Source organism: Rhizobium mesosinicum, from assembly GCF_019511345.1.
GTDB classification, from domain to species: Bacteria; Pseudomonadota; Alphaproteobacteria; order Rhizobiales; family Rhizobiaceae; genus Rhizobium; species Rhizobium mesosinicum.
Genome location: NZ_JAEUAK010000014.1, coordinates 1 through 56647, shown reverse-complemented (window position 1 = coordinate 56647; position 56647 = coordinate 1). Strand labels below are relative to the sequence as shown.

The window sequence follows — 56647 nt, the reverse complement described above, 5'->3', positions numbered from 1 at the left end:
CGACGATCTGGTGAAGCGTGCAGACCTAGCGCTCTATGCGGCGAAGGCTTCGGGACGCAATTGCGTCGTAGCAGGGCCGATTGTTCCTTCCGCGGCATCGCAGGAAGAGCGCCGCAAGACTGCCGGCGGAACCCACGATTTCCGCAAATGAAAAACGCCGCATTCGCACGCGGCGCTCGTGTTCATTTTCCTGTTGAACGTTTCTTCAATTGCCGTCGATCTGCTGACCGATATAAGCGATTGCCTGCTGATAGACCGCTGCGGCATTCCAGCCCTGGATGGCGACGAAGTTCGGCTCACCCGGCTGGTAACCGGCGCCGGCACGCCAGCCGTGGCCCTTGAGGAAATTGGCAGTCGAGGCCAGCGCGTCAGCGCGGGATCCGACCATATCGATGCGGCCGTCGCCGTCGCCGTCAGCGCCGTAGCGAACCACATTGCGCGGCAGGAATTGCGTCTGGCCGATTTCACCATGGGCAGCGCCTCGGGCCTGCGGGCTGAGATAGCCTTCCGAAACGAGCTGCAAGGCTGCGTAAAGCTGGTCGGTGAAATATTCCGAACGGCGGCAGTCATAGGCAAGGGTAGAGACAGCGGACATGGTATGCTGATTGCCCATATAGCTGCCGAAGCCGGTCTCCATGCCCCAGATGGCGATCAGCGGACCGGCGGGCACGCCGAAGCGCCGCTCGATCGAGGCGAAGAGAGCCTGATTGGCGGCTTTCATCGAACGCCCGCGGGAAATGACGGCGGCACCGCCGCGCTTCTTCATGAAAGCGTCGAAAGACAGCTTGAAGCTCTTTTGGCCGCGGTCGGCTGAAATCGTCGGCCTGTTATAGCTGACATTGGCGAAGGCGCGGTTGAGGACCGACTGGCTCACACCATTGGCTGCTGCCGTCTGCTTGAAATCGGCCACCCAGTCCTCGAAGCCGGCACTGGTATTGCCGCATTGTCCCCCTTGCGCGAACGCAGGTGCTGAATTGAGGACGCCCATTGCCGCGGCGGCCGCCAGAATCAATTTTATCATGCGCATTGAGAAACCCCGCTCTCGATCTGCATAGCTTTTAAGGCGGGCAGGAGAATGCCAGCCACCGGCGATTTTGTCACGATCACCTTTTAGCGAGCGCTTATACGACGGTGTCTGCCCGAAAAAGCCCCGCTCGTCGAGCAGGGCTTTAGCCTATTATGGTTTACAAATGGTATTAGGCTGCCTGCTTGCGCGGCTTGACAAGGCCACGATTGATGAGCAGCTCGGCAATCTGAATGGCGTTAAGAGCAGCACCCTTGCGCAGGTTATCGGAGACGACCCACAGGTTGAGGCCATTCTCGACGGTCGCATCTTCGCGGATGCGCGAGATATAGGTCGCGTCTTCGCCGGCAGATTCATAAGGCGTGATGTAACCGCCGTTCTCGTGCTTGTCGATGACGAGGCAACCTGGTGCTTCCCGCAGGATATCGCGCGCCTGATCGGCGGTGATCTCGTTTTCGAACTCGATATTGACCGATTCCGAATGACCGATGAAGACGGGAACGCGCACTGCAGTGCAGGTCACCTTGATCTTTGGATCCAGCATCTTCTTCGTTTCGGCCAGAACCTTCCATTCCTCCTTTGTGTAGCCGTCTTCCATGAAGACGTCGATGTGCGGAATGACGTTGAAGGCGATGCGCTTGGTGAACTTCTTGTTCTCGATCGGATCGGCAACGAAGACGGCGCGCGTCTGGTTGAAGAGTTCGTCCATGCCTTCTTTGCCGGCGCCGGAAACCGACTGATAGGTCGAGACGACGACGCGCTTGATCTTGGCGAAGTCATGCAGCGGCTTCAGCGCGACGACGAGCTGGGCGGTCGAGCAGTTCGGATTGGCAATGATGTTGCGCTTGGTGAAGAGCGAAATCGCGTCCGGATTCACTTCCGGAACGATCAGCGGCACATCGGCGTCGTAGCGCCAGGCCGAGGAATTATCGATGACGACGCAGCCCTGCTGGCCGATCTTCGGGGAGACGCGCTTGGAAACCTCGCCGCCGGCCGACATGAGGCAGATATCGGTGTCGGAGAAATCGTAATTCTCCAGGTTCGAGACCTTCAGCGTCCGATCGCCGTAGGAAACCTCGGTGCCCTGGGAGCGGGCGGAGGCAAGTGCGACGACTTCATCGGCCGGGAAACCGCGCTCGGAGAGAATGTTGAGCATTTCTCGCCCGACATTTCCGGTCGCACCCGCAACTGCAACTTTGAAACCCATTTCTCAAGCTCTCTTTCTCTTCTCTCCTCTTGATCCGGTGAGGGGGAAGCGCGACATCATCGCGACCTCCTGTCCCCGGCCGGGCCGGGGAGAGAGCGGCAGGCCAGAGACGTCAGACGGTTTTCGTCGTCGTTTTGGCCTTGGTTTTGGAAGAAACCGAAACGGCAAAATCCAGCCCGGCAATTCCTGCCAGGTGATTGCGCTCAGCAATGGCATGCTCGTGGCGAACCATGGATATTCCTTTTCCGTCGTTGCTCATAAAAGGTTTTCCACAGGAGTCAAGGTGTTTGCGTGCGCGACGAGAAGAGGGGGAAGGGTACCGCAACGCTGCGGCGTTTCGTCATCCCTCTGCCATCGGATTGGAGCGGGTTGGCGAAGGCCCCGTCCGTTGGAGTGGCGAAGATATTGCCGCACTCTCTGAAGGTCGCCGTGACCGCTTCCGCGCCGCCAATATCGGACTGGTCATGCAGGAGTTTCATCTCCTTTCTTGGGCTTTCGGCGGTCGAAAACGTGCTGTTGCCCGTGCTGCCACATCGGCGGTCATCGAACGTGCCCATAATCTCCTCGAGATCGCTGGCGTCGGCCGTGCCTGGCAGAAGGTCGAGACCATGTCACGCGATAAAATGCAGCGCGTGGCGATCGCTCCGGCGCTGTTGCGCAGGCGCGGCGTCATGGTCGCCGACGAACCGACTGCCAGCCTCGATGCGGAAAGCGGCGATGCCGTCGGTGATCTGCTGCTCGATCTTGCCGCGACCGAAGGCACGAGCACGCATTCTTTCCGGCTTCTTCTCGCAAAGCAGCGGCGCCAAGTTGCCCATCGGCTTCGCATCCGAAGACGGAACGCTTGCGATCATATTTCTCGTCCTCGCTGCCCTGCCGGCGGTGCTCGCCTACCGGCAGTCTCCGGCCCAGGCTTTGCGGGCATGATGATTGCGGCGTGCCGTGCCTGCTCCGCCATGGCAGGAGCCATGCTGCGACAATTCGCGCGCAAAATTAGACTAAAGTCATAATCCCAAAGCATCCCTCTTTCTGACGCGTCTTTTCTGTCAAACTCTTGTCAGGCGTGTCGCGGCCAGGGATGTGCTTCGAGGAGAGTAGGCCGCGACCGTTGCTCATCACTCTGTGGAGGACAGACAATGGCAAATGTCGCAAGCGTCGACAATGTGAAAGCCGGTCCGATGACGGGCGAGGAGAAGAAGGTCATCTTCGCCTCGTCGCTCGGCACGGTTTTCGAATGGTATGATTTCTATCTGTATGGTTCGCTCGCCACCTATATCGGCGCGACCTATTTCACCCAGTATCCGGAAGCGACGCGTAACATCTTCACGCTTCTCGCCTTCGCTGCAGGCTTCCTGGTGCGTCCGTTCGGCGCATTGGTCTTCGGCCGCCTTGGCGATCTCGTCGGCCGCAAATACACCTTCCTGGTGACCATTCTCATCATGGGTATGTCGACCTTCCTGGTTGGCATCCTGCCGGGGGCTGCTTCCATCGGCATTGCCGCTCCGATCATCCTGATCGGCCTGCGCCTGCTGCAGGGCCTGGCGCTCGGCGGCGAATATGGCGGTGCGGCGACTTATGTTGCCGAACACGCGCCGAACGGCCGCCGCGGCTACTTTACGTCCTGGATCCAGACGACGGCAACGCTTGGCCTTTTCCTGTCGCTGATCGTCATCGTCACGGTCCAGTCGATCATGGGCTCGACCGCCTTTGCCGCCTGGGGCTGGCGCATTCCGTTCCTCGTCTCCGTCGTCCTGCTCGGTATCTCCGTCTGGATCCGGTTGAAGATGAACGAGTCGCCCGCCTTCCAGCGCATGAAGGCGGAAGGCAAGGGGTCGAAGGCACCGCTGACGGAAGCTTTCGGCCAGTGGCGGAACGCGAAGATCGCGCTGATTGCGCTTCTCGGCGCCACGATGGGTCAGGCAGTCGTCTGGTACGGTGGGCAGTTCTATGCCCTGTTCTTCCTGCAGAGCGTGCTGAAGGTCGATCTGTACTCGGCCAACATCATGGTCGCCATCGCCCTCTTCCTCGCCACGCCATTCTTCGTCATCTTCGGCGGACTGTCGGATAAAATCGGCCGTAAGCCGATCATCATGGCGGGCCTGCTGATCGCAGCGGTCACCTATTTCCCGCTGTTCAAGGCGATGACGTATATGGCAAATCCGGCTCTCTACGAGGCGCAGGCGACGATCCGGGCAACGGTGACGGCCGATCCGGCGGATTGCAAATTCCAGTTCAATCCGACCGGCACGTCGAAATTCACCAACTCCTGCGATATCGCAACCGCGTTCCTGACCAAGAACTCAGTGCCTTACGACGTGGTGCCGGGTCCGGCGGGCCAGCCTGCGACCGTGAAGGTGGGTGACGATACCATTACCGGTTACGACGCCGTCGCAGCCGGCGCCGATGCAGCCAAGACCAATGCCGTCTTCGAAAAGGGCGTCAATCTTGCCCTTCATGATGCCGGTTATCCGCTGAAGCGCGGTGCTGCCAAGGTTGCCGATGCCAAGCTCGATGCCTTCATCGCCGCCAATCCGGAACTCAGCCTCAATGCCGATGCGATACGCGCCGGCCAGAAGGAAACGCTGCCGGCCGACAAACTCGTTGCCGGCAAATTGCTGACGGCGGATGAAGCGAAAAGCGTGACGGACATGGCCGTCTACACGATCCCTGGCGGCGGTTCGTTCGCGATGGTGGCCGATCCTGCCCGCGTCAACTGGGTCGGCACGATCGCCATCCTGTTCGTGCTCGTGCTCTACGTGACGATGGTCTACGGCCCGATCGCGGCCCTGCTGGTCGAGCTCTTCCCGACCCGCATCCGCTATACCGGCATGTCGCTGCCCTATCATATCGGCAACGGCTGGTTCGGCGGCCTGCTGCCTGCCACGGCCTTCGCGATGAGTGCCGCCGCCGGCAACATCTATTATGGCCTCTGGTATCCGATCGTCTTCGCAGCGATCACGTTGGTTATCGGCGTGCTGTTCCTGCCGGAAACCAAAAACCGGGATATTCATGCGCTGGACTAAGGTCCGTCGAATATCCTGAAATCAAAGACCCGGCGTTCGTAAGGCGCCGGGTTTTTCATGCCGCATAGGATGCAGGAGATGCATGGGCAGTTTCAACGGCTCTATAGGAAATGTCAGATTTAACACCTGTCATGTCACCATTTCTGACATTTCCCACATTACCAATGAAAAACCCTATGCAAGTTATGTATCCTATGCATCTCGGGTTCGATCAAAAGACCTTCTATTTCGACGGCGCGCCCATCCGCCATGCTCGGCCTTGTGCCGAGCATCTGACTACTGCAATTCTCTTGACGAGAAAGCATTTGTTTTCAGACATTTAATTGACTGGCGCAGATCCTCGGCACAAGGCCGAGGATGACGTCGCGGGCTTTGCAATGGTTTGTCAGCAGCCTGAGGCTGGCAGCCCCCTTGCCTTCCACGTTTCTCGGCTCGGCTATGATCTGGATTCTCCAAAGCATCCCGTTGAAGCAGTTCTTTCCTGCCTGCTCAATCATCTGCCGGATCCTTCCGACATGCTTGCGTAAGAACCCGCTGAACTGCGTCGTATTCAGCTTGCCGTACTCGATGAACTCGGAAAGTGCATCAATCAGCCTCTCATGCCGGCGAGACCTTGTCTGCCTCATTGGCGACGAATGCCGCAGGAGAATCATTTTACAACGCGTCTGGGAAGTATCGCTTGGACATGGGCCAGCCGTCCGGGCAAAGCTTGAAGAGCAGGCCGTAGCGGGCATAGACGATAGCCGTCAGCAGCGAGAACCAGGCGCCGAAGGCAAGGCCGGCGATGACATCGCTCGGATAATGCGCCCCCACCATAACACGCGTCATGGCGAGCCAGATGGCGGCAGCGATGAAGGGAATCCGATAGCGCGGGAAGAGCAGTGCGGCGGCGGCAAAGAAAGCGCCGACGGTGGTCGAATGGCCGGACGGGAAGCTTTCCAGCGCTGCATGGCCGGAAAAGGGCGTGAAGGAAAGCACGCCGAGATCCTGGAAATGTTCGGGGCGTGCGCGGCCGATCATGCGCTTGAGAAGGTTTGCGAGCAGACCGGAAAAGACGACGGTCGTGAACAGATAGGCGCCGATCCAGCTTACATAGAGAGCCTGGGCCTTTGCCCTTGCGCTTTTCAAGAGCTTGTAGCCAGCTCCGCCGTGGAAGAAGAGCAGGACGCTGGTGAGGATCAGCCAGGCGGAGTTGCCGAAATCGGTCAACATTTCCCCGAAGCGCTGAATGGGCTCCGGCAGGTGACCGGAACCGATCGGCGCATCGAAGACCAGCATGGAAAGGATGACGGTGTTCAGCGTAATGAAAAAGCATGCGCGCCACCGCAATGATGGCATGACGCGTCTATTTCTGCGCCAGCGCCTGTCCAAGGAGACTAGAAGTTCCCGCATTCCGACTATCCGTGTAACCCCTAGGTATGAGATAGGCGGTAAAAGTGCACAGGATTACGACAGAGAGCGGGCTTCCTCAGATAATTCTAATCAATTTTGGTAATGGCCAACCCGCACGAGCGAGCGTGACAGGGGGCAAATGCGCCGATGCGACGACTGCCAGACCAGTCGTGACATACTCAGAGGAACGCGGACCAATAAAAAACCCTCCGCAGATATGCGAAGGGCCGAAAAGCGTTTCACGTGAAATATCAGGCAGAGAGCGCCTTAAACTCATTGAGGATGGCATCGCCCATCTCGACGGTGCCGACCTGGCGGCTGCCCGGTGCCATGATGTCGCCAGTGCGAATACCCTTGTCGAGCACATTGGCGATCGCCTTTTCCAGGTTGTCCGCTTCCTTGACCAAATTGAAGGAGTAGCGAAGGCACATGGCGAAGGAAGCAATCATGGCGATCGGATTGGCGATGCCTTTGCCGGCGATATCGGGTGCCGAGCCGTGAACCGGCTCATAAAGCGCCTTGCGCTTGCCGGTCTTACCATCGGGTGCTCCGAGCGAAGCCGACGGCAGCATGCCGAGCGAGCCGGTCAGCATGGCGGCAACGTCCGACAGCATGTCGCCGAAGAGGTTGTCGGTGACGATGACATCGAACTGCTTCGGCTGGCGCACGAGCTGCATGCCGCCGGCATCCGCCAGCATATGTTCGAGCTGCACGTCGGAATATTTTGCCTTGTGCGTCTCGGTCACGACTTGGTTCCAGAGCACGCCCGATTTCATGACGTTGCGCTTTTCCATCGAGCACACGCGGTTGTTGCGGGTGCGGGCCATTTCAAAGGCGACACCGGCGATGCGCTCGATTTCATAGGTGTCGTAAACCTGCGTATCGATGCCGCGCTTCTGGCCATTGCCGAGATCGATGATTTCCTTCGGCTCTCCGAAGTAAACACCGCCCGTCAACTCGCGGATGATGAGGATGTCGAGGCCTTCGACCAGCTCGGGTTTCAGCGAGGAAGCGGAGGCGAGTGCGGGATAGCAGATCGCCGGACGCAGATTGGCGAAAAGTTCCAGATCCTTGCGCAGGCGCAGCAGGCCGGCTTCCGGGCGAACTTCGTAGGGGACACTATCCCATTTCGGGCCGCCGACGGCGCCGAAGAGCACGGCGTCGGCTGCAAGCGCCTTCTTCATATCGTCTTCGGAGATTGCTGCGCCATGCGCATCATAGGCGCAGCCGCCGACGAGGCCTTCGTCGGTGACGAAACCGGCATTCATCGCCTCGTTCATGTAAGCGATGATCTTGCGGACCTCGCCCATGGCTTCGGGGCCGATGCCGTCACCCGGCAGCAGGAAAAGATTGCGCACTGTCATGAAAGCCTCCGCGGAAAAACAAGCTGCGGCTTCTTAGACCCCGGAAATGGGCATTTCAAGCGAGAGAAGGGGTGAATCGGTACGCTTGTCTCCGTATCATGTGATGCCTGACAAGGTTGCTCCGGCGCCCGTAAAGGGGCTAGAACAGCAGCCTTGCCTATTCCTTTTCGGATACTCTTCCATGTCCTTCGCACCTCTCCATCTCGACACGCCCCTCCTCCAGACTACGGCTGATTATAGTGCCAGCGGTAAGCCGCTCTGGCTGAAGCTCGATGCGCTGCAGCCCTCCGGCAGCTTCAAGCTGCGCGGCGTCGGCCGGCTTTGCCAGCATGAGGTTCAAAATGGAGCATGCGAAATCTTCTGCGCCTCCGGCGGCAATGCCGGCATTGCCGCAGCCTATGCCGGACGGGCACTCGGCGTGCCTGTTACTATCGTCGTCCCGGAGACGACGGCGCCCGACGTGCGCCAGACGATTGCCGCAATGGGTGCCAATGTACTGGTCCATGGATCTGTCTTTGACGAAGCCAATGCCCACGCAATCGGTCTCGCAGAAAGCCGCAAGGCCACCTATGTGCACCCCTTCGATCACCCGCTTCTTTGGGACGGTCATGCTACGCTGATCGATGAAGTCGTAGCGAAGGGCGCAGAGTTCGATTGCGTCGTCACCAGCGTCGGCGGTGGCGGATTGCTTGCTGGCATTGTCGAGGGGCTGAAACGTAATGGTCTTGCGGATGTGCCCGTTATCGCCGTCGAGACGGAAGGGGCGGCTTCGTTCCATGCCAGCCTGAAGACCAATGAGCGCATCTCGCTTCCGGCCATCACCTCGATTGCCACGTCGCTCGGCGCGCGGCAGGTAGCGCAGCATGTCTTCGATTTGCCGAAGCGTCACCCGATCGAAAGCGTTCTCGTCAGCGATGCCGATGCCGTGGCCGCCTGCCTGAAATTTGCCGATGCGCAGCGCATCCTGGTCGAGCCGGCCTGCGGTGCAGCCCTTGCCGTTGCCGACGTGCATGCCGATCTGCTGTCGCGGTTCGCCAATCCGCTCATCGAAGTCTGCGGCGGCATCGGCGTGTCACTCGAAAAACTGGATATGTGGAAAGAGAAGTTTCTCTGAACCGCAGGCAAAGAAAAAGCCGGGCGAAAGCCCGGCTGGTCGGGAGGCCATTCGATTGGGCTCAGGCAGCCCAGGGATGCGAAGCGGCGTTCTTCTTTTCGAATTCGTCGATCGCCTTGCCCTTTTCCATGGTCAGGCCGATATCGTCGAGACCGTTCAGCAGGCAGTGGCGCTTGAATTCATCGAGATCGAACTTGATCGAGCCGCCATCCGGGCCGGTGATTTCGAGGTTTTCGAGGTCGACCGTCAGAACAGCGTTGGAGCCGCGCTCGGCATCGTCCATCAGCTTGTCGAGGTCTTCCTGGCTGACCTTGATCGGCAGGATGCCGTTCTTGAAACAGTTGTTGTAGAAGATGTCGGCGAAGCTGGTGGAGATCACGCAGCGGATGCCGAAATCGAGCAGCGCCCACGGCGCGTGTTCGCGCGAGGAGCCGCAGCCGAAGTTGTCGCCGGCAACCAGAATCTTAGCCTCACGGTAGGCCGGCTTGTTCAGCACGAAATCAGGATTTTCGGAACCGTCTTCATTGTAACGGGCTTCAGCGAAAAGGCCCTTGCCAAGGCCGGTGCGCTTGATGGTCTTCAGATAATCCTTCGGAATGATCATGTCGGTGTCGATGTTGACGACCGGCAGGGGCGCTGCAACGCCCGTGAGCTTCACGAATTTATCCATGACCTATGCTCCATTTCAGCAAAACGTACTTTCTGATTTTGCATCTATTCCAGTTTTCCGCCGAAATGAAGAAGAATCTTTCGCCGAAGGAGGCCGCGCGACGTTTCCCGCGGCCTGCCAATTGCGCGATCTTTACCTGGACGGTGCGTTCAGACCCCAGAGCACGCCGAACGGATCGCGCAGCTGGCCGTAGCGATCGCCCCAGAACATCATTTCGACCGGCATGACCACTTCGGCGCCGGCAGCCACCGCGCGATCCCACCAGAAATCGATATCGTCGATGACCAGCTGGATGGCAAAGCCTTCATGGCCCTTGAAGGGATGGCCGTATTCCGGATAGGCATCCGACAGCATGAGCGAGCTGCCGTTGATATAAAGGTGTATATGCATCGTGCGGCCACTCTCGTCGGGCGGCACGATATAGGCCTGTTCGGCGCCGAAGGCCTTCTTGTAGAATTCTGCAGCCTTTGCCGCGCCATCGACTGTCAGATAGGGAAGCAGGCCATTCTTGACCGGCGGCATCTTGGCCTGGTTACTCTCCATCGCGTCCATGCTCGTCCTCCATTCGTTTTCGAAGTGCCGGCAGAATGCTCGGCTGCTTCAAGGACGTAGCATGGGATTGCGAGCCGACAATGTCGGTCAGAATTTTCAGCGAAAAGCGATCAGAGATCGATGATCGTGCCGCGGCCGTCGTTCCAGATGCGCATCGCGCGCTTGCCGTCAGCGCGGGCGCGGACGGGCGCGGGCTTCATCTTCATCGAAAGGGCGCGGCCGACCATGAGCACGGTCAGGATGCCGCCGACGGCGAGGGTGACCGAGAAGGTAAGAAGCAGCATGGCCACGAAAACGGTGGCGCCGGCAAGCATGAAGAAGATGGAGCGAATGTTCTGCATTGGTTATAGACCTTTCTACGGAAAGGAATGTGGTCCTTCTTTTTCCTCTCTGCAAGCCAAGCATGGCTTTTTGTTGTCTTGCGAGGCTTTACGAAGCTTGGCACTAATGGCCGATGAGCCGAACACCACCTCTTCGTTCCCTGCGTCTGCGCCGCTCGGTACTGAGCGTACCCGCCATCAATGCGCGTGCGCTTGAAAAGACCCATTCCCTTGATTGCGATGCGGTTATTCTCGATCTGGAGGATTCCGTCGCGCCTGAGAAGAAGGCGGAAGCGCGCGACAATCTGAAGGCCTTTTTTGCCGGGCCGGCGCTTGAGGGCAAGGAAAGGATCATCCGCATCAATTCTTTGTCATCCGGATTCGGACTGGCGGATCTGGAGTTGATAAAGGCATTGTCGCCCGATGCCGTTCTCCTGCCGAAGGTGGACGAACCGCAGGACGTCATGGCCATTAGTGATCTGCTTGCCGAGGCCTATGCGCCGGAGGAGTTGCGCATCTGGGCGATGATCGAGACGCCGCGAGGCGTGCTGAATGCCGCAGCAATCGCCGAATCCGGCCGCACGCCGGGATCGCGGCTCGATTGCCTCGTCGTCGGCCTCAACGACCTGCGCAAGGAAACCGGTGTCTTGCCTCAGCCGGGGCGGAGCTATCTCGTGCCCTGGTTGATGCAGGTCGTTCTGGCGGTCAAGGCCTATGGGCTCGATGCGCTCGACAGCGTGTTCAACGATTTCCGTGATGCTGAAAGTTTCGATGCCGAGTGCGCTCAAGGCCGCGCCATGGGTTTTGCGGGCAAGATGCTGATCCATCCGGCGCAGATTGAAGCCGCCAACCGATATTTCGAGCCGAGCACGAAGGAGATCGCTGAGGCTGAGGCGATCATTGCTGCCTTCGCCGACCCGGCCAGCGAAGGGTTCAACGTCATCAATGTGAACGGGCGGATGATCGAGCGGCTGCATCTTGTCCAGGCCGAAGCTCTGGTCCATAAAGCTCGCCTGATTTCTGCAAGAAAGCCCGCCTGATGAAACTCTACCGCTTCCTGACTGGTCCCGACGACGCTTCCTTCTGCCACAAGGTGACGGCGGCGTTGAACAAGGGGTGGTCGCTGTCCGGGTCGCCCACCTATGCCTTCAACGCTGCGACCGGCCAGATGCAGTGCGGCCAGGCCGTCGTCAAGGAGGTCGAGGGCAAGGATTATCACCCGGACATGAAGTTGTCTGAGCAGTAAGCTTAACGCTCTGCCGCTTCTTCGGCGCTCGCCTCGATGCGCTCCATGTCGTCGTCGCTGAGGCCGAAGTGGTGGCCGATCTCATGGATCAGCACATGGGTGATGATATCACCCAGCGTTTCGTCGTTCTCGGCCCAGTAATCGAGGATCGGACGGCGATAGAGGCGGATGCGGTTCGGCATCTCGCCGGTTTCCACGGTAAAGCGCTCCGAAATGCCGCGGCCCTCGAAAAGGCCGAGCAGGTCGAAGGGCGTTTCCAGCGCCATGTCCTCGAAAACTTCGTCATCGGGGAAGTCTTCGATTTCGATGGTCAGATTGGTCGTCAGCTTGCGAAATTCGTCCGGCAGATGGCTGTAGGCCTCCATTGCCAGCGACTCGAAGGCGCTGATCGTCGGCGCATGGCGGTCCCGCCAATCATCGCTCCGGTCTATGTGGGCCATGAATATTCCTTCCTTTGCCGGCCCATATAGAACCTTTATCGCCGATTTTCGAGTGCGGAATCAAAGGCAGGAATAAATTCTTATAAAATGGCCGTTGACTCTTCATTAGAGCTCTGGAATCTATAAGAACATAACAGGAACAAGACGGATGGAGAGAACGCCATGGCGCAGACCGCCCTGGCGCGCGAGCGGCTTTTTGCGCTCCGCGAAACCATTGCCCGACTGGAAGGAAAATCCGCGCCGGCGCTTGCCGCGGCGGAACGCGAAGCCCTGTCGGAAGGACGCGAGAGACGGCAGGATCGCATTCTGCCTCGGCTGTCTTTTGGCATTCAACCGTTCGATGAGGCCCTGGAAGGCGGCCTGCAGCTCGATGCAATTACCGAATTCCGTGCGGCGCGTTCCGGCGATGCAGGGGCGGCAAGCGGTTTGGCGATGGCCGTTGCGGCGCGACTGCAGAAGCAGGAAGAGGATGCCGGCAGGCTGCTGCCGCTGCTCTGGATCGGTGATGCCGTCGGTACACTGGAGGCGGGTCGCCCCTATGCTCCGGGGCTGAAGGATTTCGGGCTGAAGCCGGAAAGATTTTTCCATGCCGCTCCGCGCAAGCTGGAAGATGCGCTCTGGCTGGCGGAAGCGGCCCTCGAATGTGCTGCCTTCTCGGCCGTCGTCTTTGAAGTGCGCGGCAATCCCTTGCATTTCGGCCTGACCGAAAGCCGCCGGCTCAGTCTCAGGGCACGCGCCGTCCGCCGTCCGCTCTTTCTCGTCCGTCAGGCCGGGAAGGAGGAGGCGAGCAGTGCCGCCTTCCGTCTGCATGTCGAGCCGGCGCCATCTGACCTGCGGCCGCTGCCGGACGGATCGAAGCTTTCCGGCAGCATCGGCAACCCGATTTTCCGTCTCACGCTGGAGAAGAGCCGCAATCCGGCCCCGCTCTCCTTTCTTCTGGAGTGGAACCCCCATGAACGCGAATTTCTCCCCATCGGCGAGCCAAGCTTCGCTCGCCCTCCAGGCGAACAGTCAGCGCATTCTGGCGCTCAGCTTTCCGCATCTGCCAACGGACCGCATCGCCCGCAGACGGTGGGGGCTCTCCTGGCGTTCGAAAGGGCGTCCTGAAGCGGCACCCCTCGTCTGTTCCGGCAAGATCAACAATGCCATGCGGCTGACGGCGCTTGACGAGTTCGCCGAGAAGCTGGGACTGAGGAAAGAACAGGGCGTTGCCGAAGCGCGCGCCATGTATCCGGCGCTTGAGGTCGTGGAAGAGGATCCTGCGGCCGACCGCCGGCTGCTGGAAGCGATCGCCGACTGGTGTGATCGCTATACGCCGATGGTAGCACTCGACGGCAAGGACGGGCTGTTTCTCGACATTACCGGCTGTGCCCATCTCTTCGGTGGTGAGAAGGTGCTTCTCAAGGATATCCTGTCGCGGCTCTTCCATATGGGGCTCGATGCCCGCGGTGCTATCTCCTCTTCGCCGGGTCTTTCCTGGGCCGTTTCCCGCTTCGGGCAGGGCGGCGTGGTAGAGGATGAGGAAACAGAGCGCATGCTGATGCCGCTGCCCGTCGCGGCCTTGCGGCTGGAGGACCTGACCGTCGATTCCCTGAAGAAACTCGGCCTCAAATATGTCGGCGATGTCATCCATGCGCCTCGGGCGCCGCTGACCCGCCGCTTTGGGCCGGCACTGCTTCTGCGTCTCGATCAGGCGCTGGGTCGCGAGGAGGAGCCGATCTCGCCCCGGCTTCCTGTCCCCAGCCTCTCGTCCGAACGCCGTCTGGTCGAGCCGATCGGAACGGAAGAGCAGATCCTTGCTGTCACCGGACAGGTTGCCGTGTCGCTGAAGCCGTCCCTGGAGGCGCGTGGCGCCGGCGGGAGGGCGTTCGAGCTGGTGCTGTTTCGTGTCGATGGCAGGGTTTTCCGCATTTCCGTCGGCGCCTCACGGCCAATTCGCGAACCGAAGCTTGTCGCCGGGCTGTTTTCCGAGCGGCTGCAGGTGATCTATGACGATATCGATGCCGGTTATGGTTTCGAGATCCTGCGTCTGAATGTGCTGCGGCATGACCCGTTCAACGAGGCGCAGGGTGATTTCGAAGGGGACGGCCAGGGGGAGATCTCGCTTTCGAGCTTTGTCGACCGTGTCGCGGCCCGGCTTGGCCCGGGCTGCCTGCAAAGCTTTCAGCTTCGAGAGAGCCATGTGCCGGAACGTGCCGTGATCACGGTGCCGGCAATGGAGAGCCTTCCGGCTCGGCGCAAGGAGGAGCAGGGTAATGCGCTGCCTTTTCGTGAAGAACGGCCCCTAAGGCTCTTTGCAACGCCGGAACCGGTAGAGGTTGCATTTGCCGAAGTGCCTGACGGCGCACCGCAGACTTTCCGCTGGCGGCGTCTGAAGCATCAGGTGACAAAGAGCGAAGGACCGGAACGGATTGCCATGGAATGGTGGATCGATGGAGATGATGCCGAAACGCGGGATTATTTCCGGATCGAGGACGAGGCCGGACACCGCTTCTGGATCTATCGCCTGGGGCTCTTTCGTGAGAACCCCAATCCCCGCTGGTTCATGCATGGGATTTTTGCATGAGACCCGAACCCGCATTTTTCGAGATCGGTGCGAAGACGAATTTCTCGTTCCTCGAAGGTGCTTCGAAACCTGAAGAGATGGTCGTGCAAGCCGCTTTTCTGAAGCTTGGCGGTCTCGGTATTGCTGACCGCAATTCGGTTGCCGGCGTGGTACGGGCTCATGCGCAGGCGGAACAGCTTGTGGAGAGATACAAGAACAGGGATGCGATCTTAGTCGAGGCAGAGAAGAAGGGAAAAACGGAGATCATTCTCGATCCTATCCGGGTTCAGCCGGGCGCCCGTCTCGTCTTTTCCGATGGAACGCCTGATATCCTTGCTTATCCGCGGAACCGGAAAGGCTGGGCAAATCTCTGCCGCCTCCTCAGCGCCGGAAATCTGAAAGAGGAAGCCGTCAAGGGAACCTGCATCCTGACGGAAGCGGAGCTCATGGAATGGGGCGACGAGATGATGCTTGCCCTCGTCCCTGACCGGGCTGCCGTTGATCCAGCCGGCCAGCCGGTCCTTGAAGATTATCTGGAGCGGTTTCGCAAACGCTTCCGCAAGACATTTTTCATGGCACTGTCGCCGGCCTATGATGGCCGCGACCGGCAGGCTTTTGCGATGCTTGCCATGCTTGCTGCTCGAAATCGCGTGCCGCTGATTGCAAGCAATCAGCCGCTCTATCACCACCCCGAGCGCCGGCCGCTTTCAGATATCGTCATCGCGATCCGGGAACATGTGCAGATTTCGGAAGCCGGATTCCTCCTGACGCCTAATGGCGAGCGCTTTCTCAAGGATTCACGTGAAATAGTCAGGCTGTTCCGGGATTATCCTGACGCGGTTGAGAATACGCAGGTCTTTTTCAGAAAGCTGAGCTTTTCGCTGAATGAGCTGAAGCATAATTACCCACCTGAAAACGATCCGGGTGAAACGCCGCAGGAGACACTCGAAAGATTGACGCGAGCGGGTGCGGCAATACGCTATCCCGCTGGCGTTCCTGAGAAAGTGGCGAGGCAGATCGACTACGAGCTGAAGCTCATCGGCGACAAGAATTACGCTTCGTATTTTCTGACGGTTCACAAGATCATCCATCATGCCCGATATGATCTCAAGGTTCTCTGCCAGGGACGAGGTTCGGCGGCCAATTCAGTTATCTGCTACTGCCTGGAGATCACGGAAGTCGATCCCACAAAGACCACGCTTCTCTTCGACCGGTTCATTTCGATGGATCGGGACGAGCCGCCGGATATCGATGTCGATTTCGAGCATGAACGGCGGGAAGATGTCATTCAGTCCATTTATAAAAGATACGGTCATGATCACGCTGGACTGACGGCGGCCGTCACCAGCTATCGCACCCGTTCGGCCGGCCGTGAAGTCGCCAAGGCCTTCGGTCTATCGGAGGATGTTCAATCGGCGATCAGCAGTCTCGTCTGGGGCTGGTCGGAAGATAATCTCTCGGAGCGTGATGCGAAGGCGGCCGGCCTCGATATGAAGGATCCGGTGACACGAAATGTCCTGAAATATGCCTCCGAACTTCTCAGTTTTCCGCGTCATCTCACTCAGCATGTCGGCGGTTTCGTCATCACCCGTGACCGGCTCGACGAGGTCGTTCCGATCATGAAGACGGCAATGCCGGACCGCTACATGATCGAGTGGGACAAGGACGATCTCGACAATGTCCAGATTCTCAAGGTGGACGTGCTGGCGCTTGGCATGCTGACCTGCTTGCGGAAGGCCTTCTCGCTGCTTGAGCTTCATTATGATGTGAAGAAGACGCTCGCCGATCTTGGCAACAAGGAGCATGGGGAAGAGGGTGAGCCGGTTTACGACATGATGGGCCGGGCCGACACGCTTGGTGTTTTCCAGATCGAAAGCCGGGCGCAAATGAGCATGTTGCCACGCCTGAAGCCTAAAATCTTTTATGATCTCGTCATTGAAGTGGCGATCGTTCGGCCAGGACCTATCCAGGGCGATATGGTGCATCCCTATCTCAAACGTCGGGAAGAAAAGGCAAAGAATATTCCGATTAAATATCCGAGCCCGGAGCTGGAGAATGTCCTTGAGAGGACTCTGGGGGTTCCTCTGTTTCAGGAACAGGCCATGCAGATCGCCATTACGGCCGCAGGTTTCAAGCCTGCTGAAGCCGATCGGCTCCGAAGATCAATGGCGACATTCAAGAGAACGGGCACGATCGATAGCTTCGAAAAGCGATTCGTGGATGGAATGGTCGAAAGGGGATATGATCACAAGTTTGCAGAGCAATGCTTTAACCAGATCAAGGGCTTTGGCGAATATGGTTTTCCGGAAAGCCATGCCGCTTCCTTCGCGCTGCTCGTCTACGCCTCATCTTGGCTAAAAGCCTACTATCCCGACGTCTTCTGCGCGGCGATGCTGAACTCACAGCCGATGGGCTTTTATGCGCCGGCACAGCTGGTACGGGATGCACGCGAGCATGGCGTTAAAATCCTGCCGGCCGATATCAATTACTCGGATTGGGAATGCACCCTTGAGGAAGCGGCTTTTGACCGAGCAAGTATCGATTTTCGCCACAGCGAGATGCGGGATATCATCAAGACTCACCACGCTGTGCGGCTTGGCCTTCTTCAGATCAAGGGCGTTTCCTCTAAAGATATGGAGCGGCTCGTCGAGAACCGTGGCAAGGGTTACCATTCTGTGCGTGATCTCTGGTTGCGTTCCGGACTGCAGAAGTCCGTCATCGAGCGGCTGGCGGATGCGGATGCCTTCCAGTCTCTCAAGTTGTCGCGACGTCAGGCTCTTTGGGCGGTGCGGGCGCTGGATGTGAAAAGCGCGACCGAAGAATTGCCGCTTTTCGAGAGTGTTCGTCACATCGACCTTCAGCCCGAACCTCAGGCAAAGCTGCCGGACATGCTGCCGGGAGAGCAGGTCATCGAGGATTATCGCTACCTGTCGCTGTCGCTGAAGGCGCATCCGGTTTCCTTCTTGCGGGAGGAACTGTGCAAGGCAGGTGTGACGCGCAATGTCGATCTGCTTCGTGTTGCGAGCGGGAGGCGAGTGACGATTGCCGGGCTGGTGCTGGTGCGCCAGCAGCCGGGTTCGGCGAAAGGTGTGATCTTCATGACCCTGGAGGACGAGACCGGTGTTGCCAACGCTATTGTCTGGAAGAAAACCTTCGAAAGATACCGCGCGGTGGTCATGGGCGCTCGACTTGTGAAAATCTACGGCAAATTACAAAGCCAGAGCGGCGTCATCCATACCGTCGTCGAGCACATCGAGGATATGACGCCGCTACTCGGCATTCTTCAACGCGAGGCGAAACGCTTTGGCGTCAGCGAGCGTTCGGATGAGGTGTTGCGCCCAACGCAGGATCATCGGCAGCAGAAAAAGGCTGATGCACTGGCAAGGGATGAAATGACCAGAAAGATCGCGAATGGGCGCTCGCCGGAAAGGGGCAGGGATGGCGATATCGCCGAGACAGCAAGCGTGATGCCACGTGGCCGCAATTTTCATTGATGCGTCTTTGCGTCCTCGATCGCCATCTTCTCAAAGACTTAGATAATAGGCTCACCCGGATGTGACGTTCGGCTGCGGGGCGACGAACGCATTCGCTGGCGAATTTTCTTGACAGTTCCTATCTTCTTTTGCAGAAAACACGATAGTAAGTGTCATGTTTGGAAATGAAGACGTGCTCGTCTGCAGTTGCAATTACATAACCGACAAGGAAATCCGGGACGTCATCAACAATCTTCTCGATGAAGATTGCTGGCAGCTTATCGTGCCGGCGAAGGTCTATCACGCGATGGCCAAACGCGGCCGCTGCTGCGGTTGTTTCCCGAACGTTGTCGATATCATCATCCAGACAACCGAAGATTATCATGCCCGCCGCCACTCGACGGAATCGGAAATATTTGATTTCATGTCGCGCCTGAGAAAATTCCATGAAGAAAACAGGAGAGCGGACATTGAAAGGCGACAAAAAGGTCATCGAGCGGCTTAACGAGGCTCTATTTTTAGAGCTCGGTGCGGTCAACCAGTATTGGGTTCACTATCGTCTTCTCGAGGACTGGGGCTACACCAAGCTCGCCAAGAAGGAGCGCGCCGAATCGATCGAGGAAATGCATCATGCCGACCGGCTGGTCGCGCGCATCATCTTCCTCGAAGGTCATCCCAACCTACAGACGCTTGCGCCGCTGCGCATCGGTCAGAACGTCAAGGAAGTTCTGGAAGCCGATCTCGCCGGGGAATATGACGCCCGCACCGCCTACAAGAAATCGCGCGATATCTGTCATGACGCCGGCGACTATGTTTCCATGAAGCTTTTCGAAGAGCTGCTGGCAGACGAGGAAGGCCATATCGATTTCCTCGAAACGCAGCTCGACCTTCTCGAAAAGATCGGCGAAGCGAAGTACGGCCAGCTCAACGCAGACTCGGCCAACGAAGCCGAATAACGCGCCATCGACAATCTCGTCTCAGCCGGCCGCCTCTTGGGCGGCCGGTTTCGTTTGGACGCATCGATGAATGCTTCGGCCTATGCTGTTCAATCTTCCCGGGTCAAGCTGGAGAGGCGGCTGAACTCAGCCACGACCCGTTCATAGACGGCGCGCTTGAAGGGAACGATCAGGCCGGGCAGCTCTTCCATCGGCTTCCATTCCCAGGCGTCGAATTCCGGCTCATGACCGCCAGGCGGCGGGCTGATGGCGATCTCGCTTTCGTCACCCTCAAAACGGAAGGCGAACCAGCGCTGCGTCTGGCCGCGATATTTGCCCCTCAGCCCGATGCCGATCAGTTGTGGCGGAAGGTCGTAATTGATCCAGTCCTTGGCCTCGGCAAGCAAGGTTACTGTCTTGATCCCGGTTTCCTCATAAAGCTCCCGATAAGCCGCCGCCAGCGGGTCCTCGCCCTTGTCGATGCCGCCCTGCGGCATCTGCCAGAGCTGGGGCGAACCGTCATATTCGGAATTGCCGTCGGGAATCCGCCGGCCAGCCCAGACGAGGCCTTCGCGGTTGAGGATCATTACACCAACGCAGGGACGATAGGGCAGGTCCTCAGCTTTTACGGTCGCCTGGCTCATGGTTTTCTCCGCTCAGGGATTTTTGGGGTCATTGACGAGCGATGCGACGCCGACAATCTCGATGCCGCGCATGGTCGCTTCCTCGCTCCATTTGGAGATCGCGTCAATGCTCTCGTCGAAGGCCGAGGCAACGCCGATCGCCTGGCCGTTGCGGCGGGCGATGCGCTCCAATTCATCGAGCTTCTGCAGGATGATGTTCACATCGACCTGGCCGTCGAGTTGCATATCGGCGAAAGCGTAGGGAAGCTCTGTGCCCTTGGCGATCACGGCGGTCTTGGATTGCGCCGAAGTGCCGTCGTCGAGGAACAGCAGCCCGCGCTTGCCGATGTCCCGCATGACCGGTTCCAAGGCCTTGGGATCGGAGAGGAAACGTCCGCCCAGATAGTTCATCACGCCGGTATAGTTGGTGATCTCGCCCATCGCTCGATGCAGGCTTTCGAGGTTGCGCGCCACTGGCTTCGAGGTCAGCAGGGTATCGGGTCCCGGATCGTTAGCTGGGTAATCGAACGGCTCCAGCGGGACCTGCAACAATATTTCGTGACCGCCACGGCGGGCATCCTGCATCCAGCGCTGCAGGCTGTTGCCGCTGGCGGCAAAGGCGAAGGTTATCTCCTCAGGCAGTTGCTGTATGGCCCGCTGCGTGCCGGTCTGGCTGAGACCGAGGCCGCTCAGGACGATCGCTATCCGGATGCCGCGCGTGCCGGACCACGGCCGCGCATATTGATCCATCGGCCGCCGGCCATCGGGACCTGTGATCGGCAGCCGGCCGAAGGGCGTCTCTTCGAGCAGGTCGTCATTGGGAATAGCCGCCATGCGGGGATCCTGGCCGATTTGCATGGCATCGACCAGAACCGGGCCGCCGTCGCGGGATCGGGGGCTATACCTGGTAACGACAGAGCCATCCCCGGTGACCATGCGCTCCACGTTGGCGCCCGAGTTCGGCTCCGAACGCGGCATACCGTTTGCCGCCTGATTGCCTGTCGGGGGTTGCTGGATCGTATCGGTGGGCGGGGCGAGGGACGTGTCCTGCGCCGCAGGAGGCTTCGATTGCTCAAGGCCATCACTGCGAAATGCCGTGTAAAGGGAAAAGACGCCAATCGCGACAAGACAGATACTCGAAGCAATCTGCCCGATCCGCAATATGCCAGGGCGCTTGCGGGCGGCCTTGAGGTTGCGGCCCAGGGGTGCATGCAGGTCCGTTCCCAATTCCTTGCCACTCCAAAACCGGGAAACAGCAGAAAGTCTCAAGGCCAAGCGTATTGCCCGGCCTTGAGATCGATGAATTACTTGGCGACGACCGCCTTATCCGGGTTCGGCGGGAATGACGGATCGGTCTTCTTGCCTCGCAGCAGGTCGAGCGCGTAGTTGAGCTGGACGTCGTCCTTCGGATCCGGCGGGACATAGGCAACCGAGCCCGAACCTTCGTCGGTCTCGCTCTGGCCCTTGATATGGCCGCGCAGGGCGGATTCGCCTTCGGTCACCATCTTGCCCTGGAGATCGGCGGGAAGAGGCTCTTCCACCTTGATGTCAGGCGTGATGCCGGTCCCCTGGATCGAGCGGCCCGATGGCGTGTAGTAAAGCGCCGTCGTCAGGCGCAGCGCGCCGTTTTCGCCAAGCGGAATGATCGTCTGCACCGAGCCCTTGCCGAATGAACGCGTGCCGAGAACGGTGGCACGGCGCAGATCCTGCAAGGCGCCGGCAACGATTTCCGATGCCGAGGCCGAGCCGCCGTTGATGAGGACGATCAGCGGCTTGCCATCCGTCAGATCGCCCGGGCCGGCATTGAAGCGGCGGGTTTCGTCCGGATTGCGGCCCCGGGTGGACACGACTTCGCCGCGCTGCAGGAAGGCGTCGGAAACATTGATCGCCTGATCGAGCAGACCGCCCGGGTTGAGACGCAGGTCAAGGACGAAGCCCTTGAGCTTGTCGGCCGGAACGGTCGCCTTGATCTTGGTGATCGCCTTTTCGAGATCGGGATAGGTCTTTTCGGTGAAGGAGATGACGCGCAGGTAGCCGACATCATCCTCGACGCGCGACTTCACAGCCTGGACGGCAACGACGTCACGCACGATCGTCAGTTCGATCGGCTTGTCGGCACCCTTGCGGATGAGCGTCAGCTTGATCGGCGTGTTGACGGCGCCGCGCATCTTTTCGACGGCGTCTTCGAGCTTCAGGCCGCGGACGGACTGGCCGTCGATCTCGGAAATATAGTCGCCGGCCAGAACGCCAGCCTTGGCAGCGGGCGTGTCGTCGATCGGGGTGATGACCTTGACGAGCTCGTCTTCCATGGTGACTTCGATGCCGAGGCCGCCGAACTCACCCTTGGTCTGGGTGCGCATGTCTTCGGCGTCCTTCGCATTCATGTAGCTGGAATGCGGATCGAGCGAGGACAGCATGCCGTTGATGGCGCTTTCGATCAGCTTGTCCTCGGCAGGCGGCGTTACGTATTGTGCACGCACGCGTTCGAAGACGTCACCGAATACCGAAAGCTCCTTATAGGTCGATGCGCCCGCCGCCTCTGCAGGCACGCCTGCGGAGTAAATGACGCTCATTGCGGTCGCGCCCATCAGTGCGCCGACCAGAACAAGAGAAGCCCTACGAATCATTGCGTGCCTTTCCAGTGTCTTTGGCGGTCCACCACGGTCGGGAATCGACCGGTTTACCGTCCTTTCGAAACTCAATGTAAAGCGTTGGCCGATCTGTTTCCAGCGCCAATGCGGTTGCGCTTGCCACTCTTTTCGCACCCATCACAGCCAGGGGTTCGCCGGAGAAAACGAATTTTCCCTGACGGGTGCTGATCGTATCCATGCCTGAGAGAACCAGGTGGTATCCGTCGCCGGCATCAAGGATGATCATCTGGCCATAGCTGCGGAAAGCACCGGCAAAAACCACCAGCCCGTCAGCAGGGGCCGTGATCACCGTTTCCGGATTGGTCGCGACCGTCATTCCCATCGCCTCGTGTCCGGTGCCATCGGCATCCCCGAACTGGCGCAGAATATCGCCTGCCACAGGCAGCTCCAGTTTCGCCTTCAATTCTCCGAAGGGATATGCGGGCGCAATGCGGTTTTTATCGGGCACTCCGCTGTCAGCCAAGGCCTTTGCCTGGGCGCGCTGCTCGTCAGTCAGGAGCTTGCGGTTTTCCTCTGCCTGCCTGGCGGCAGCGGCGGCATCGCGCACGGAGGCGATCTCCGTTTCCATCGAGGCGACGAGGCTTTCGAGCGTCGTTGCCTTGCTCGCCAGTTCCTGGGACCGCCGCCTTTCGGCTTCCAGTTCGGCGGCATTGGTGCGGCTCAGCTTGTCGTTTTCGGCAAGCAGCAGGTCCATGCGCCGCTCCTCCTCCAGGCTATTTGCCATGGTGGTGGTCAGGCCTTCCTTCTCTTTTGCGCTTGCCGTCTGCAATGCCGCGAGATCGGTGAGATCGGCCGCCAGCTTTTCGGTCTCCTTGCGGATACCAGGAACCACGGCGCCGAGCAGAATGGCGCTGCGGACCGAAGCCAGCGCATCATCGGGTGTGACGAGAAGGGCCGGCGGCGGGTTACGGCCCATGCGCTGCAAGGCGGCAAGAACCTCGGCCAAAAGGCCGCGGCGCTCGTGCAGCGAACGTCGGATGCCGTCTTCCTTGACGCCGAGCTCAGCGAGCTTCTTCTCGCTGTCGAGAATCTTGCCTTCCAGGGTTTTGCGACGGGCGGCGGAATCGATCAGTGCCTGTCGAATGCTTGCCGTGCTCTTTTCCAGGTTGTCGATGCTGCTTTGAAGCTCGCTCACCTTGTCAGAGGAGAGGTTGATCGTCTTCGACAGCTTGTCGAGTTCGGCCCTCGTCTCGTCGCGCTTCTTCGCAAGTTCGGCGGCGGGATCAGGCGGCGGCTGTTCGGCTGGTGTGACCGGGGCTGCCGGTTCGGCTGCAGCTGGCGGCGGCGGCGCATCCTGCGCCTGCACGGAAAAGGGGTTTCCCGAAATGGCAATGACGGCCGCACCGAGCCCTGCGGCAACGGTCGGCAGGAACAGGCGGGATCGCTTGGGGGCAGCTCTCGTCATGCGTGTCGGGGTTTACTCGTTCAAATCGCCCGGAACCTAAGCTGATTTGGGCCTGTTGGCCAGAAAGTTTGAAGGAGAAGAGGCCCTGAGGCAAAACACGGCTGCGTGAGTGTTTTGGGCTGCATCAGACGCGATGATAAGGGTGCCCGGACAGGATGGTCACGGCCCGATAGAGTTGTTCGGCAATGAGCGTGCGGACGATCTGATGCGGCCAGGTCATCTTGCCGAGGCAGAGTGTCATGTCGGCGCGATCGTAGAGAGAAGGATCAAGGCCATCGGCGCCGCCGATTGCGATCGTGAGGTCGCGTTTGCCCTGATCGCGGTAGCTGCCGAGAAGATTGGCGAAAGCTTCGCTGTCCAGCGCCTTGCCGCGTTCGTCGAGGAGAATGAGGACGCTGCCTTCGGAGAGGGATTTCGCCAGCATGGCCGCTTCCTCGCGCTTGCGGGTTTCCGCATTGGAGGCGCGGCTTTCGGCGACTTCGGCGATACGAGAAAACTCCAGCCCGACCGCAGGACCGGCCTTGGCAAAACGGTCGAAATAGCGGGCCGCAAGATCCTTTTCGGGGCCGGACTTCAGCCGTCCCACCGCAAAAAGACCAATCCGCATTCGTCCGCTCCTGCTACGCCGCGCTCTGGAAGCGCAATGTGGACTTCCCGGCCAGCCATCGAAAGCCGGCCCGGTCAGTTACCACGTCTCAGGCACCGGGCGAATGCCAGGCTGCCTGTCAGTGCCGCGTTTCTTCGTCCATATCCGGAGCCGCCCACATCTTTTCGATGTTGTAGAACTCGCGAATTTCGGGACGGAACACATGCACGATGATGTCACCGGTGTCGATCAGGATCCAATCACCACCTTCCTGACCTTCGACGCGGGCTGTACCGAAGCCCTCGTCCTTGAGATCGGTGAGAAGATGATCGGCGATCGCCATGACATGCCTGTTCGAGCGGCCGGAGACGACCACCATGTAGTCTCCCAGCGCCGATTTTCCGGCAATGTTGATGGTGACGATATCTTCAGCTTTGGAGTCCTCGAGGCTTGCGAGGACGGCTTCCAGAGCACGGGCGGCGGCATCGGCGCCACGTTCCGCACCCTTCGGGATAACGGCAAGCGTTTTTCCCTTGGCGTGTACTGTTGTCAGTGCTTTCCCTTTCCTGGAATGACAAACCATGCACAACACGGATCCGGTACAACCGGATCATGGTTAAGATAGGCATCAAACCATTAACGTTTCAAGACGCGGCGCAGCGCGCGAACGGCGGAAAGCCGCATTTGGCGTCACGAAATCGAGATTTCGACCCTCGGTCGAGATGGAGGGGCTGTGTACAGCGTTTGCGGTAGGGCGTAAAGTGCCGATGATTTCCCGCAAATGCCGACCGAAATGACCAAAACTACCAAAATCCCGCTCGCCCCCGTCCTGCGAATCACTTTTCCCGATGACGATCGCCTCGGCCACGGCAAGATGGAGCTGCTCGAGCATATCCGCGAGACAGGTTCGATCTCGGCGGCCGGCCGCGCAATGGACATGTCCTATCGTCGTGCGTGGATGCTGGTTGCCGAGATGAACCGCATGTTCAAGTCGCAGGTGGTGGAATCGCAGCGCGGCGGCCAGAAGGGCGGCGGCGCGGCGCTGACGCCGTTCGGGGAGCAACTGCTGGCGCGCTTTCGCGACATGGAAAAGACGGTACGCACCAGCCTTGCCGATGATCTCGCCTGGCTGGAAAACAACCGTAATCCGCAGCCGGACGGGCGGCGCTGATCAGGCTTCCAGCGCCACGGTCTTGATAACGGCGAAAGCCGGCATGCCCTGATATAGTCCCAGGCGCTCGCAGGACAGCGCGGTGATACGCGAGAGAATGGCCTCGCCGGTGCAATCGAGGCGGATCTCGACGGTTCCATCCTCCGCTGGCGAAACCTGCGTGACGGTTCCTTCCAGAATGTTGAGCGCGCTCAGCCCTTCCGGCTTGCGTGTCGCCAGCATCACGTCTCGGGCGGGGATGTGGATGCGCACGGGCCTGCCTATGGCCGGCGCGGCACCCGGAACATAGAGCCTGCCCGCCTTCAGCAGCACCGTAGAAATTCGATTGGCCAAATCGATATTTTCGACCGTGCCTTCCAGAACGGCACCGGCTTCCTTTCGGTTCTCCGGGAGCAGCGACGAACGGCTGAGGATCTCTGTTGCGGGCCCTGCGGCTTCCACCTTGCCGTCACGCATCACGACGATCCGATTTGCCAGGCGCGCGACTTCGGAGATCGAATGGCTGACATAGACGATCGGAATATCCATCTCGTCGCGCAGACGCTCGAGATAGGGCAGAATCTCGGCCTTGCGGGCTTCGTCCAATGCGGCCAAGGGCTCGTCCATGAGGAGCAGACGCGGCGAAGAAAGCAGTGCGCGACCGATTGCGACACGCTGCTTTTCGCCCCCCGACAGCTTTGAAGGGCTGCGGGCGAGCAACTGGCCGATATCGAGCAGGTCGACGACACGATCGAAATTTTCAATGCGTGGGGATTTCGGTGTGAACCAGCGGCCATAGGAGAGGTTTGCCTTGACGCTCAAATGCGGAAAAAGCCGCGCCTCCTGGAAGACGTAGCCGAAACGGCGGCGGTGCCGGGGAACGAAGATGCCCTTTGCCGTATCCGTCAACGCCTCGCCGTCGAGCAGCACCCGGCCTTCAGTCGGTCGGATGAGGCCGGCAATGATGCGGATCACGGAGGTCTTGCCTGAGCCGGAACGACCGAAGAGCGCGGTCACGCCGCGTTCAGAGGTGAAGGTGGCATCGAGCCCGAAGGCGCCGAGGCGATGTCTTGCTTCGACGATGAGCGTCATTCCGGATCGATCCTCCGGCCGGCGAGATAGGCGAGAAATTCCGAAGCGAGCAGGGCCAGCATGGAAATGGCGATGGAAATGAGAGTGAGCCGCACGGCAATGGCGTCACCATCCGGCACCTGGGTAAAGGTATAGATGGCGGTCGAGAGAGTCTGCGTTTCGCCCGGGATATTGGAGACGAAGGTGATGGTGGCGCCGAACTCGCCCATCGCCTTGGCAAAACAGAGGATCATGCCGACAATGACACCGGGAATGATCAGCGGCAGCGTGACGGTCAGGAAGACCATAGCCGGGTTCGCGCCGAGGGTTCCGGCAGCTTCCTCCAGCTTGCGGTCGACGGCTTCGATGGAGAGGCGGATGCTGCGCACCATCAGCGGGAAACCCATGACGCCGCAGGCAAGCGCCGCGCCCGTCCAGCGAAAGGACAATACGATGCCCAGATATTGATCCAGCAGGCTGCCGATCGGGCCGCGGCGGCCGAAAAGGATGAGGAGGATGAAGCCGGTAACGACTGGCGGCAGGATCAGCGGCAGGTGGACGATGCCGTTCAGGACGGACTTTCCCCAGAAGCGGCCGCGGGCAAGCAGCAAGGCGACGAGGATGCCGGGCGGCAGGCTCGCCACCATAGCGACCAAGGAAATGCGCAGGCTCAGCAGGATCGCCGTCCATTCCTCATCGCGCAAGCCGAACATATCCAAACGTCATCGTCTCCGAAACAGTGAAGGCCGCCGAAGCGAGCCTTCACGCTAAGCTCTGGGCGCTGATTGCGCAATTATTTCAGGATGGTGAAACCCTGAGCCGTGAAGAAGGGGGCAGCCTTGCCGGACTTCAGGAAGTCGAGATAGGCAGCGGCATCCGGGTTCTTGCTTTCGGCAAGCAGGGCGATCGGATAGATGATCGGCGGGTGAGAGTCGGCCGGGAAGGTGCCGACGATCGCGACGCCCTTATCGGCGGCCGCATCGGTCTGATAGACGATGCCGTAAGGCGCTTCGCCGCGGGAAACGAGGGCAAGGGCTGCACGCACGCTTTCCGAATAGGCAACCTTGGTCTCGACGGACTTCCAGACGCCGAGCTTGTCGAGCGCTGTTTGGCCATACTTGCCGGCCGGAACCGACTTCGGCTCGCCCATGGCTAGCTTGCCGTCGCCGAGGAGGCCGGCGAGATCGAACCCCGCCTTAATTTCAACCGGCTTCCGGTTGCCGTTTTCAGCGACCAGAACGAGGCGGTTCCCGAGCAAGTTGGAGCGTGTGTCCGCCTTGATCAGCTTTTTATCGGCGACATAGTCCATCCAGTTCAGGTCGGCAGAAATAAAGACGTCAGCCGGGGCTCCATTCTCGATCTGCTTTGCCAGTGCGCCGCTTGCCGCGTAGGAAACAACGGCTTCCTTGCCGCTTTCCTCGGCCCAGGCGGCGTTGGCCGCATCAAGCGCATTTTTGAGGCTTGCAGCGGCAAAGACGGTCACCTTTTCAGCGGCTGCGGCAGGCGTCGAAAGCGCTGCTGCGCCAAGCCAAATGGCCGAGATTGCGGCGGTTGCCAGTTTCATCCAGTGGCGGCGGCTCTGCATAATTTCTTCTTTCCGGATTCGAAATATTTAGACGAATATAACGGCGCGCAGGCCCTGGCTAGAGTTGTATTTGATAAAACATAACGGCGCCAGCGCCAGGTTTCCACGGCCCGCTCTTCACGCATTCGTGCGTTGCATGGCTCTCCTCGATCCAAGAGCTCGCGAGGAAAAAATGCGGCGCTTCTACCTGACAAATGACAAGAGATCCGACGAGTCAGTTTGGATCAACCTGTTTTTGCTGATTAAATTGGCAGCGAAGGCGGTATTGTTACGCGAAGACTTGCATTGCACGCATTGCTGCAATGCACCAGCCTATATTCACCTTCTGAACAAATGTGCTAAAAGATAATCATCCGACGGCTTCTCCTCCTCCCATAGCCGTCCGATGGATCGACAACACTCCTCCTCCCAGTTGTCGATCAAGTTTTAAGCCCGACGCACCTCCTCCCGCGTCGGGCTTTTCATTTCTGGGAACTTTCAAACAATCCGATTTATTCCGCGGCCTTGTGCTGATCGCTGTTACGGATGGCTGTCGAGCTCAAAGTCGAGCGCGGACCGTGAATGAAGGTCCAGGCGGGCGCCGGTTTTTTCCAGAGAATACGGGCATCATCCTCGTCGATGCGGGCAAAAGCAAAGGTCTTCGCCATTTTCGAGGACAGGTAGGAGAGCGTCGAGCCTGGCCTGTCGATAACCGCGATCGGAAAGGTCCGAGCGATATTCTGCCATTTCTGCCAGCGGTGGAAATTCTCCAGGCTGTCGGCGCCCATGATCCAGATGAAATGCACATGCGGATTGCGCGCCTTGACCCGGGAAAGCGTATTGGCCGTATAGCTTACGCCAAATGCCTGCTCGAAGGCGGTGACCTTGATATGCGGGTCGGTGGCGATCGCTTCGCTGCGTGCTATACGCTCCGCAAGGGGTGCCAGATAATTGCGGCTTTTCAGCGGATTGCCTGGGGTCACCATCCACCAGAGCTGATCCAGCCCCAGGCGGCGGATGGCGATTTCGGCGACCAGTGCATGGCCCTCATGCGGCGGATTGAACGAGCCGCCGAACAGACCGACGATCATGCCGCGTTCGCTATGCGGCATGCGGAGATAGCGCCGGTCTACATGCTCTGTGGTCACGTCAGGGCCGCGTCTGTCCGTTGCCGCGAACGCGGTACTTGAAGGAGGTGAGCTGCTCGACGCCAACCGGGCCGCGCGCATGCATCTTGCCGGTAGCGATGCCGATCTCCGCGCCCATGCCGAATTCGCCGCCATCGGCAAACTGGGTGGAGGCGTTGTGCAGCAGAATGGCCGAGTCGATCTCCGTAAAGAAGCGTGCGACGACTTCAGGGTCTTCGGCAAGCACGGCTTCGGTATGGTTCGACGAATATTTCTGGATATGGCCGATCGCGCCGGAAACGCCGTCGACGACGGCAACGGAAATGATCGCGTCCAGATATTCGGTCGACCAGTCTTCTTCGGTCGCAGGCTTCAGGCCGGATACTACGTTGAGAACCGCGGCCGAACCGCGAACCTCGCAGCCGGCTTCAGTCAGAACCTCGAGCAACGGTGCCAGATGCGTGCCGGTGGCAGCACTGTCTACCAGCAGCGTTTCAGCCGCGCCGCAGACGCCGGTGCGGCGCATCTTGGCATTGACGATGATTTTTTTTGCCATTTCGAGATCGGCGGAGGCGTCGACATAGATATGGCAGAGGCCTTCGAGATGGGCGAAAACCGGTACGCGTGCCTCGCTCTGGACGCGAGCAACGAGGCTCTTGCCGCCACGCGGCACGATGACGTCGATTGCGCCATCAAGCCCGCGCAGCATAGCGCCGACGGCGGCGCGATCGGTCACGGGTACAAGCTGGATCGCATGTTCCGGCAGGCCGGCTGCCTTCAGGCCCTCGACCATGCAGGCATGGATCGCAGCCGAGGAACGGCGCGAATCCGAACCGCAGCGCAGGATCACCGCATTGCCGGCCTTCAGGCAGAGCGCACCGGCATCGGCCGTGACGTTCGGCCGGCTTTCGAAGATGACGCCGATGACGCCGAGTGGCGTGCGGACACGCTCGATCTTCAGGCCATTCGGGCGATCCCAGGCGGCGATGACTTCACCCACGGGGTCGGCAAGAGCAGCGATTGCGCGGATGCCCTCGGCCATTTCCGTGACGCGCTTGTCGTTCAGCGTCAGGCGGTCGATGAATGAGGCGAGCATGTCCGTGCCCTCCACATCCTTCAAATCCTTGGCATTCTCCGAAAGGATATGGGCTTTGTTCGCCAGGATGGCGTCCGCCATGGCGTTCAGAGCCTTGTTTTTAGCCTCGGTGGAAGCAAAACCCAACGGTCGCGCGGCGGCCTTGGCCTTGCGGCCGATGTCGTTCATCAGCACGTCAATGTCAGGGCTTAGCGCAACTGCATCAGGCATAGCTTGCGTCCTTCTTCTGCCTTTCCGATTTCGAACCGATCTGCGCCGTCATGACCATGTCATCGCGATGGACCATGGCGGCGCGGCCGGGGTAACCGAGGATCGCCTCGATGTCAGCCGATTTGCGGCCGGCGATCTGGCGGGCTTCCTCTGCGTCGTAGCTGACCAGCCCGCGGGCGATCTCGCGGCCGGAGGGGGCAATGATCGCAACTGTATCGCCTCGGGCGAAATTGCCGGAGATGCTGCGCACGCCGGCGGGCAGCAGGCTCTTGCCGGCGCCGAGTGCTGTGACGGCACCCTCATCGAGATGCAGCATGCCGGCAGGCTGAAGCTGTCCGGCAATCCAGGTCTTGCGGGCAGTCACAGGCGTGCCCGAAGGCGCAAACCAGGAGGAGCGCGCACCGTTTTCGATTGCCGAAAGCGGGCTTTCCGTCTTGCCCGACGCGATGATCATGGCGCAGCCCGAAGTCGTCGCGATCTTGCCGGCATCGATCTTGGTGCGCATGCCGCCGCGTGAGAGTTCGGAGGCCGCGCCACCGGCCATGGCTTCGATCTCGGGGGTGATTTCCGCAACGGTTTCCAGGAATTGCGCATCCGGATCGAGATGCGGCGGAGCGGTGTAGAGACCGTCTATATCGGAGAGAAGGATCAGCAGATCGGCGCCGGTCATGGTGGCGACGCGGGCGGCCAGACGATCGTTATCACCATAGCGGATTTCGCTGGTTGCGACCGTGTCGTTCTCGTTGATGATCGGCACGGCGCCGATCTTCAGAAGCTGACTGATGGTGGCGCGGGCGTTGAGGTAACGGCGTCGCTCTTCGGTATCGCCCAAGGTCAGCAGGATTTGGCCGGCGACGATCTCATCGCGCGAAAGGCTTTCCGACCAGGCGCGGGCAAGCGCGATCTGACCGACGGCCGCTGCCGCCTGGCTTTCCTCCAGCTTCAAGGCGCCGGAGGGAAGATCGAGCACCGAGCGGCCGAGCGCGATAGCGCCTGACGATACAACAAGGATATCGACGCCTTTGGACTTCAGTGCCGCAATATCGGCGCACATGGCGTCGAGCCAGGCTTTCTTCAGGCCGGTCTTGCGATCCACCAGCAAGGCCGAACCGATCTTGATGACGATCCGTCGGTAGCGATCCAGCGGTTTGCGGCTACTCATCGCTCTCGTCCTCGTCGGTGAGGATCATGTCGCGATGGCGCAGTTTTGGCGTCTTGGCCGGCTTTTCCTCGGTATTGGCTTCGACGATGATGTCGCGCAGCGCGCGCAGCACCTCCGTCATTCCCTTGCCGGTGACGGCCGAGATCAGGAACGGCGTCTTGCCGCAGGCCTTGGCGAGTTCCTTCGCCTTTTTCTTCAGGGTCGCATCGTCGAGCACGTCGATCTGCGAGAGCGCGACGATTTCCGGCTTGTCGACGAGGTCGTTGCCATAGGCTTCGAGCTCGTGCTTCACCGTCTTGTAGGCCTTGCCGACCTTTTCCTCCTGGGCAGAGACCAGATGCAGCAGTACGCGCGTGCGCTCGACATGGCCCAGGAAGCGGTCGCCGATGCCCACGCCCTCATGCGCGCCTTCGATGAGACCGGGAATGTCGGCAAGGATGAACTCTTGGCTGTCGATGGTCGCGACACCGAGGTTGGGGTGCAGCGTCGTAAAAGGATAGTTGGCTATCTTCGGACGCGCGCGCGTGACCGAAGCGAGGAAGGTCGATTTGCCGGCATTCGGCAGGCCGACGAGGCCGGCATCGGCAATCAGCTTCAGATGCAGCCAGATGGTCTTTTCTTCGCCCTCAAGTCCGGGATTGGCCCAGTCCGGCGCCTGATTGACCGAAGACTTGAAGTGAGCATTGCCGAAACCGCCGTTGCCGCCTTTCGCGAGGCAGAAGCGTTGGCCTTCCTCGGTCAGGTCGCAGATGAGGGTTTCCTGATCCTCTTCGAAGATCTGTGTGCCGACGGGAACCTTGAGCGTCACGTCGTCGCCATTGGCGCCGGTGCGGTTCTTGCCCATGCCGTGCATGCCGACCTTCGCCTTGAAGTGCTGCTGGTAGCGGAAATCGATCAGCGTGTTGAGGCCATTGACGGCCTCGACCCAAACATCGCCGCCGCGTCCGCCGTCGCCTCCGTCAGGCCCGCCGAACTCGATGAATTTCTCACGGCGGAAGGAAACGCTGCCCGCGCCGCCATCACCCGACCGGATATAGACCTTTGCTTCATCGAGAAATTTCATTTTACTTCCAGTACTCGGTGCGTTTGGGCGACCCCTCTTGGCCCACTCGATATAGGCGGTTCAGGCGGAGGTCAAAGAATATCGTGATTTTTGCGAGCTATAACATACAGTACGGCTTCGGTCTCGATGGCAGATACGATCCGGAACGCATCGCCGAAAGTCTTGAAGGCGCTGATGTCATCGCCCTGCAGGAGGTGACGAGAGGTTTCGCCCGCAACGATTATGCCGACATGCCCGCCATCATCGCGGCCTTGTTTCCCGACCATTTCTGGGTTTATGGGCCGGCCTGCGACATCCATGTCGAGGCGCCGGAGGGTCAAAATCCCCTGCCGCGCGGCACGCGTTTCCAGTTCGGCAATATGGTCCTGTCGCGCTGGCCTATCTTGTCGGTGAGAACGTTGCTTCTGCCGCGCAGCCGTACGGTCGACAAACTCAATTTGCAGCGCGGCGCGACGGAAGCCGTCATTGCCACACCTGAGGGTGCTCTCCGCGTCTATTCCGTTCATCTCGACCACGTTTCGATCGACGAGCGCATTGCGCAGCTCCACTATCTCAGCGACCGCATCAATGCGTTCATTCAGGAAGGCGCGTCGCTGACCGGAGCCAGCGAACTCGGGCTTCCTGAGCCGCCGCTGCCGGAGGATTACGTGATCATGGGCGATTTCAATATGGAGCCGGAATCGCCGGAATATCGCACTTTTGCTGGCGCTTTTGACGGGTTTTACGGCCGTACGGCGCGGATCGGCACGCCGATCGACGCTTTTGCGGCGCTTGGCGCCTACAGGCCCGGCAGCTACAGCTGGATGGATCCGGAAGATCACGGCAGACGCATGCATATCGATTACTGTTTCGTCAGTTGCGGCCTCAAGGACCGGTTGAAATCAGCTGTCATTGATACGAATTCTCTGGGTTCCGACCATTTTCCCCTGCGGGTCGAGATCGGCGATTGAAAGGACTCCGCGGTTTAGGCGGCGTCCTTTCTTGTATCAGGCCACCTTCTGCTGCTGCAGCGCGCCGGGCTGCAGCACGGTTTCGATATGGGCGACCATCGTATTGCGGGCGAAAGAGTAGATTTCGCTGCAGCCGGTCATCCGGAAACCGAGCTTTTCCTGCAGCCGGAGCGATGCAGGATTGTCGGCAAAGACGCCCGAATGAACGGGAATGTCAGGCATGCGCTGCGAGAAACGCTCCAGCGCTGCTTCCGCCGCCTCGCTCATGTAGCCGCGCTGCCAGTAGTAGCGGTTCAGCCAGTAACCGAGGTGCCAACGGCCGTGACGGAGTTCGATCGACACATTGCCGATATGAACATCATCGCTGCCGGTGATCGCCAGGCTCCAGTCAGGCATGACGCCCGACGTGACCGGGATCAGCCAATCCAGCGCATCCTGCCGGTCGTAGGGGGCAGGAACGCGGGCCAGCATGCGGGTGACCGCGAAATCGGAAAGTGATTCCGCAATCGCCGGAGCGTCACTCAGCCTGTGCGGGCGAAGCGTCAGCCTTGCCGTCGTGATGACCGGCGCAGGGCCGGGCATCATGGGCTTGCTCTTGGGCCGCTGAAGGGTAACCGGACTCATGAGATTACCCCCCAGCTTCTCAGCGATATCCAGGTCTTGCGGTCGAGCCGGTACCATTCGACCGGCACGTTGCTGCCGAGCGCCAGCGATGCGGCAAGACCGGATCCCTGGAACTGGAAGCCGCATTTCTGGATGACGCGGCGCGAGGCGACGTTCATGACCCGGCAACGCGCGTCGATCTGCTCGACCTGCTGCCGCGTCCTGAACACCATGTCGACGAGTGCATGGCAGGCCTCGGTCATATAACCCTGGTTCCAATAGGGTTCACCCAGCCAATAGCCGATCTCGACGGTCTTTTCGTCGGTATGCGGCTCTACTCCGCAGCAGCCCATGAAGGCGCCGTTTTCGGCCTTGGTGATGGCATAGACGCACTTGCCAATCTCGCCATTTCGCGTACGCCAAACAAAGTCGGCGGCATCATTGGCGGTATAGGGGTGCGGCATACGCGATACCATGGTGGCGACTTTGGCGTTGTTGGCGAGATGGGCAAGGGCGTCAATGTCTTCCTCGTGGGGCGCGCGCATGACGAGCCGTTCCGATAGTAAGACAGGGCAATCGGTCCTTAACCGCTCCGGCCTCAGCCGTTCCGTGGAAGACCGCTGGTCTTCCCGGGTTGACCGTGATTGGTCGACCCTTATCAATTCGCCTTGCATGTTCAGTCCTCCTGTTTGGACAAAGAAAAAGGGGAGATGGCGCCCCATCTCCCCTGTTTTCTGGACTGAACCTGGTACGGTCAGCCGGGTCGATGAGACGCCGGCTGTTTTTGAGCGCTACCGGCTTATTCCGCTGCTTCCGCTTTCGGCATTACAGACACGTAGACGCGACCATTGGCCTTCGTTCGGTAGTCCACATTGCCAGCCGTAAGCGCAAAAATGGTGTGATCCTTGCCGAGGCCGACATTGGCGCCGGGATGCCACTGGGTTCCGCGCTGGCGAACGATGATGTTGCCAGCTACGACGTTCTCGCCGCCGAACTTCTTCACGCCGAGGCGCTTGGATTCGGAATCGCGACCGTTACGCGAGGAACCGCCAGCTTTTTTATGTGCCATTGGAGTTCTCCTTTAAACCTGAAACCCGTTGATCTTACTTGGCGGCCACGATGTCCGTGATACGGACAACCGTGTGATGCTGGCGATGGCCGCGCGAACGCTTCGAATTCTGACGACGACGCTTCTTGAAGGCGATGACCTTCTTGCCGCGGGTCTGGTCGACGACTTCCGCCTTGACGGAGGCGCCGGCTACGAAGGGCGCACCGATCGCTGCGTCGGCGCCTTCGCCGATCACGAGGACTTCGGTGAATTCAATGGAGTCGCCAGCGGAGGCTTCAAGCTTCTCGATGGTCAGCACGTCATTGGCTGCCACACGGTACTGCTTACCGCCGGTCTTGATGACTGCGAACATTATTTTATCCTTTCATGTTCGATCCAGCTCTCCCCGCAAAGCGCAGGTGGCTGTCTTTTTATCAGTCGAAGTTAAGCAGGGATTTCAGGGAACTAGCCCGGAACTCTGGTCTGCCGGTGAAACCCCACGCGAGCGCGAGGCGGGCAAGGCGCGGATTACTCCACTCCTATTGCGAAAGCGGGATACGCGAGTGACAAAAAGGTGTCAAGGCAAAAGGATGGAAAAGCTTGAGATTTCGGCTTGCCAGCCTGTCATTTGCTCGTTATGAGAACGCCCGCGCCGAACAAGCGCCGACCAAGACCGCGGAGAGGTGGCAGAGTGGTCGAATGCACCGCACTCGAAATGCGGCATACCTGCAAGGGTATCGTGGGTTCAAATCCCACCCTCTCCGCCATTAGAACGCTTGGCCATAAGGCTTTCCGCGATCTGCTTGTTTGACTCCGTCGTAGATCTCATTGTCGGGCATGGAGAGGGCCACACTCTCGGCACGACTGTCTCTGTCGCCAGGTGGATCTCACTGCGGAGTGTCTTAAAGGCTAGGCTCCTCCGTTGCCATCGGAAGGCATAAGAACTTTAAACGGCTCAAGAATTTTGGCGATTTGGGGCACTCCGGCCCTCGCGAGGCTTTCCAAATACTCCTCGTAGACCAGGGGCGGACTCCCGTAATGGGTGAAATCATTTCGGACAGCTTCGGCGAAGTCAGCAGGCGAGAGGCTGTATGCTTCAACCAGAAAGTCATCAGGGTGTTTCGTATGTAGCCTGAACTTCGAGACCACCTCCTCCGGGAAGTCTTTTTCATTGAAGGTGACGATCACGTTTGCTCGTGTCAGTATAGCCGCCGCGAGAACGTGACGATCATTTTCATCAGGAAGCTTTAGCCCCGCGATTAATGGCTCGTAGCCCTCAACAAGGCAGTCCGGCACAGCTGCATTCATCAGTTGCCTGGTGCGATCGAGATCACTCTCCTTCAAATCTGGCCGGTTCTTGATGAGGTTGCGAACCCATTCGTCGTGCACTTCATTAGACCAGCGGGCTCTGAAAATTTTTGACTGCGCAACAAAAAGCACGAGGCTTCGCAGCCTCGCGCCGTAAAACACGTTCGCGTCAATGAACGCGGTGAAAGTCGAAATCATTCAAGCCCAAGCCGTTTCGCTTCGTCATTTAGATCTACAAGCGCCTGCTTCTGCTCGCGCCTGCACTCTTTTTCGTAGTCTATCAGATCTGCAAATCTCACCCTTCGATGGCTCCCAACTTTGCGATACTGAAGTTTGTTAGCTTCAAGTTGACGTATCAAGTGAGGGCGAGACACGTTTAAGTAGTCTGCAGCCTGTTGAGTGGTAAGCTCTGCATCGTGTGGAATAAGAGACATTGGCGTTCTATTCGCCATTGCCTCCAGAACTTCATATATGAGTGCTACAGCACGGGCTGGCAGAGGGACAATTATCTTCTTGTCTTCTTTGCCATCTACTGTGATTTTTACGCCTTCATTTGCTTCTGCTACAGCTTTTAATTTGTCGGCAGCTTTTCGTGCAATCACCGCTTCAGCCTCATCAGCAACAAACGGCTCACGCGTCTGGTCCATGAGTGCAAGCATCTCAATCTCCTGTGGTGTTCGCGAAGGTGGTGGATTTCGCGCAAATCATTGATACCACCACCTCGCACTTGTGTCACTCACTAATCGAAATAAACGCAACAAATGAAACAAACGTAAAGCTAGATGGTTCCGAAACGTAATGGCGCTAGATCCGTGAACGACGCGACGCAACTTTAGTTCGTGCGTCAAAGCCGGCAATTATCTCGCATGAACGACCGCAGCCAAAAATACTGCGCCGGCCAATCCTTGGCACCCCTCCAGGGGCATCCTACGCGCGATTGATAACATCTTTTGGAAAACACGTGGCGACGATCAGAAAGCTAAGAGCGCGCCGGTTGCCGTTGACTGGATGATATGGTTCTGGCTCAAAGCATGGTGATCGCGCATGTCTTTCAGCAATTCCAAAACCGGACGGGATTCTGAACGTGCTTGAGCTCGGGGGCGGTTATCCGCTTGCCTCTCGCGCCAACATAGAGATCCCATATCTCTTTCGGTGCCTCCCTCCCGACGAAGCCGAACCTATTTGCCTCAGATCCGTCAGCATAAAGGATGTCAGGGAAGTTGTCGGTAGTTGCGGCCATCCACTTCTCGGCCTCAAACGCTCCTACAACCACACCGCGGACAACAGCGAGGACATACTGAGCATTCTCAGCACGTGCCCTTGAAATCCTCCAGCAATAGCGGACGAAATTGTAGATTGCCCGGCGATCGAACCTATTATCAAGCTTGTTGATGTTGATCAGCACAAGCCGATGCTGTGGGTTCGAAGGAAATGCCGGAAGGCTGTATTTGTCCACGATCTCGACATGGTTCATGGGACCGCGGTCGCTGCTGGCGTGGCCACCCTGAGTGTTAGTGAGGCCGGGATAGGCATCGATCAATGCAGCCTCGACTTCAAAGATCGCTGCGTCAGGTATCTCATGACGATGGATGATATGTAGCACTTCAAGTCCAGCGTTCTTTATCGCCCGAATGCGATCGAGCTTTGATCCAAGTGTCTGGCTATCCTCATCTGCTAGGTCTGCGACGCCGGCGGCATGATCGAATACGCGATTGTTTCGACCTTTACCGACGTAAAACGTCTCGCCGTTCCGCGGATCGATAAGGCGATAGACGTAATTACCAAGCCGCTCACATACTTCTTCAGAAAATCGCACGGCCGCCCCTTAGTTCAAGCTGATGATCTTCGCGGGCGAGAAGTTCTGAAACTTCTTAAAACCGCTGACAATACCCTTGCCTGGCATTGGTGTGCCAATCGACCCTTTCAGCCAGCACTGCTTCTTCGCATAATTATAGGAGAATGCCATGCAGCGATTATCGTCAACGCAGGCGAGGCGACAGTCGAGCGGTGTCTTGGCGGGGCTATGAGGGCGAGGGGAGAGATCGCCGCCTCGAAAGTCAACGTCGTGAAAGAGTGCGCTCTGCGGGTCGATCGTTCCAAGAGCAAATGTCGGTGGGTCGGCGTCGGCACCGCTGAGGAACCGGCCTGAGAAGGCGACACTGTTTCCATCTGCTCGCCCCGCACTGGATTTGAGGAAGCAGTTCGGCCCTTTTGTGATCTTTGGGTTGGCGTTGAAGGTGAACGCCTTGCATTGACCGTTCATCACCAGGCAACTCTGAGCACATTCGGCAGCGTCGCTTGCTCGGATAGAAGAAATGTCGTCGCCGAAGAGATCTAAGCCGGTATAGATGGCGATCCGGTTTGGGCGCTTTGTGAACTCTTCGATCGGTGAGAGTTTCGCTTGTGTCTGCGGCGTGCTTACCGTTGTCTCTATCGAGTGCGGCTGCTCCGGCGTCACTGGCTGCGGAGTTGACTCCGTTGTGCTCGTCGCGTTTGGGGCGGGCAAGGATGTATCGAGCGCTGCTGGCGTGCCAGCGGCAGCCGAGGGGTTTGACCCATCGTCAGTTCGATTGAGCTTATAAAGCTCAATCTCTTCTGGCGTGAAAAGGTGCATGTCATTCGGCGGCGTCTTGAACATGACGCTCAAGACGTCAACAGGAGTGTCGAAGCGGTTCAGCACATCAATGATGTCGGAAATCGTAAGCTGCGCTCCCACAAGATCCGAGGTATCAGAGGAAATCTGATGCACGCCCAGCTTGCCGTCAACTTTCCGCTCGATGCCGGCAAGAAACATATAAGCACATGCGGATAGGCATGCGCTGTCTTTCGGGATGTAGGTCGCGAGCTTGCGCTCATGAATGTCGTCAGCCATCAGCAGACCCATCTGCACGGCGCCGCCTGAGCTGTTCAAGGTAACAAGTTTAGCGCCTGGGGCTGCGTGAAGAGCCCGCCGGAAGTTGAGCGCTGAGCCGACGTCAATATCGCCGTTCATCACTATGACATCTGGCTTGGCGTCATCCACGACAAACGGACCAAAGACTTTCTCAGACGCGGCTGCAGGGCTGACCATTGTTGTTGCACATAGCGCAGCGCTCAACGCGGCAGATCGAAGCAATTTACGCATAAACAAGCTCCCAACCCAAGATTATCAAACTACATAGACCTCAAGCTGACAAGGTTGTTGTAGGCGCGACGCTGTATATTCTGGATTGCGGTTAATGGGCGACGCTCGTGCCGGGATAGTCCTTTGCACCTCTCCAGGGGCATCCTACGCGTGATCTTCAATTTCGATTGGAGATGACATGGCAACGATCCGCAAGCTCCGAGGACGCTGGCAAGCTCAGGTGCGCCGGCGTGGCATGAAGCCCCGCTGCAAATCCTTTGACAGCAAGCTCGAAGCTGAGAAGTGGGCACGCGACCTTGAGGCTCAAGTCGATCGTTTCGGCGCTGCGCCGGATACGAGAATCCTCGAAAGCACGACGCTGGGCGAGCTACTGGAGCGCTACCAACGCGAAGTCTCACCGACCAAGCGAGGCTCGGTGCAGGAGATCCAGCGGATCGACGTTCTGCGACGCCACGAACTCGCCTATCGGACCATGATAGGTTTGAGCCAGCAGGATATCGCGTCGTTCCGCGACGAGCGCCTTAAGGCGGTAGCTCCATCCACTGCGGTTCGCGAACTTGCGATCCTCAGCCACGTCATCGAGGTGTCTATCCGTGACTGGGGCCTGCCGCTCAGCCGAAATGTCGTGAAGCTCGTCCGCCGTCCGGTCATTCGAAACGAGCGGAGCCGGCGACTGTCGGGTGATGAGGAGCAGCGTCTCCTCGACGGATGCGATGCCGGACAGATCCCGTTCCTTAAGACGCTCGTCATTCTCGCGATCGAGACCGGGATGCGTCGAGGGGAGATCCTGGGGCTGACGTGGTCAGATGTCTCTCACAATCGCCGCGTGATCACGTTGGCGATGACAAAGAACGGCTGCGGGCGCGAGGTTCCTTTGTCTCAGCGAGCGTTCCAGGCTCTATGCGAGTGGAAGGAACGAGTAGCTGCAGATCAACCAACTATCTTTCCTATGACAGCCGGTGCACTCGAACAGGCCTGGCGTCGTCTCCTGACGCGATCGAGCATCAAGGCGCTGCGTTTCCATGATCTGCGCCACGAGGGCGTCAGCCGATTATTCGAACGCGGACTGAACATGATCGAGGTGAGCAGCATCTCGGGTCACAAAGAACTTCGGATGTTGAAGCGCTACACCCACCTATCTGCCGACGATCTTGTAACTCGCCTCGGCTAATGCGTCGGTGACCTTGACCAGACCTTTACATATGCTGGTTAGAAGCAAGTTCGATGTAAAGGTCAGGACCCTGAAACGCTGAAAATTGTATATCTTTGGTTGTGTCGAGAGTCGCCGCGAAGCCCGAGATCCCTGCGAAAACGACCGCGACCTTTACACTAAGTTTACATTATCTTTACAGAATCGCTCAAAACTGGCGATTTTGCTTCCAATGTAAAGGTCTTGCAACGCGTTCCGGTTGCGTAGAGCCCCTGGGACGCCTCAACTTGCGTATTAACCAGTGGCGACAGCAAGGAATGAATCACGCTCGGCGTGGTCTGACACCGCGCGGCGTGTCGGAACCCTTAATTGCCAGCATCAAAAACATATCCGTGGGTATTCGGATGTGATCCTTGGGCATTAATCAATGGCAGAGTGCCTGATCCGCTCGCGTCTACCGTCTAAGCTCCGATTGATCCCGCATGGTTCAGACCCCCCTCGCTCGCGCAGCGAAAGGACGATGATCGGTAGCGCGCTGTCCTTCTGTCCACATCGATCCGGTGGCGGGAAGCCTCCCATGCCGGAGGAAGGTATGACGGCTCCATTCATACTAGCCGCACATCGAAGTCCTAGGAAAAGACAAGGCTCTCGATGGGGATGCTTTCCGTGCCGGCGATGATCGTGGACCCAAACCTCCCATGCCTGCAATTTATAGAGGGATAGATAACGAGAGCGCGACGAGGACGAGGAGCGTTGTCCAGAGTCACGAGGTTGAGCCGGGGCTGGTTCCGAGGGAGAAAATGTAAGCACCTCGCTGAAAGTCTCGGAGCCTGCCGGTGAGCACCTGCGTGACAATCCGCCCGGAAGCGAATTCCCGTTCCCGTCCACTCACTGTCTATTATAAGTAATTATATATAAGTAACATATAACAGACAACGAAACCTCCTCTTCCCGAGAAGGTAGTCAATCATCTCCGGCAATCAATGATGCGGATCGCCAGGTGAAAACTCTGGTGGCGTTTAGAGTTTTCACTTTATGGTGGCTCGCAAGCGATTTAGAAGGTTCTTGCAGCTGTTGAGTGACCAAGAGTTTCCACGTTCCGGCGCAATGCTCTCGGCGTTCAGGTGACGCATCAACATAGACGGCGTCAAAGCTTGGTCGGGCGACAGTGAACTTTTGAGTGCATCTACTACTGGACGTAACTGTTCTGCCCGCCGCTGTGCCTTTGTTTTATTCGCAGAAGCGCCCTTCAACGCATTATGGATGTCCGGCGCTTGTCCTTTCCGAGCGGCTCCAGAAGACGACGATACCGCTGAGGAGACCGCGCGTGACCACGCTTCCCGGACTAACAGAACGCGTTCGGTTGGTCCGAATTCCTTCCAATTTTTTCCGCTGAGGCAATCGAGCACGTCGATCTTCAGATTGTCCAGATCTTCTAGCGCCTTCGAGGCGTTCGCGGGCTTGGTCTTTCGTAGTAGCTCCCAGATATGGGCAACCCATAATGTGGTTCCGGAGCTTTGAGCTCGGGCAACTGCGTTTTCGAAGGTGGGATTACGGGTGAACGTTGCGCCGCGATAGGTTGTCACTGCCGGCAATCGATCCGGGGGCTCCAAGCCCATCTTACGGGCATATTGAAGCAAGATCGCTGACTGAGTTCGTAGAGCGCCGATCCGGCTCAGCTCGTTAACGGAGGCTGGCATCTGTGGCACATAGGCGAAAAGAAACGCGACTGGTTTTGGATTGTTCACGGTCGACTCCGAGGCAGCGGCTACCTGGCGTTTAGCGCCTGGGTGCGCTGCAGATCAAGCCGCTTTGGAGGATAAGAGGCCGCTCATGACTTGCGCCATCCCATCGTCCCTGTCGCTATAAGACTGCATGTTCCCTGAACATAAGGAGATAGTTAAATGAACATGCATGCAATTCCGGTTCCTGAGGAGCTGATGGCCGATTTCAGGGCATTCTTTCTGAAGCAGCTTGGCCGCTACCTCGAAAGCGGTGATCTGAATTGGAGCGAGCTTGGACAGCACTATGTATCGCTTCACCAGATTTGCTGGCACTTGTGGGACGATGACAGCCTGCTTCCGGCCCAGTTCCACTACTTGATCAGGCGGGTGTGCGGTCACGAATATCAGACCTGGCTGCGGAAGAGCGGAAGCTACAGCGGTGCGGCGCGTGCCGTCGCAGCGCATATCGATAACTACTTGATCAACGCGAATGGCTATCCGCGCACGCCGAGCGGCTTGTGGATCAATAAGGCCCTCGATGCGGACAAGCCCAGCACTGACTGGTTGTTATTGGAGGAAGAATTAGTCCAGCTGCCCGTCAGGACGGCATAAGTTAGGGATGGCAGGTCTCTACGGGACATAATGTGCCCGTAGAGACATCGTCATCTTCGCATGGTTCTATCGCCAATCGTTCGAGGTTCTCGCAGGGCGCGAGTCGAGGTGTCGTGAAGAAGCTACAGCTCAAACCAACAGAAAGTCATCTGGTGAGCGCCTGTGTAAGAAGCCGCCCGGAAGCGAATTCCCTTCCCGTCCATTCATTGTCTATTATTGGTAATTAATACTTATAATAAGAAACATATAATATACAGGAATCCTCCTCTTCCCGGGCGGGAAGTCCATCATCTCCGAAATTAATAATAAAGTTTACGGAGTGAAAACTCTTCCAGTGTTTAGAGTTTTCAGCCGGCTCACAGCTATCCCAGCCAAGGGCGTTCCGGATCTTTCGGATTAGCAACGAAGCCGTTTTTGGCGGCAGCGCGTCGAGATGTAGCGCGATCCACGTTGGGTTTCTCCACCGGCGATATGGCAGCTATGACCACTAACGCGATAAAGCTGAAGAGGAATCCCATGGCGAACCATCCCAGCGGATCGCGGTTCTTGTTTGCTGCAATAATCGCGCACCCCCCACCGAAGACGACGCCAGATGCTAAAATGATCACTGAAATATCCATGCACCCTCGCTGATCGAGCCTAGACGTGACCCGCGGAGAGCGAAAGGGAACCTTTGTCCGATAGAGGTCAGCTGTAAGTGCTGATCCGGTCGCATCCTATGGTTTCAAGGGCTTCCGGAGGAGCTCCATTTAATGACCGACAGAGCGAAAAGGTTCCTTTATGTCAATCGCTTAGCAGCCACTAGAGCGTGAGGATTTGGGAGATGAAGCTGGTCGGTTACGCCCGTGTTTCAACGGTCGAGCAGAACCTCGACATGCAGATTGCTGCGTTGAAGGCGGCAGGTTGCTCAGAGATCTTCACCGATCATGGACTGTCCGGTGCCGACTTCCAGCGTCCTGGCCTTCTCAAGGCTCTCAGGCAAATCAAGCGGGGTGACATGCTCGTCGTTTGGCGACTCGACCGGCTTGGACGATCACTTGTCGATCTAATTCAGACGGTGAACGGGCTATCCAAGCGGGGCTGTGATTTCAGATCGCTGACCGAGAGCATCGATACGTCATCATCGGGCGGACGACTGGTATTCCACATGATGGCCGCGATGGCAGAATTCGAAAGAGCAATCATCAGCGAGCGCACCAAGGCAGGGATGGAAGCCGCCAGAGCGCGAGGATCTCGTATAGGACGGCGTCCCTCATTGACCGATTTTCAGACTGAAGCGGCAAAGCGCGCAGTCGAGATTGACATGGAACCGGTCGTAGATGTCGCAGCAAGATATGAGGTTCATCCGAAAACGCTGGCTCGTGTTCTGCGCAGCGTCCGGATCGATTAGCATGTCTTATCGACAGGAAGACTCACCTGCGCGTTTGGCATGTCGAGAGCTGCGAAGCAACATTTGCGGCCGCCGAGCCAGCCAGCGAGCATTCTCGAGTCAAACACAGCTAAGCCAGGGCCGAAAGGTTCTTCTCGAGAGCGCCCCGAGCCCATGATGCCCATAGTTCTGACGGTGGCAACCAAAACCAACCGCCTATCTCGTCACCGACGATCTCGGATTTGCCGGTCGCCGCGCAAGCCGCGGTAAGAAGGCAGATCCAGGCTGCTCGTTTCTCGTGGTCGGTCTCGGCTAGCATTGCATTGAGGAGTGCCCCATTGCACCAATCGAGAAGCCCGAAAATATCGCTGAGAACGCCACTGTCGACGGCGTGATCATATAGCCAGTCGAACTTCTTTCGCTTAGCAGCAGCCGGCATAGTAAAGCGTGCCTCGGGCAGGAGGACGCCGAGGAATGCGTTGGGGAAGGCTTCGATAACTGAGGTGCCAGGCCAAATTGTCTTCCGGACTGCGTCATTTGGCATGACAAGATGTAAGATCTGCTCGGCGGTTTGCGAAGCTGCTCGACGCAGATCCTTGCCGTATCCATGGTTGCTCAGGCCTGGCTTGCATCGTGTCTGGAACGCCCCGCGTATGAAAAGGTATTCGCACAAGCGCGCTAGGCTGTCATCTGCCCCGGATGGAACCAGGGGGCCGTCTATGGCAACAACCGAGAATTTCGTCGCTGGCGGGATGTATCGACTGCGGCGCTCCCAGTCCGAGTGCGTTCTGGCGGAGCCAAACTCGCCGTTATTGCTCCACGCTATGCCTGTAGTCGGTCGTGACTTTGAGAAACCCACGTCGATGCCGAGCAGTGCAACTTGATTGAGATCAACGGTCGGCTGCTCTATCCGCCCCACCTTCTCCTCCGATGCTCCACTAAATTTCGGTGCTCTCAAACTCGGATTGCTGCCAGGTCCCACTTCAGAAGGGACATATTGAACCAACTACTCATGTCGTGAATCTACGGGTGTTCTACCAGCAGAGGGCCTTCGGGGATGAACCCTGATACGAAGGATCTGCGTGATCGAAATCCACGGAACCTGCCAATCGCGATTGCTTCCTGCTTAGAGAGCTCTCGCAGTGCCGACACCTCCCAGAACACCGCCCAGTGTCCCTGGTTATCACCTTCATATCTGAACGTGGAATCGGGCCGATATCGCCGCCCGTCTGGATGACGACCCCCTTGAGCCTCTACGTGGCCGATGTATTGCGCCACCCATCTCACCTTCGGTAACCCGAACTTGCTGCTCGCCGAAGCATACAGGTAAACATCCACCGGATGATCATTACGAACCTCATCCAGTTCTCTGAACAATTGGAAGGCCCGTGAGCCGAATGCGACTTTGCCGGCTCTCTCTTGCGTTGCGAGCCCGCTTACTAGGTGCTCTTCTGGCACCGGTGCGAGAAGAGCGACGGCCTGCCCGATCATTTCAAACTCCGCACGGTTGTTGCACGCTCAAGCTGGTGCAGTAGCTATTCATCAAATCCTGTCGATTCCGGCTTGAACTTTAGCTGCTTGGCGTTGTCTCGCACGACACTCACGTCGCCCTCATCGAAGCCTTCATCAGCCGTAGCCTCGATCTCGAGTGTCAACTTCACCTTTGCGCCCTGCGTGCGCTGCAGCTCCATAACAACGGCGTTAAGGATGGCGTCGAACGATTTGACGGGACGGACCATGTCGATCTCGACGGAGCCGTAGAAGCGTGTCGGCTTGCTAGGCTGGGTCGGTTCCGAAACGACAGGATCGAAGCCACGAACGGGTGCTGCAGGCTGGCCAGGCGCCGGCCCAGTTGATGTTCCTGATGTTGGTCGCGAGATGGCGGCCGCTTCTTCGTCAATCTGACGCCGGGCTTCCGCCTCGCGCACGATGAGCCCGGTCGACAGGTCAAGACTCATTGGCTCTCTCGCCCAGCTCAGCTTATGATACTTGCCCGTTGCCTCGTCGAAGCTCTCGGCATATCCGAACTGGGGATCGAGCTTCGCCAGAGAGTCGCGGATCGCAGCCTCGAGGACGACCCGGTCACGCAGCTTTGGCATGTAGACATAGGATGCGAACCAGTTTGCGATCTCGGCGACCGGCAGATGCGGTCGATCCTCGGGCCATATCGGTTTCAGCGCGAGCCAGAGCCGCTCAGTGCCCAGTTTTTCCAGCGCGATCCCATCGGCCTTGGCCTTGTCGTAGACCATTGCTGGGATAGCAGATCGATCACGCGACGAGATCTGGTTGTGCTCAAGTTCGAAGGGCTTCCCCGGTGTTTCACTCTTGATTGGGTGAAGAATGTGGCTCCAGGCGGCCCTTATGGCCTTCTGAGCCGAGTCCCTGTTCGTTTTTGCTTTGTCATTGGCATCCGAAGCCTGGGCCTGCGTCATCTGCTGTTGCAGCCGGTGGTCAGAAGCGATAGACGCCCAGGCCATGGCCTTGCGCATCACTTCGCGCGCAGTGCCGAGCTGCGCCACATCGGGCGCCACGAACACCAGCGTGTTCCTGAAGCGCCTCTGCGACGACCGGCAACGCGTAAGGGCATCATCGACCGCCTCCGTCGCAGCAGACTTATCAGCGCCGCGACCGGCGTGAGGATGGGCCGGGCCGAGGATAACGAGTGACAGCGCCGACACTTCGTCACACATAGTCGGCTCGTCAGGCGCTGCGAAGACACGATGGAAATTGCCCTTAGTGTTTCCGTCTTCGCGCAGCACATCAGAGATGGCCGCATCAACCTCGTAGTCCGGTAGCGCCCTGGCGCGATCGTCGGCGAGGCGGTTGAGAGTCGGCTGCGTCGAGAACCAATATCGACCGGCCTCTTCGTAGAGGTAGGTGGCGCGCTCTGTGAGCTCGCGCAGTGCCTCACCGAAGATCGCAAGCTGGTCTCCAGGCTCTGCACAGGCAAGCCGTAAGCCCTGACCGGTAACGCCCGCGTTGGGTTGACCAACCAATGGCGCCGAGCAGACGAACACAGCGCGGGCGGCGCGTGTCGCAGCGCGTGCCTGCGAGATCCGGCGGGATGGGTTGGCCTCCATCAGGTTAGGCAGCGAACCGTCGCCATCCACTTCCCTGTCGACGACGGCCCCGAAAGCGGGATCGAGCGGATAAAGGACGCTCGCACGCACGCGTTCATTGCTAACCGGGATGCGGGCAGGCAGAATCATAGGATCGCGCGACTGCCCATGCCAGAGCACGCCGACAACGTTCGCCATGAAACGCAGAACGCCACGCGTCCGTTGGAATTTCTCGAGGCTCGCCCAGTCCTTCGAAAGACGATCGAAAAGCTCGGGGTGGATCGGATAGGAGAGCCGCAGAAGCTCGAGATAGCGTGCCTCCCTAGCCGGCGGTGGGAACTCGGCCGCGTTGGATTTGTAGAGATTATGGAATGCCTTGACGGTCTCGTCGCGCGCCTTCTCTCCGTCGACGTCGAGCGGTTGGAACAGGCGGCGCCGGATAATCTCGTAGGTCTCGTCGCCCGAGGCCGGGAGCCATGCTGACTGCACACGTCCGAAAATCTTCTCGAGCCGCAACAGCGCTCTCACGCCACGCTCGCCACCCGCCTCAGCATTGCTCTCGGGTAGCGAGCCGACGATCAATATGCCTGGCACCATCTTGGCCGCTTCGGTCAACGACTGGATGAAGGACAGCAGCGCTTCGAAGCGATCCTCATCGAGCTGGCGCGCAAACATGGTCAGCTCGTCGAGCAGGATCACGCTCGGCCCCGCGAGCCTGAACACCTCGACCATCAAGTTGGAGCCTGGGCTCGTCCGAGCAGCCTCAGCCTCGGCAACCAGCTTCAGGCCTTCGTTGCCAGCAATGCGCCAGGCTATGTAACCCCAGAGGGTGTGCAGGCGTGGACCGTCCTTGATGTTGAGCGAGACGTCGACCCCCTTCGAAGAACCGACGAAGATCGAGATCTTCGGCTTTGGGAGGGATGCGACGCCGGCGCGCTCGAGGATCTCGGCAAGGCCCGGGAGTGCGCGAGGATCGCCGCCCTCCTGCAGATGCTTCACGAGATGGAAGAGAGCGAGCATGGTGTGCGTCTTGCCGCCGCCAAACGCGGTCTGCAGGCCGATCACCGGGTCACCACCTGAGCCACCCAGGCGCTGCACCGCAGTCGCCAGCACGCGCCTCAAGCCCTCGGTAAGGAAGGTGATGCCGTAAAAGGCGGAAGGCGTCGCATAGCCCTCGCCGGCGAGGCCGGCGTCGACGGCAAAAAGGTCGGCGGCGAACTCGGCTTCCTTAAAGCGGTTGGCGATGACATCGGGGTGCGGCAGTGCCACCTCGATCCAGGGCTTGAGAGCAGTGGCGGAAGGCTCTGGAGCCGTCAGGCCGAGTTGCGGTTGTGCCGCTGTCTCCACCACCTTGTTGACGACTGGGGTTGCCGGATCGACCTGACCTGACTCGATGCCGGTGGCGCGTTGCGCCGCATAGGCAGACTTCACTTTATCCAGCGTCGAAGCGGGCGCCTTGAGGATTTCGGCGAGCTGCAGCATCGCGAAGAGGTAGTTCAGCGCCTCGGCGTCACTGAGCGGCAGGTTGAGGTGTGAGGTTGCATTGCGTGCGTCGAAAGCGACGGAAACATGGTTGCGCGCCTTGTGCAGGATCTTGCGGTCAAAGCAGGCGTAAAAGACGTCGTTCCAGTTGTCGATGATTGTCTTCAACAACCCATAGACATCGAGAGGATCGTTTGGAGCGGATCCAGAGGCCCGGCTGGCATAGTGCAGCCAGCGCGGTCCGTGCTTTTTCTTCATGTTGGCTTCGACGAAGCCCTCGAGCACCGGTTTCAGGACGAAATCCAGTGTGTCGCGGACCCGCTTCGTGCCTTCGATGTCTTCTCCCGCCATGGTCAAATTCCTCAGAGATCGAACGCGGCCTGCGCCGGCTTTGTGGTGGACGAAGCTACCCGCGTGCCGGCGTCCTCGAGATGGGCCCATTCCTGTGCGAGTTGATTGTAGGTAAGTTCCTCCTGCGACCAGCCTTTATGGGTGGCGATCGCAAAGAGGCGATATGCAAGCTTTCGGGCCTGATCTCCCGCCGGTCCCATCTCGGCAACGAGTTGAGCCGCAGCTTCGGCACCGCCGTCCTCGGCGTTGAGAACCCGCGCAGTGTGTTGCACACATTCCCAGATCGTGAGTGTCCTGTCCTTCATGGGGGTCCAGTTCTTCGGCAGCTTTTCGCGCGGCGTCAGCGCTGTCTTCCCTCTAAGGTTCTCGAAGACTTCGGAGTCGAAAAGTGCGTCAGCGCTGATATTCTTGGCGTTCGCAAGGGTGATGAGTTCGCCGGACGCTCGTGCATCGAAGCCGTAAGCCGCATACCATGCGAGCGCTACTTGCGTCTCCGCGTCAAAAGCTGTGTCGAGTTCTTGATCAATCTCGCCCCAGACGCGATTAATGATGGTAAGAGCGGTCTTGACCGACATGCCGCCGTCGTCATCCTCCAGCACTTTCGCATAACGCGAGAAGACTCCCATTCCGGGGCCAATAATACATTGCTGCACATCGACTGGCCCCACGCCCGCTTTTCTAATCGCATCAATTGCGCCTGGCATCTCGCGTTTCAATGCTCGAATAAACTCAGCGCGAGTGACGATTGGGGCGTCGGACGGTCGCTTTCTGCAAACTAGGACGATTGAAGAGGCTAGTGCCGCTTTGCCGATGCTTCGGTTACGCGTTGGCCGCTCAGTCTTGAGGGGCCAAGAAGCATCGATTTGCCATCCTGGGACGACTATGGCCTCCAAAAAGGACTCCCAGCCGCTACCCTGGCCTACCTGGCCTTTCTCTTTATAGGAATAGTAAATTGAGATGGGGTCGGTAGATGTTGATCGGTGCATGCGCTCGAATACTGTTGTCATGCCTTCAAGAAAGAAGTCTCGTGCCGGTTTCGGACCGCCATGGCGCGCGGATGTCGCCACTAATTCATCGTCTTTGGGAGTCGCCAATCGTCGGCTTAGCTCTGGAAAAACCGCTGACAGCGGTTTTCTTTCCCAGACATAGAAGGCGTCCGATAAGTCCGCGTAGCCGATGTTGTCGAAGTATGGTGGATCCGAGCTGAAGACAACATTCGAAGGAGGATCTATATCCTGAGCTCGCAGATTTCGAATTGCGCCCTGGGCTACATTCAACGGAAGCGCGTCAATTACTCTCACGACCCAGTCGAGACAGGTTTTGTTCCAGCCGCCTCCACCGAGCGCGAAGGGATTTCCCTCTGCAGAATCCCAGACAATTGGAATAGTCATCTCTGAAAACGTATGGATTATGAACTCTCCGCCAGGCTCCCACATCGTATTTATGGTCCAGTAATCAACAGATCGGCCAAGAGCACAAATTAAGAACGCTGCTACGGATCTTGCGTAGTCGTCTGCATCTTCTCCCATTTGGGAAGCATCAGATCTTACGAGATTTTGGGCTTCCTCTATCAATCCAGCAAATGTGGTTAAAGATGCAATTTGCCTCTCGCGGAAAAACTCTCCCCAAGTGCGAACCCCATAGGCTTGCAAACGAAAACCTAGCGCTCCGCTAAACATCAATTGATCGGGAGTAAAACTTAACAGATCCGAAGAAACCTTTGGGACTGGAGCGCTTTCGATTGGAAGATATTGTTTGCCCTTTGACGCCTCCGCAACTATCGCCATTGGCCTCCAAGAGCCATTTCCCGCAGCGGTCTGCATTCGAATATAGTCGTCGTTAAGTGCGCTTCCCGACAGAATGCACCCGAATTCACCCCTTCCGGTCTTCGTTCCTAATTTCGCTCTTTCTTCTTCGGCGCCTGACATTTCACCAGACTTGACCTCAAAACGCCACCCATCAGGCGCACTTTCATCTAGAACTACTTCTACCCATGACTTGGAATTCGCCTTAGTCGAAAGCATGAAAGAAGAAACGAGTGGGACCATTGCACCCTTTGCTGCCGGATCTGGAGAACGAACCGTGCGCGCCCAAAGCCAAGCGTTCACCGATACCTCGGAACCATCTGGCCGCACGGCGTTCGGGTAAAGATGACCAATGCGCCTCTGAGCTTCATCGCGCATCCACTGGCCATAGTAGCGCACATCATCGGCGAGGCCGTGTGCGCCTTTGCCGTTCCAGCGACCGCGCTCAAGTTCTTTCCGTGCCTTAGGGTTTACTGGTGGCCGACCAGCAAATTTCGGCGCGATCTCCACTAGCGCCTTGCCGATCAACACTGCAACCGGGTTGATGTCGGAGCCATGTGCTCGCAGGCCGAGCCGCTGTGCTTCGAGCGGGATTGATCCGCCTCCCGAGAAAGGATCGTAGACCGGCGGCGCCTTCGCTTGCAGGTATGCAAGGATTGCCTTGCCATCGCCCTTGGCTGGCGGCTCCTCTCCGAGTCCCCACGCAACGGATCGCGCTATCTCCCAGCGCGCGTCGTTAAGGATTTCCTCGTTGTTTGAGGCCTCCCAAGGCACCATGCGCTCGATCACGCGGTGCAGGCGCCGCCGCTCGATGTCCTGCGCCTCTTCAGTCGGAAAGCGTTCCGGCCAGGACGAGGGATCATCGACCAACTGCGAGAACAACACAGCGCGGCAGGCTGCCAACGGTCGACGCGCCCACCACAGATGGAGCGTCGAGGGATGCCCATGGCGGATCGACTTCTCTCGAGCGGATGCCGCGTTGATTGCTTCGAGCGGGATCGATACCTCGATGAGTTTCTTACGTGGAGCCGAAGCTGTCATATCCTACCTACAATTCGGGCACGTCGCGCTGCCCAATCCAATGTTTTTCGCCGCTTATCGGGGAATCGTCTCGTCAAGACGGTGTCGTTCCCATCGATAGCAGATCGGCGACGTTGAACACCACCGCCGTCTCGCCAAAGCCCAGTTCCCTGTGGAAGAATCTGCGGACATAGACAGGCTCGCGCGCAAAGCCTTCTTCGATCTGCACGATCGCCAAGATGAAGGCCTCTGCAGCGTTCAAGGACGACAACAGCTCGTTCTTGGTGAGGATGATGTCGCGACCCTCGGCGTGCCGGCCCTTGACCTCGATGAAACGCAGGTGGCCCGTCTTGCCGTCGCGGCTCTCGATGTCCCAGCCCTTCTTCTCGGCTGCGACATCGCGAGGCATATGGCCGAGCGCAAGTTCCGCCGCCATCACCGCGTCCATGGCTGTCTTCTCGGATATTGCGCGCAAGACGGGATCCTCGGCAAAACCGCCCACCACCGGCGTAGCCGTCGCCGGCAGTTTAGCATCCAGCAGGCCGCGCGGTATCACCAGCGCGGCGCCCTTCAACACCGGCGGCAGTGCGGAGATCTGTCGTTCGTGGTCGAGCTCCGTCTGACGCTTGTGCAACCGCTCGACCAGGCGCGCGGCCGTCGCCTCGGCGTTCTGGGCGTTGATGCGCTGCTCCTTGCCGGCGCGCTCCTCCTCGCGAAGCCTGGCAGCACGCGCATCCCAGTAATTGATTTCACGGGTGAGGCGCGCCCGCACCTCACGTTCAACCTTGTCTATCTCGGCGATCCTGCGCTTCCTGACTTCCTCGAGATGCTGCGGCACGAGCGAGGCGATTGCATAGCCCAGCGCTTGCTTCTCGACATTGCCTGCCAACCAGGCCGCTTCCGGCTCGGCGGCTATTCTTGAACGCTCATCCTCGGTGATCGGGCGGTAGTCGAGATAGGGTGCCGGTCCGCCATCCATCGCTGAACCGTCTTCTTTGAGGAACAGGAACTGGAGACGCTGCGAGATGACGCGCGGCTCACCGGAGCGGCTGGCGCGAGCATCCCGGACGGCGTGCTCGAGGTAGACTAGCAGACGTGGATTCCCGCTGTCGTCGGCGTCGTCGACCAGCACTGCGCCCTGGCCGAGTAGCGGCTGAAACCGCTCGAGCACCAGATCGACGAGCGCTTCGAGCAGAGGATGGCCCGGCGCGACGAGTTCCGCCTGCGGCTGGCCGACGATCAGCGCCTTCTCGAAAGTGATGCGCGCGTAGCGATCGAGCACCGGGTCAGATCGACCGATCAGCCTGTCTCGCTCCTTGAGGATCGAGGGCACACGCAGAATCTCAAATCGGCCCTTTTCCCGCTCGGCGATCCGACCACCAAGCATCACAAAGGCCTCGCGGAAGAAGGCGCCGATGAAATGTGGCTGCAGGCGGCGAGCGGCCGCCCGCTCCATCTGCTCGCGGATCTCGGCGACGGAGCTCGGATTCATGCCCTCCGACGTGAGCTTGCGCTCGGCGACGAGGGTTTCGATCGCGTCGACGTCGACGGCGCCGTCGACTTTCTGGAAGAGCTCAGCCTTCTTTTCCGGACGGTCGCCATAGCGGATGGCCTCGACGAGCAGATCGCGCAGCGCCTGGCCTTCGAAGAGTTCCCCCAGCACATCATAGACCTTTCCACCAAGCGCCGTGCGCGCCTCTTCGAGCTTCTCGAGCAGCCGGCGATAGACCTCGCCCTCCCGCGTATTGGCCGCGCAGAGGTTCCAGAGATGGCAGACCTCGGTCTGGCCGATGCGGTGGATGCGGCCGAAGCGCTGCTCCAAGCGGTTGGGATTCCACGGCAAGTCGTAGTTGACCATCAGATGGGCGCCGCGCTGCAGGTTCACACCTTCGCCGGCGGCGTCATTGGCGATCATGACCCGGACCTGCGGATCGGAATTGAAGGCAGCGATCGCCGCGCGACGGGCCTCACGAGCGATGCCACCGTGGATCACGACCACTGCCGAGGGATCTCCGACCAGAGCTCCGATCTTCTGTTGCAGATATTCGAGTGTGTCCTTCGGCTCGGTGAAAATCAGCACCTTGCGTCGCAACCCGGTCGCTTTGTCGAGCATGAGAGGCTCGTCAAGGATTGATTGCAGCTCCCGCCACTTGGCATCCTGGCCGGATAGCTTAAGCCTGAGCGCACGCTCCTCGAGATCCTGGAGGATGACGATCTCGGCTTCCAGCTCAGCGAGGGTAGAGGCTGCCGTCGCCTGGTCCACGATCTGTTCCTCTGCCGCCTCCGCCTCCGCACCCGGCACTTCCTCGAACTCGTCGGGGTCGAAGCGCGGCAGATCCGGTGCGCTCGCCAACTGTGACGCCCCGCTCTGGCGCATCAACTTCTCCTCGCGAAGCCGCTCCTCAAGCCGCTTGCGGCGTCTTTCGAGCGATCGATGGATTGCCGCAGGCGAGGAGGCAAGCCTTCGCTGCAGGATCTGGAGCGCGAAGCCGACGCTTGACCGGCGCTTGTCGTCGCCGGTCCTGTCGGCCCGGTTCATCTCCTCGCGGACGTAAGTGGTGACGGCCTGGTATAGGTCGGCCTCGACCGGCGACAACGCGTAGCACGCAGTATAGGCCCGACGCTCCGGGAACAACGGCGTTCCGTCGAAACGGTAAAGTTCTTCCTTGGTGAGACGCCGCATCATGTCCGAGACGTCGGCCTTGTGGACACCCTCACGGAAGCGACCTTCGAACCGGTCGGCGTCGAGCAGGCCCATGAAAAGCTGGAAGTCGGCTTCCTTGCCGTTATGCGGTGTTGCTGACATCAACAGGAAGTTCCGAGTCCGTGTGCCGAGCAATTTTCCCAGCTTATGACGCTGGGTCTCCTTGACCTCGCCGCCGAAGTAGGACGCAGCCATGCGATGAGCTTCGTCGCATATGATGAGATCCCAATCCGGCGCCGCACCAAGCTTGGCCTTGAGCTCGTCGGAGCGTGCGGCCATATCCAGCCGGACAATCAATCGGTTCTTGTCGAGGAACGGGTTGCCGGTAACGGACGCCTCGATCTGGTCACGCGTTAGCAGGTCAAAATGAAGGCCGAACTTCTCGGCCATCTCCTCCTGCCACTGCTCGACCAGGCTACCAGGCGCTACAATAAGGCAACGCTCGAGATCACCGCGGATGAGGAGTTCCTTGATTAACAATCCGGCCATAACGGTCTTGCCAGCGCCTGGATCATCGGCGAGCAGGAAGCGAAGCGGCTGGCGAGGAAGCATCTCACCGTAGACCGCGGTGATCTGATGTGGCAGCGCTTCGATCTGGGAAGCGCTTACTGCGAGATAGGGATCAAATAGATGTGCAAGGCGAATCCGATAGGCCTCAGACGCGAGGCGGAGAAGTGCGCCATCCGCGTCGAATGCGTAAGCGCGGCCGCCGCTGACGATTTCGAAGTTTGCTTCCTCGCCTCGGTAGACGAGCCTCTCCGCAACTTTACCATCGACACGGAAAACGATGTTCATGGCATCAGAGCCGAAGCGTGACACTGAGACGATCTCGGCTATGCCACCAGCACCTAACCCGCGAAGCCGTGAACCAGGTTTAATGTCTTCAAAAATGCTCATTGTTGCGCGGTTATAAGTTCACGGACCAAGATGGACGGCACCATACTGTCCGGCCATTCAAAATGGTAGTCTTGCAAACTATTGAACTCAAACCTTTAGCGGCACGCCTCGGCCACAATGCTGCTGCCGAAACTCCAATTCCCAGCCTGTCATTTGCTCGTTATGAGAACGCCCGCGCCGAACAAGCGCCGACCAAGACTGCGGAGAGGTGGCAGAGTGGTCGAATGCACCGCACTCGAAATGCGGCATACCTGCAAGGGTATCGTGGGTTCAAATCCCACCCTCTCCGCCATAATTTTCGTTGTCCAGCCCGGAGACATAGGTAACAAAACGTACCTAACACATGGGTGACAACCTCGTGCCGAACGGGTTGTCGATGGTTTGCAAAGTCCTCTGCTCCAGGTCGATATATCCCAGATCATAATGCA

At 58.8% G+C, this 56647-nt stretch carries 51 protein-coding genes, 2 tRNA genes and 3 pseudogenes (1 of these 56 cut by a window edge); 19 read left to right on the top strand and 37 right to left on the bottom strand.

What is annotated here, in order from left to right:
• On the top strand, positions 1-151 hold the 3' portion of the coding sequence (locus JNB85_RS26880; protein WP_220337547.1) for a GGDEF domain-containing protein. It extends 1475 nt beyond the left edge of the window; the window shows 151 of its 1626 coding nt (coding positions 1476-1626); its start codon lies off the left edge, out of view; its stop codon occupies positions 149-151.
• A gap of 54 nt (positions 152-205) precedes the next feature.
• Here JNB85_RS26880 and JNB85_RS26875 read toward each other — a convergent pair whose 3' ends face one another.
• From JNB85_RS26875 to JNB85_RS26865, 3 genes are all read right to left on the bottom strand, one after another.
• Positions 206-1027: a lytic murein transglycosylase gene (locus JNB85_RS26875; RefSeq protein ID WP_220337471.1), complete on the bottom strand. Its 822-nt coding sequence runs from the start codon at positions 1025-1027 to the stop codon at positions 206-208.
• A 169-nt stretch (positions 1028-1196) separates the two neighbouring features.
• On the bottom strand, positions 1197-2231 hold the full coding sequence (locus JNB85_RS26870) for an aspartate-semialdehyde dehydrogenase (RefSeq protein WP_220337470.1): 1035 nt from the start codon (positions 2229-2231) through the stop codon (positions 1197-1199).
• A gap of 112 nt (positions 2232-2343) precedes the next feature.
• Positions 2344-2556 (bottom strand): hypothetical protein, encoded by a 213-nt coding sequence (locus tag JNB85_RS26865; RefSeq protein ID WP_338050363.1) that lies wholly within the window; start codon positions 2554-2556, stop codon positions 2344-2346.
• On the opposite strand from JNB85_RS26865, the pseudogene JNB85_RS30840 reads away from it, so the two are divergent.
• From JNB85_RS30840 to JNB85_RS26855, 3 genes and pseudogenes are all read left to right on the top strand, one after another.
• Positions 2462-2914 (top strand): annotated as a pseudogene (locus JNB85_RS30840) (ATP-binding cassette domain-containing protein); the annotation flags it as partial. The gene JNB85_RS26865 and the pseudogene JNB85_RS30840 overlap by 95 nt on opposite strands.
• A 76-nt stretch (positions 2915-2990) precedes the next feature.
• A pseudogene (locus JNB85_RS30835) lies at positions 2991-3158 on the top strand (ABC transporter permease); the annotation flags it as partial.
• A gap of 209 nt (positions 3159-3367) precedes the next feature.
• Positions 3368-5254 carry an MFS transporter gene (locus JNB85_RS26855; RefSeq protein ID WP_220337468.1) on the top strand — a complete coding sequence of 629 codons (1887 nt, stop codon included), beginning with the start codon at positions 3368-3370 and terminating at the stop codon, positions 5252-5254.
• 311 nt (positions 5255-5565) lie between these two features.
• On the opposite strand, the gene JNB85_RS26850 is transcribed toward JNB85_RS26855, so the two are convergent.
• From JNB85_RS26850 to leuB, 3 genes are all read right to left on the bottom strand, one after another.
• Positions 5566-5751 carry a hypothetical protein gene (locus tag JNB85_RS26850; protein ID WP_220337467.1) on the bottom strand — a complete coding sequence of 62 codons (186 nt, stop codon included), beginning with the start codon at positions 5749-5751 and terminating at the stop codon, positions 5566-5568.
• Positions 5752-5908: 157 nt separating this feature from the next.
• Positions 5909-6646, bottom strand: a complete 738-nt coding sequence (gene lpxE, locus JNB85_RS26845; RefSeq protein WP_220337466.1) for a lipid A 1-phosphatase LpxE — start codon at positions 6644-6646, stop codon at positions 5909-5911.
• A gap of 251 nt (positions 6647-6897) precedes the next feature.
• Entirely contained in the window at positions 6898-8010 is a 1113-nt protein-coding gene (leuB, locus tag JNB85_RS26840; protein WP_183734557.1) for a 3-isopropylmalate dehydrogenase, read from the bottom strand.
• Positions 8011-8191: 181 nt separating this feature from the next.
• Here leuB and JNB85_RS26835 point away from each other — a divergent pair, with 181 nt between their 5' ends.
• Positions 8192-9124 carry a pyridoxal-phosphate dependent enzyme gene (locus JNB85_RS26835; protein ID WP_220337465.1) on the top strand — a complete coding sequence of 311 codons (933 nt, stop codon included), beginning with the start codon at positions 8192-8194 and terminating at the stop codon, positions 9122-9124.
• Between the two features lie 61 nt (positions 9125-9185).
• Here JNB85_RS26835 and leuD read toward each other — a convergent pair whose 3' ends face one another.
• The 3 genes from leuD to JNB85_RS26820 form a co-directional block, all read right to left on the bottom strand.
• Entirely contained in the window at positions 9186-9794 is a 609-nt protein-coding gene (leuD, locus tag JNB85_RS26830; protein ID WP_220337464.1) for a 3-isopropylmalate dehydratase small subunit, read from the bottom strand.
• A gap of 132 nt (positions 9795-9926) precedes the next feature.
• Positions 9927-10346 (bottom strand): VOC family protein, encoded by a 420-nt coding sequence (locus tag JNB85_RS26825; RefSeq protein WP_220337463.1) that lies wholly within the window; start codon positions 10344-10346, stop codon positions 9927-9929.
• 110 nt (positions 10347-10456) lie between these two features.
• Positions 10457-10687 carry a hypothetical protein gene (locus JNB85_RS26820; RefSeq protein ID WP_220337462.1) on the bottom strand — a complete coding sequence of 77 codons (231 nt, stop codon included), beginning with the start codon at positions 10685-10687 and terminating at the stop codon, positions 10457-10459.
• Positions 10688-10800: 113 nt separating this feature from the next.
• Here JNB85_RS26820 and JNB85_RS26815 point away from each other — a divergent pair, with 113 nt between their 5' ends.
• On the top strand, positions 10801-11706 hold the full coding sequence (locus JNB85_RS26815; protein WP_220337461.1) for an HpcH/HpaI aldolase/citrate lyase family protein: 906 nt from the start codon (positions 10801-10803) through the stop codon (positions 11704-11706).
• Positions 11706-11912 (top strand): DUF1737 domain-containing protein, encoded by a 207-nt coding sequence (locus JNB85_RS26810; RefSeq protein WP_183749753.1) that lies wholly within the window; start codon positions 11706-11708, stop codon positions 11910-11912. The genes JNB85_RS26815 and JNB85_RS26810 overlap by 1 nt, the downstream gene beginning before the upstream one ends.
• A 2-nt stretch (positions 11913-11914) precedes the next feature.
• Here JNB85_RS26810 and JNB85_RS26805 read toward each other — a convergent pair whose 3' ends face one another.
• The gene (locus tag JNB85_RS26805) at positions 11915-12352 is read right to left on the bottom strand and encodes a metallopeptidase family protein (protein ID WP_220337460.1); all 438 of its coding nucleotides are present in this window, start codon (positions 12350-12352) and stop codon (positions 11915-11917) included.
• Between the two features lie 162 nt (positions 12353-12514).
• On the opposite strand from JNB85_RS26805, the gene JNB85_RS30830 reads away from it, so the two are divergent.
• The 5 genes and pseudogenes from JNB85_RS30830 to bfr all read left to right on the top strand — a co-directional run bounded on the left by JNB85_RS30830 (position 12515) and on the right by bfr (position 19326).
• Positions 12515-13459 (top strand): ImuA family protein, encoded by a 945-nt coding sequence (locus tag JNB85_RS30830; RefSeq protein WP_223216620.1) that lies wholly within the window; start codon positions 12515-12517, stop codon positions 13457-13459.
• On the top strand, positions 13371-14918 hold the full coding sequence (locus tag JNB85_RS26800; RefSeq protein WP_338050369.1) for a Y-family DNA polymerase: 1548 nt from the start codon (positions 13371-13373) through the stop codon (positions 14916-14918). The genes JNB85_RS30830 and JNB85_RS26800 overlap by 89 nt, the downstream gene beginning before the upstream one ends.
• Positions 14915-18391 (top strand): error-prone DNA polymerase, encoded by a 3477-nt coding sequence (locus tag JNB85_RS26795; RefSeq protein WP_220337458.1) that lies wholly within the window; start codon positions 14915-14917, stop codon positions 18389-18391. The genes JNB85_RS26800 and JNB85_RS26795 overlap by 4 nt, the downstream gene beginning before the upstream one ends.
• Before the next feature lie 90 nt (positions 18392-18481).
• Positions 18482-18875: pseudogene (locus JNB85_RS30825) on the top strand ((2Fe-2S)-binding protein).
• Positions 18841-19326: a bacterioferritin gene (gene bfr / locus JNB85_RS26785; RefSeq protein WP_027512212.1), complete on the top strand. Its 486-nt coding sequence runs from the start codon at positions 18841-18843 to the stop codon at positions 19324-19326. The pseudogene JNB85_RS30825 and the gene bfr overlap by 35 nt, the downstream one beginning before the upstream one ends.
• An 89-nt stretch (positions 19327-19415) precedes the next feature.
• Here bfr and JNB85_RS26780 read toward each other — a convergent pair whose 3' ends face one another.
• The 6 genes from JNB85_RS26780 to rsfS form a co-directional block, all read right to left on the bottom strand.
• Positions 19416-19949 carry an RNA pyrophosphohydrolase gene (locus JNB85_RS26780; protein ID WP_220337456.1) on the bottom strand — a complete coding sequence of 178 codons (534 nt, stop codon included), beginning with the start codon at positions 19947-19949 and terminating at the stop codon, positions 19416-19418.
• Between the two features lie 12 nt (positions 19950-19961).
• A complete protein-coding gene (locus JNB85_RS26775) occupies positions 19962-21155 on the bottom strand; it encodes a divergent polysaccharide deacetylase family protein (RefSeq protein ID WP_220337455.1) in 1194 nt (397 codons plus the stop codon).
• A 77-nt stretch (positions 21156-21232) separates the two neighbouring features.
• On the bottom strand, positions 21233-22555 hold the full coding sequence (locus tag JNB85_RS26770) for a S41 family peptidase (RefSeq protein WP_183749760.1): 1323 nt from the start codon (positions 22553-22555) through the stop codon (positions 21233-21235).
• A complete protein-coding gene (locus JNB85_RS26765; RefSeq protein WP_220337546.1) occupies positions 22545-23954 on the bottom strand; it encodes a murein hydrolase activator EnvC family protein in 1410 nt (469 codons plus the stop codon). Before JNB85_RS26765 ends, JNB85_RS26770 begins: the two co-directional genes overlap by 11 nt.
• Positions 23955-24108: 154 nt before the next feature.
• Positions 24109-24591, bottom strand: a complete 483-nt coding sequence (rlmH, locus tag JNB85_RS26760) for a 23S rRNA (pseudouridine(1915)-N(3))-methyltransferase RlmH (RefSeq protein WP_220337454.1) — start codon at positions 24589-24591, stop codon at positions 24109-24111.
• 118 nt (positions 24592-24709) lie between these two features.
• Positions 24710-25153 carry a ribosome silencing factor gene (gene rsfS / locus JNB85_RS26755; protein WP_220337453.1) on the bottom strand — a complete coding sequence of 148 codons (444 nt, stop codon included), beginning with the start codon at positions 25151-25153 and terminating at the stop codon, positions 24710-24712.
• A gap of 210 nt (positions 25154-25363) precedes the next feature.
• Between rsfS and JNB85_RS26750 the strand changes: the two genes are divergently transcribed.
• Positions 25364-25741 carry a winged helix-turn-helix domain-containing protein gene (locus JNB85_RS26750; RefSeq protein ID WP_220337452.1) on the top strand — a complete coding sequence of 126 codons (378 nt, stop codon included), beginning with the start codon at positions 25364-25366 and terminating at the stop codon, positions 25739-25741.
• Here the strand turns inward: JNB85_RS26750 and modC are convergent, their stop codons facing one another.
• The 7 genes from modC to obgE form a co-directional block, all read right to left on the bottom strand.
• On the bottom strand, positions 25742-26812 hold the full coding sequence (modC, locus tag JNB85_RS26745) for a molybdenum ABC transporter ATP-binding protein (RefSeq protein ID WP_220337451.1): 1071 nt from the start codon (positions 26810-26812) through the stop codon (positions 25742-25744).
• The gene (modB, locus tag JNB85_RS26740; RefSeq protein WP_220337450.1) at positions 26809-27510 is read right to left on the bottom strand and encodes a molybdate ABC transporter permease subunit; all 702 of its coding nucleotides are present in this window, start codon (positions 27508-27510) and stop codon (positions 26809-26811) included. Before modB ends, modC begins: the two co-directional genes overlap by 4 nt.
• Before the next feature lie 74 nt (positions 27511-27584).
• The gene (gene modA, locus JNB85_RS26735) at positions 27585-28376 is read right to left on the bottom strand and encodes a molybdate ABC transporter substrate-binding protein (protein ID WP_220337449.1); all 792 of its coding nucleotides are present in this window, start codon (positions 28374-28376) and stop codon (positions 27585-27587) included.
• 491 nt (positions 28377-28867) lie between these two features.
• The gene (locus tag JNB85_RS26730; protein ID WP_223216623.1) at positions 28868-29467 is read right to left on the bottom strand and encodes a nicotinate-nucleotide adenylyltransferase; all 600 of its coding nucleotides are present in this window, start codon (positions 29465-29467) and stop codon (positions 28868-28870) included.
• Between the two features lie 37 nt (positions 29468-29504).
• Entirely contained in the window at positions 29505-30788 is a 1284-nt protein-coding gene (locus JNB85_RS26725) for a glutamate-5-semialdehyde dehydrogenase (protein WP_220337447.1), read from the bottom strand.
• The gene (proB, locus tag JNB85_RS26720) at positions 30781-31950 is read right to left on the bottom strand and encodes a glutamate 5-kinase (RefSeq protein WP_220337446.1); all 1170 of its coding nucleotides are present in this window, start codon (positions 31948-31950) and stop codon (positions 30781-30783) included. Before proB ends, JNB85_RS26725 begins: the two co-directional genes overlap by 8 nt.
• Entirely contained in the window at positions 31943-33013 is a 1071-nt protein-coding gene (gene obgE, locus JNB85_RS26715; RefSeq protein WP_220337445.1) for a GTPase ObgE, read from the bottom strand. Before obgE ends, proB begins: the two co-directional genes overlap by 8 nt.
• An 83-nt stretch (positions 33014-33096) precedes the next feature.
• Here obgE and JNB85_RS26710 point away from each other — a divergent pair, with 83 nt between their 5' ends.
• The gene (locus tag JNB85_RS26710) at positions 33097-33963 is read left to right on the top strand and encodes an endonuclease/exonuclease/phosphatase family protein (protein ID WP_220337444.1); all 867 of its coding nucleotides are present in this window, start codon (positions 33097-33099) and stop codon (positions 33961-33963) included.
• Between the two features lie 36 nt (positions 33964-33999).
• Here the strand turns inward: JNB85_RS26710 and JNB85_RS26705 are convergent, their stop codons facing one another.
• The 4 genes from JNB85_RS26705 to rplU all read right to left on the bottom strand — a co-directional run bounded on the left by JNB85_RS26705 (position 34000) and on the right by rplU (position 35987).
• Positions 34000-34587: a GNAT family N-acetyltransferase gene (locus JNB85_RS26705; protein WP_220337443.1), complete on the bottom strand. Its 588-nt coding sequence runs from the start codon at positions 34585-34587 to the stop codon at positions 34000-34002.
• Positions 34584-35240: a GNAT family N-acetyltransferase gene (locus tag JNB85_RS26700; protein WP_220337442.1), complete on the bottom strand. Its 657-nt coding sequence runs from the start codon at positions 35238-35240 to the stop codon at positions 34584-34586. Before JNB85_RS26700 ends, JNB85_RS26705 begins: the two co-directional genes overlap by 4 nt.
• Before the next feature lie 125 nt (positions 35241-35365).
• Positions 35366-35635: a 50S ribosomal protein L27 gene (gene rpmA / locus JNB85_RS26695; protein ID WP_113429721.1), complete on the bottom strand. Its 270-nt coding sequence runs from the start codon at positions 35633-35635 to the stop codon at positions 35366-35368.
• Positions 35636-35669: 34 nt separating this feature from the next.
• Positions 35670-35987, bottom strand: a complete 318-nt coding sequence (gene rplU / locus JNB85_RS26690; RefSeq protein ID WP_007824851.1) for a 50S ribosomal protein L21 — start codon at positions 35985-35987, stop codon at positions 35670-35672.
• 304 nt (positions 35988-36291) lie between these two features.
• On the opposite strand from rplU, the gene JNB85_RS26685 reads away from it, so the two are divergent.
• A tRNA-Ser gene (locus tag JNB85_RS26685) sits at positions 36292-36381 on the top strand.
• 142 nt (positions 36382-36523) lie between these two features.
• Here JNB85_RS26685 and JNB85_RS26680 read toward each other — a convergent pair.
• The 4 genes from JNB85_RS26680 to JNB85_RS26665 all read right to left on the bottom strand — a co-directional run bounded on the left by JNB85_RS26680 (position 36524) and on the right by JNB85_RS26665 (position 40046).
• Positions 36524-37120 (bottom strand): PIN domain-containing protein, encoded by a 597-nt coding sequence (locus JNB85_RS26680; protein WP_220337441.1) that lies wholly within the window; start codon positions 37118-37120, stop codon positions 36524-36526.
• The gene (locus tag JNB85_RS26675; protein ID WP_220337440.1) at positions 37117-37581 is read right to left on the bottom strand and encodes a helix-turn-helix domain-containing protein; all 465 of its coding nucleotides are present in this window, start codon (positions 37579-37581) and stop codon (positions 37117-37119) included. The genes JNB85_RS26680 and JNB85_RS26675 overlap by 4 nt, the downstream gene beginning before the upstream one ends.
• A 392-nt stretch (positions 37582-37973) precedes the next feature.
• Positions 37974-38738: an LEM-3-like GIY-YIG domain-containing protein gene (locus tag JNB85_RS26670; RefSeq protein ID WP_220337439.1), complete on the bottom strand. Its 765-nt coding sequence runs from the start codon at positions 38736-38738 to the stop codon at positions 37974-37976.
• A gap of 9 nt (positions 38739-38747) precedes the next feature.
• Positions 38748-40046 carry a PAN domain-containing protein gene (locus JNB85_RS26665; protein WP_223216619.1) on the bottom strand — a complete coding sequence of 433 codons (1299 nt, stop codon included), beginning with the start codon at positions 40044-40046 and terminating at the stop codon, positions 38748-38750.
• A 178-nt stretch (positions 40047-40224) separates the two neighbouring features.
• Between JNB85_RS26665 and JNB85_RS26660 the strand changes: the two genes are divergently transcribed.
• A complete protein-coding gene (locus JNB85_RS26660) occupies positions 40225-41217 on the top strand; it encodes a site-specific integrase (protein WP_220337438.1) in 993 nt (330 codons plus the stop codon).
• 1007 nt (positions 41218-42224) lie between these two features.
• On the opposite strand, the gene JNB85_RS26655 is transcribed toward JNB85_RS26660, so the two are convergent.
• Positions 42225-42944 carry a hypothetical protein gene (locus tag JNB85_RS26655; protein ID WP_220337437.1) on the bottom strand — a complete coding sequence of 240 codons (720 nt, stop codon included), beginning with the start codon at positions 42942-42944 and terminating at the stop codon, positions 42225-42227.
• A 156-nt stretch (positions 42945-43100) separates the two neighbouring features.
• Here JNB85_RS26655 and JNB85_RS26650 point away from each other — a divergent pair, with 156 nt between their 5' ends.
• Positions 43101-43532, top strand: coding sequence for a hypothetical protein (locus JNB85_RS26650; protein ID WP_220337436.1), 432 nt, complete (start codon positions 43101-43103; stop codon positions 43530-43532).
• Between the two features lie 362 nt (positions 43533-43894).
• Here JNB85_RS26650 and JNB85_RS26645 read toward each other — a convergent pair whose 3' ends face one another.
• The gene (locus JNB85_RS26645; protein ID WP_220337435.1) at positions 43895-44152 is read right to left on the bottom strand and encodes a hypothetical protein; all 258 of its coding nucleotides are present in this window, start codon (positions 44150-44152) and stop codon (positions 43895-43897) included.
• A gap of 203 nt (positions 44153-44355) precedes the next feature.
• Here JNB85_RS26645 and JNB85_RS26640 point away from each other — a divergent pair, with 203 nt between their 5' ends.
• Positions 44356-44922, top strand: coding sequence for a recombinase family protein (locus JNB85_RS26640; RefSeq protein ID WP_220337434.1), 567 nt, complete (start codon positions 44356-44358; stop codon positions 44920-44922).
• Between the two features lie 109 nt (positions 44923-45031).
• On the opposite strand, the gene JNB85_RS26635 is transcribed toward JNB85_RS26640, so the two are convergent.
• From JNB85_RS26635 to JNB85_RS26620, 4 genes are all read right to left on the bottom strand, one after another.
• Complete coding sequence (locus JNB85_RS26635) at positions 45032-45820, bottom strand: DUF429 domain-containing protein (protein WP_338050362.1); 789 nt, start codon at positions 45818-45820, stop codon at positions 45032-45034.
• Between the two features lie 616 nt (positions 45821-46436).
• Positions 46437-49793 (bottom strand): DUF499 domain-containing protein, encoded by a 3357-nt coding sequence (locus JNB85_RS26630; protein WP_220337433.1) that lies wholly within the window; start codon positions 49791-49793, stop codon positions 46437-46439.
• A gap of 11 nt (positions 49794-49804) precedes the next feature.
• Entirely contained in the window at positions 49805-52639 is a 2835-nt protein-coding gene (locus JNB85_RS26625) for a DUF1156 domain-containing protein (protein WP_220337432.1), read from the bottom strand.
• 73 nt (positions 52640-52712) lie between these two features.
• Complete coding sequence (locus tag JNB85_RS26620; RefSeq protein WP_220337431.1) at positions 52713-56219, bottom strand: helicase-related protein; 3507 nt, start codon at positions 56217-56219, stop codon at positions 52713-52715.
• A gap of 202 nt (positions 56220-56421) precedes the next feature.
• On the opposite strand from JNB85_RS26620, the gene JNB85_RS26615 reads away from it, so the two are divergent.
• A tRNA-Ser gene (locus JNB85_RS26615) sits at positions 56422-56511 on the top strand.
• The last annotated feature ends 136 nt before the right edge of the window (positions 56512-56647 follow it).

What these genes read in the sequence shown, in the direction of transcription:
- JNB85_RS26875 (WP_220337471.1), bottom strand. Translation starts at nt 1,027, where the DNA reads ATGCGCATGATAAAATTGATTCTGGCGGCCGCCGCGGCAATGGGCGTC.
- JNB85_RS26870 (WP_220337470.1), bottom strand. Translation starts at nt 2,231, where the DNA reads ATGGGTTTCAAAGTTGCAGTTGCGGGTGCGACCGGAAATGTCGGGCGA.
- JNB85_RS26855 (WP_220337468.1), top strand. Translation starts at nt 3,368, where the DNA reads ATGGCAAATGTCGCAAGCGTCGACAATGTGAAAGCCGGTCCGATGACG.
- JNB85_RS26850 (WP_220337467.1), bottom strand. Translation starts at nt 5,751, where the DNA reads ATGATTGAGCAGGCAGGAAAGAACTGCTTCAACGGGATGCTTTGGAGA.
- lpxE (WP_220337466.1), bottom strand. Translation starts at nt 6,646, where the DNA reads ATGCGGGAACTTCTAGTCTCCTTGGACAGGCGCTGGCGCAGAAATAGA.
- leuB (WP_183734557.1), bottom strand. Translation starts at nt 8,010, where the DNA reads ATGACAGTGCGCAATCTTTTCCTGCTGCCGGGTGACGGCATCGGCCCC.
- JNB85_RS26835 (WP_220337465.1), top strand. Translation starts at nt 8,192, where the DNA reads ATGTCCTTCGCACCTCTCCATCTCGACACGCCCCTCCTCCAGACTACG.
- leuD (WP_220337464.1), bottom strand. Translation starts at nt 9,794, where the DNA reads ATGGATAAATTCGTGAAGCTCACGGGCGTTGCAGCGCCCCTGCCGGTC.
- JNB85_RS26825 (WP_220337463.1), bottom strand. Translation starts at nt 10,346, where the DNA reads ATGGACGCGATGGAGAGTAACCAGGCCAAGATGCCGCCGGTCAAGAAT.
- JNB85_RS26820 (WP_220337462.1), bottom strand. Translation starts at nt 10,687, where the DNA reads ATGCAGAACATTCGCTCCATCTTCTTCATGCTTGCCGGCGCCACCGTT.
- JNB85_RS26815 (WP_220337461.1), top strand. Translation starts at nt 10,801, where the DNA reads ATGAGCCGAACACCACCTCTTCGTTCCCTGCGTCTGCGCCGCTCGGTA.
- JNB85_RS26810 (WP_183749753.1), top strand. Translation starts at nt 11,706, where the DNA reads ATGAAACTCTACCGCTTCCTGACTGGTCCCGACGACGCTTCCTTCTGC.
- JNB85_RS26805 (WP_220337460.1), bottom strand. Translation starts at nt 12,352, where the DNA reads ATGGCCCACATAGACCGGAGCGATGATTGGCGGGACCGCCATGCGCCG.
- JNB85_RS30830 (WP_223216620.1), top strand. Translation starts at nt 12,515, where the DNA reads ATGGCGCAGACCGCCCTGGCGCGCGAGCGGCTTTTTGCGCTCCGCGAA.
- JNB85_RS26795 (WP_220337458.1), top strand. Translation starts at nt 14,915, where the DNA reads ATGAGACCCGAACCCGCATTTTTCGAGATCGGTGCGAAGACGAATTTC.
- JNB85_RS26780 (WP_220337456.1), bottom strand. Translation starts at nt 19,949, where the DNA reads ATGAGCCAGGCGACCGTAAAAGCTGAGGACCTGCCCTATCGTCCCTGC.
- JNB85_RS26770 (WP_183749760.1), bottom strand. Translation starts at nt 22,555, where the DNA reads ATGATTCGTAGGGCTTCTCTTGTTCTGGTCGGCGCACTGATGGGCGCG.
- rlmH (WP_220337454.1), bottom strand. Translation starts at nt 24,591, where the DNA reads ATGCGGATTGGTCTTTTTGCGGTGGGACGGCTGAAGTCCGGCCCCGAA.
- rsfS (WP_220337453.1), bottom strand. Translation starts at nt 25,153, where the DNA reads ATGGTTTGTCATTCCAGGAAAGGGAAAGCACTGACAACAGTACACGCC.
- JNB85_RS26750 (WP_220337452.1), top strand. Translation starts at nt 25,364, where the DNA reads ATGACCAAAACTACCAAAATCCCGCTCGCCCCCGTCCTGCGAATCACT.
- modC (WP_220337451.1), bottom strand. Translation starts at nt 26,812, where the DNA reads ATGACGCTCATCGTCGAAGCAAGACATCGCCTCGGCGCCTTCGGGCTC.
- modA (WP_220337449.1), bottom strand. Translation starts at nt 28,376, where the DNA reads ATGCAGAGCCGCCGCCACTGGATGAAACTGGCAACCGCCGCAATCTCG.
- JNB85_RS26730 (WP_223216623.1), bottom strand. Translation starts at nt 29,467, where the DNA reads ATGCCGCATAGCGAACGCGGCATGATCGTCGGTCTGTTCGGCGGCTCG.
- JNB85_RS26725 (WP_220337447.1), bottom strand. Translation starts at nt 30,788, where the DNA reads ATGCCTGATGCAGTTGCGCTAAGCCCTGACATTGACGTGCTGATGAAC.
- proB (WP_220337446.1), bottom strand. Translation starts at nt 31,950, where the DNA reads ATGAGTAGCCGCAAACCGCTGGATCGCTACCGACGGATCGTCATCAAG.
- obgE (WP_220337445.1), bottom strand. Translation starts at nt 33,013, where the DNA reads ATGAAATTTCTCGATGAAGCAAAGGTCTATATCCGGTCGGGTGATGGC.
- JNB85_RS26705 (WP_220337443.1), bottom strand. Translation starts at nt 34,587, where the DNA reads ATGAGTCCGGTTACCCTTCAGCGGCCCAAGAGCAAGCCCATGATGCCC.
- JNB85_RS26700 (WP_220337442.1), bottom strand. Translation starts at nt 35,240, where the DNA reads ATGCAAGGCGAATTGATAAGGGTCGACCAATCACGGTCAACCCGGGAA.
- rpmA (WP_113429721.1), bottom strand. Translation starts at nt 35,635, where the DNA reads ATGGCACATAAAAAAGCTGGCGGTTCCTCGCGTAACGGTCGCGATTCC.
- rplU (WP_007824851.1), bottom strand. Translation starts at nt 35,987, where the DNA reads ATGTTCGCAGTCATCAAGACCGGCGGTAAGCAGTACCGTGTGGCAGCC.
- JNB85_RS26680 (WP_220337441.1), bottom strand. Translation starts at nt 37,120, where the DNA reads ATGATTTCGACTTTCACCGCGTTCATTGACGCGAACGTGTTTTACGGC.
- JNB85_RS26675 (WP_220337440.1), bottom strand. Translation starts at nt 37,581, where the DNA reads ATGCTTGCACTCATGGACCAGACGCGTGAGCCGTTTGTTGCTGATGAG.
- JNB85_RS26665 (WP_223216619.1), bottom strand. Translation starts at nt 40,046, where the DNA reads ATGCGTAAATTGCTTCGATCTGCCGCGTTGAGCGCTGCGCTATGTGCA.
- JNB85_RS26660 (WP_220337438.1), top strand. Translation starts at nt 40,225, where the DNA reads ATGGCAACGATCCGCAAGCTCCGAGGACGCTGGCAAGCTCAGGTGCGC.
- JNB85_RS26650 (WP_220337436.1), top strand. Translation starts at nt 43,101, where the DNA reads ATGAACATGCATGCAATTCCGGTTCCTGAGGAGCTGATGGCCGATTTC.
- JNB85_RS26645 (WP_220337435.1), bottom strand. Translation starts at nt 44,152, where the DNA reads ATGGATATTTCAGTGATCATTTTAGCATCTGGCGTCGTCTTCGGTGGG.
- JNB85_RS26640 (WP_220337434.1), top strand. Translation starts at nt 44,356, where the DNA reads ATGAAGCTGGTCGGTTACGCCCGTGTTTCAACGGTCGAGCAGAACCTC.
- JNB85_RS26630 (WP_220337433.1), bottom strand. Translation starts at nt 49,793, where the DNA reads ATGGCGGGAGAAGACATCGAAGGCACGAAGCGGGTCCGCGACACACTG.
- JNB85_RS26625 (WP_220337432.1), bottom strand. Translation starts at nt 52,639, where the DNA reads ATGACAGCTTCGGCTCCACGTAAGAAACTCATCGAGGTATCGATCCCG.
- JNB85_RS26620 (WP_220337431.1), bottom strand. Translation starts at nt 56,219, where the DNA reads ATGAGCATTTTTGAAGACATTAAACCTGGTTCACGGCTTCGCGGGTTA.